General features: G+C 37.4%; 62 protein-coding genes and 1 riboswitch (2 of these 63 running past the window's edge). Of the genes, 6 read left to right on the forward strand and 56 right to left on the reverse strand.

Features of this window, described 5'->3' with window-relative positions:
• Positions 1–342 carry the final stretch of a diacylglycerol/lipid kinase family protein gene (locus ACG72T_RS04500; RefSeq protein WP_395264884.1) on the forward strand. The gene continues 609 nt to the left of window position 1, outside the view, so 342 of the gene's 951 nt are visible here — the last part of the coding sequence; its start codon lies beyond the left edge, outside the window; the stop codon is at positions 340–342.
• 86 nt (positions 343–428) lie between these two features.
• Here ACG72T_RS04500 and ACG72T_RS04505 read toward each other — a convergent pair whose 3' ends face one another.
• From ACG72T_RS04505 to mraZ, 25 genes are all read right to left on the reverse strand, one after another.
• Positions 429–2,822 carry an ATP-dependent RecD-like DNA helicase gene (locus ACG72T_RS04505; RefSeq protein ID WP_395264886.1) on the reverse strand — a complete coding sequence of 798 codons (2,394 nt, stop codon included), beginning with the start codon at positions 2,820–2,822 and terminating at the stop codon, positions 429–431.
• A complete protein-coding gene (locus ACG72T_RS04510) occupies positions 2,809–3,474 on the reverse strand; it encodes a tetratricopeptide repeat protein (protein ID WP_395264887.1) in 666 nt (221 codons plus the stop codon). The genes ACG72T_RS04505 and ACG72T_RS04510 overlap by 14 nt, the downstream gene beginning before the upstream one ends.
• Positions 3,475–3,481: 7 nt before the next feature.
• The gene (locus ACG72T_RS04515) at positions 3,482–4,132 is read right to left on the reverse strand and encodes a histidine phosphatase family protein (RefSeq protein ID WP_395264889.1); all 651 of its coding nucleotides are present in this window, start codon (positions 4,130–4,132) and stop codon (positions 3,482–3,484) included.
• A gap of 205 nt (positions 4,133–4,337) precedes the next feature.
• On the reverse strand, positions 4,338–5,456 hold the full coding sequence (mnmA, locus tag ACG72T_RS04520; protein WP_395264891.1) for a tRNA 2-thiouridine(34) synthase MnmA: 1,119 nt from the start codon (positions 5,454–5,456) through the stop codon (positions 4,338–4,340).
• A 13-nt stretch (positions 5,457–5,469) separates the two neighbouring features.
• Complete coding sequence (locus tag ACG72T_RS04525) at positions 5,470–5,805, reverse strand: hypothetical protein (protein ID WP_395264893.1); 336 nt, start codon at positions 5,803–5,805, stop codon at positions 5,470–5,472.
• A gap of 55 nt (positions 5,806–5,860) precedes the next feature.
• On the reverse strand, positions 5,861–7,009 hold the full coding sequence (locus ACG72T_RS04530) for a cysteine desulfurase family protein (RefSeq protein WP_395264895.1): 1,149 nt from the start codon (positions 7,007–7,009) through the stop codon (positions 5,861–5,863).
• Positions 7,010–7,021: 12 nt separating this feature from the next.
• Entirely contained in the window at positions 7,022–7,711 is a 690-nt protein-coding gene (locus ACG72T_RS04535; protein ID WP_395264897.1) for a 5'-methylthioadenosine/adenosylhomocysteine nucleosidase, read from the reverse strand.
• A 10-nt stretch (positions 7,712–7,721) separates the two neighbouring features.
• Entirely contained in the window at positions 7,722–8,015 is a 294-nt protein-coding gene (locus ACG72T_RS04540; protein WP_395264899.1) for a hypothetical protein, read from the reverse strand.
• Entirely contained in the window at positions 8,005–8,586 is a 582-nt protein-coding gene (locus ACG72T_RS04545; RefSeq protein ID WP_395264901.1) for an NUDIX hydrolase, read from the reverse strand. Before ACG72T_RS04545 ends, ACG72T_RS04540 begins: the two co-directional genes overlap by 11 nt.
• Positions 8,587–8,693: 107 nt before the next feature.
• The gene (locus tag ACG72T_RS04550; RefSeq protein ID WP_395264903.1) at positions 8,694–8,930 is read right to left on the reverse strand and encodes a cold-shock protein; all 237 of its coding nucleotides are present in this window, start codon (positions 8,928–8,930) and stop codon (positions 8,694–8,696) included.
• On the reverse strand, positions 8,923–11,700 hold the full coding sequence (ileS, locus tag ACG72T_RS04555) for an isoleucine--tRNA ligase (protein ID WP_395264905.1): 2,778 nt from the start codon (positions 11,698–11,700) through the stop codon (positions 8,923–8,925). Before ileS ends, ACG72T_RS04550 begins: the two co-directional genes overlap by 8 nt.
• Before the next feature lie 176 nt (positions 11,701–11,876).
• A complete protein-coding gene (locus ACG72T_RS04560; RefSeq protein WP_395264907.1) occupies positions 11,877–12,617 on the reverse strand; it encodes a DivIVA domain-containing protein in 741 nt (246 codons plus the stop codon).
• A gap of 15 nt (positions 12,618–12,632) precedes the next feature.
• Positions 12,633–13,427, reverse strand: a complete 795-nt coding sequence (locus ACG72T_RS04565) for an RNA-binding protein (RefSeq protein ID WP_395264909.1) — start codon at positions 13,425–13,427, stop codon at positions 12,633–12,635.
• A 2-nt stretch (positions 13,428–13,429) separates the two neighbouring features.
• Entirely contained in the window at positions 13,430–13,696 is a 267-nt protein-coding gene (locus ACG72T_RS04570; RefSeq protein ID WP_395264911.1) for a YggT family protein, read from the reverse strand.
• Between the two features lie 14 nt (positions 13,697–13,710).
• Complete coding sequence (locus tag ACG72T_RS04575) at positions 13,711–14,124, reverse strand: cell division protein SepF (RefSeq protein WP_395264913.1); 414 nt, start codon at positions 14,122–14,124, stop codon at positions 13,711–13,713.
• A gap of 14 nt (positions 14,125–14,138) precedes the next feature.
• Complete coding sequence (gene ftsZ, locus ACG72T_RS04580) at positions 14,139–15,383, reverse strand: cell division protein FtsZ (RefSeq protein ID WP_395264915.1); 1,245 nt, start codon at positions 15,381–15,383, stop codon at positions 14,139–14,141.
• 37 nt (positions 15,384–15,420) lie between these two features.
• Complete coding sequence (gene ftsA, locus ACG72T_RS04585) at positions 15,421–16,779, reverse strand: cell division protein FtsA (protein ID WP_395264917.1); 1,359 nt, start codon at positions 16,777–16,779, stop codon at positions 15,421–15,423.
• A 75-nt stretch (positions 16,780–16,854) separates the two neighbouring features.
• The gene (locus ACG72T_RS04590; protein ID WP_395264919.1) at positions 16,855–17,550 is read right to left on the reverse strand and encodes a cell division protein FtsQ/DivIB; all 696 of its coding nucleotides are present in this window, start codon (positions 17,548–17,550) and stop codon (positions 16,855–16,857) included.
• A 17-nt stretch (positions 17,551–17,567) separates the two neighbouring features.
• Positions 17,568–18,668, reverse strand: a complete 1,101-nt coding sequence (murG, locus tag ACG72T_RS04595; protein ID WP_395265040.1) for an undecaprenyldiphospho-muramoylpentapeptide beta-N-acetylglucosaminyltransferase — start codon at positions 18,666–18,668, stop codon at positions 17,568–17,570.
• Between the two features lie 5 nt (positions 18,669–18,673).
• On the reverse strand, positions 18,674–20,050 hold the full coding sequence (murD, locus tag ACG72T_RS04600) for a UDP-N-acetylmuramoyl-L-alanine--D-glutamate ligase (RefSeq protein WP_395264921.1): 1,377 nt from the start codon (positions 20,048–20,050) through the stop codon (positions 18,674–18,676).
• 16 nt (positions 20,051–20,066) lie between these two features.
• A complete protein-coding gene (gene mraY / locus ACG72T_RS04605) occupies positions 20,067–21,032 on the reverse strand; it encodes a phospho-N-acetylmuramoyl-pentapeptide-transferase (protein WP_395264923.1) in 966 nt (321 codons plus the stop codon).
• 14 nt (positions 21,033–21,046) lie between these two features.
• On the reverse strand, positions 21,047–23,215 hold the full coding sequence (locus ACG72T_RS04610) for a penicillin-binding transpeptidase domain-containing protein (RefSeq protein ID WP_395264925.1): 2,169 nt from the start codon (positions 23,213–23,215) through the stop codon (positions 21,047–21,049).
• Positions 23,212–23,577 carry a cell division protein FtsL gene (gene ftsL, locus ACG72T_RS04615; RefSeq protein ID WP_395264927.1) on the reverse strand — a complete coding sequence of 122 codons (366 nt, stop codon included), beginning with the start codon at positions 23,575–23,577 and terminating at the stop codon, positions 23,212–23,214. The genes ACG72T_RS04610 and ftsL overlap by 4 nt, the downstream gene beginning before the upstream one ends.
• A 15-nt stretch (positions 23,578–23,592) precedes the next feature.
• A complete protein-coding gene (rsmH, locus tag ACG72T_RS04620; RefSeq protein WP_395264929.1) occupies positions 23,593–24,543 on the reverse strand; it encodes a 16S rRNA (cytosine(1402)-N(4))-methyltransferase RsmH in 951 nt (316 codons plus the stop codon).
• On the reverse strand, positions 24,533–24,964 hold the full coding sequence (mraZ, locus tag ACG72T_RS04625) for a division/cell wall cluster transcriptional repressor MraZ (RefSeq protein ID WP_395265041.1): 432 nt from the start codon (positions 24,962–24,964) through the stop codon (positions 24,533–24,535). The genes rsmH and mraZ overlap by 11 nt, the downstream gene beginning before the upstream one ends.
• A 214-nt stretch (positions 24,965–25,178) precedes the next feature.
• On the opposite strand from mraZ, the gene ACG72T_RS04630 reads away from it, so the two are divergent.
• Complete coding sequence (locus ACG72T_RS04630; protein WP_395265042.1) at positions 25,179–25,304, forward strand: DUF4044 domain-containing protein; 126 nt, start codon at positions 25,179–25,181, stop codon at positions 25,302–25,304.
• A 127-nt stretch (positions 25,305–25,431) separates the two neighbouring features.
• Here the strand turns inward: ACG72T_RS04630 and thiT are convergent, their stop codons facing one another.
• The 12 genes from thiT to ACG72T_RS04690 all read right to left on the reverse strand — a co-directional run bounded on the left by thiT (position 25,432) and on the right by ACG72T_RS04690 (position 39,487).
• A complete protein-coding gene (gene thiT / locus ACG72T_RS04635; protein ID WP_395264931.1) occupies positions 25,432–26,013 on the reverse strand; it encodes an energy-coupled thiamine transporter ThiT in 582 nt (193 codons plus the stop codon).
• Between the two features lie 49 nt (positions 26,014–26,062).
• Positions 26,063–26,164, reverse strand: a riboswitch (TPP riboswitch).
• A 32-nt stretch (positions 26,165–26,196) separates the two neighbouring features.
• The gene (minD, locus tag ACG72T_RS04640; protein WP_395264933.1) at positions 26,197–26,994 is read right to left on the reverse strand and encodes a septum site-determining protein MinD; all 798 of its coding nucleotides are present in this window, start codon (positions 26,992–26,994) and stop codon (positions 26,197–26,199) included.
• 2 nt (positions 26,995–26,996) lie between these two features.
• Positions 26,997–27,665: a septum site-determining protein MinC gene (locus ACG72T_RS04645; protein ID WP_395264935.1), complete on the reverse strand. Its 669-nt coding sequence runs from the start codon at positions 27,663–27,665 to the stop codon at positions 26,997–26,999.
• Entirely contained in the window at positions 27,665–28,207 is a 543-nt protein-coding gene (gene mreD, locus ACG72T_RS04650) for a rod shape-determining protein MreD (RefSeq protein WP_395264937.1), read from the reverse strand. Before mreD ends, ACG72T_RS04645 begins: the two co-directional genes overlap by 1 nt.
• Positions 28,207–29,067: a rod shape-determining protein MreC gene (mreC, locus tag ACG72T_RS04655; RefSeq protein ID WP_395264939.1), complete on the reverse strand. Its 861-nt coding sequence runs from the start codon at positions 29,065–29,067 to the stop codon at positions 28,207–28,209. The genes mreD and mreC overlap by 1 nt, the downstream gene beginning before the upstream one ends.
• Before the next feature lie 45 nt (positions 29,068–29,112).
• The gene (locus ACG72T_RS04660; RefSeq protein WP_395264941.1) at positions 29,113–30,114 is read right to left on the reverse strand and encodes a rod shape-determining protein; all 1,002 of its coding nucleotides are present in this window, start codon (positions 30,112–30,114) and stop codon (positions 29,113–29,115) included.
• 94 nt (positions 30,115–30,208) lie between these two features.
• Entirely contained in the window at positions 30,209–30,847 is a 639-nt protein-coding gene (gene radC / locus ACG72T_RS04665) for a DNA repair protein RadC (RefSeq protein ID WP_395264943.1), read from the reverse strand.
• Between the two features lie 9 nt (positions 30,848–30,856).
• Entirely contained in the window at positions 30,857–32,131 is a 1,275-nt protein-coding gene (locus ACG72T_RS04670) for a bifunctional folylpolyglutamate synthase/dihydrofolate synthase (protein ID WP_395265043.1), read from the reverse strand.
• Positions 32,132–32,193: 62 nt separating this feature from the next.
• On the reverse strand, positions 32,194–34,842 hold the full coding sequence (locus tag ACG72T_RS04675; RefSeq protein ID WP_395264945.1) for a valine--tRNA ligase: 2,649 nt from the start codon (positions 34,840–34,842) through the stop codon (positions 32,194–32,196).
• Positions 34,843–35,348: 506 nt separating this feature from the next.
• Positions 35,349–36,566, reverse strand: a complete 1,218-nt coding sequence (gene thiI / locus ACG72T_RS04680) for a tRNA uracil 4-sulfurtransferase ThiI (protein ID WP_395264947.1) — start codon at positions 36,564–36,566, stop codon at positions 35,349–35,351.
• Between the two features lie 9 nt (positions 36,567–36,575).
• Positions 36,576–37,721 carry a cysteine desulfurase family protein gene (locus ACG72T_RS04685; RefSeq protein ID WP_395264949.1) on the reverse strand — a complete coding sequence of 382 codons (1,146 nt, stop codon included), beginning with the start codon at positions 37,719–37,721 and terminating at the stop codon, positions 36,576–36,578.
• Between the two features lie 77 nt (positions 37,722–37,798).
• Positions 37,799–39,487 (reverse strand): septation ring formation regulator EzrA, encoded by a 1,689-nt coding sequence (locus ACG72T_RS04690; protein ID WP_395264950.1) that lies wholly within the window; start codon positions 39,485–39,487, stop codon positions 37,799–37,801.
• A 339-nt stretch (positions 39,488–39,826) separates the two neighbouring features.
• On the opposite strand from ACG72T_RS04690, the gene rpsD reads away from it, so the two are divergent.
• Entirely contained in the window at positions 39,827–40,438 is a 612-nt protein-coding gene (gene rpsD, locus ACG72T_RS04695) for a 30S ribosomal protein S4 (protein ID WP_395264952.1), read from the forward strand.
• Positions 40,439–40,553: 115 nt separating this feature from the next.
• On the opposite strand, the gene ACG72T_RS04700 is transcribed toward rpsD, so the two are convergent.
• From ACG72T_RS04700 to ACG72T_RS04725, 6 genes are all read right to left on the reverse strand, one after another.
• Positions 40,554–42,185 carry a PTS sugar transporter subunit IIA gene (locus ACG72T_RS04700; protein WP_395264954.1) on the reverse strand — a complete coding sequence of 544 codons (1,632 nt, stop codon included), beginning with the start codon at positions 42,183–42,185 and terminating at the stop codon, positions 40,554–40,556.
• Between the two features lie 5 nt (positions 42,186–42,190).
• On the reverse strand, positions 42,191–43,357 hold the full coding sequence (locus ACG72T_RS04705; protein WP_395264956.1) for a MalY/PatB family protein: 1,167 nt from the start codon (positions 43,355–43,357) through the stop codon (positions 42,191–42,193).
• 54 nt (positions 43,358–43,411) lie between these two features.
• On the reverse strand, positions 43,412–44,854 hold the full coding sequence (locus ACG72T_RS04710; protein ID WP_395264958.1) for a PTS fructose-like transporter subunit IIBC: 1,443 nt from the start codon (positions 44,852–44,854) through the stop codon (positions 43,412–43,414).
• 22 nt (positions 44,855–44,876) lie between these two features.
• Positions 44,877–45,323, reverse strand: a complete 447-nt coding sequence (locus ACG72T_RS04715) for a PTS fructose transporter subunit IIA (protein WP_395265044.1) — start codon at positions 45,321–45,323, stop codon at positions 44,877–44,879.
• A gap of 142 nt (positions 45,324–45,465) precedes the next feature.
• Positions 45,466–45,633, reverse strand: a complete 168-nt coding sequence (locus ACG72T_RS04720) for a hypothetical protein (RefSeq protein ID WP_395264960.1) — start codon at positions 45,631–45,633, stop codon at positions 45,466–45,468.
• 89 nt (positions 45,634–45,722) lie between these two features.
• The gene (locus ACG72T_RS04725; protein WP_395264962.1) at positions 45,723–46,322 is read right to left on the reverse strand and encodes a DUF1054 family protein; all 600 of its coding nucleotides are present in this window, start codon (positions 46,320–46,322) and stop codon (positions 45,723–45,725) included.
• Positions 46,323–46,373: 51 nt separating this feature from the next.
• Between ACG72T_RS04725 and ACG72T_RS04730 the strand changes: the two genes are divergently transcribed.
• The 3 genes from ACG72T_RS04730 (at position 46,374) to ACG72T_RS04740 (ending at position 48,507) form a co-directional block, all read left to right on the forward strand.
• The gene (locus tag ACG72T_RS04730) at positions 46,374–47,678 is read left to right on the forward strand and encodes a replication-associated recombination protein A (RefSeq protein ID WP_395264964.1); all 1,305 of its coding nucleotides are present in this window, start codon (positions 46,374–46,376) and stop codon (positions 47,676–47,678) included.
• On the forward strand, positions 47,668–47,946 hold the full coding sequence (locus ACG72T_RS04735) for a hypothetical protein (protein ID WP_395264965.1): 279 nt from the start codon (positions 47,668–47,670) through the stop codon (positions 47,944–47,946). Before ACG72T_RS04730 ends, ACG72T_RS04735 begins: the two co-directional genes overlap by 11 nt.
• 87 nt (positions 47,947–48,033) lie before the next feature.
• Positions 48,034–48,507: a universal stress protein gene (locus tag ACG72T_RS04740; protein WP_395264967.1), complete on the forward strand. Its 474-nt coding sequence runs from the start codon at positions 48,034–48,036 to the stop codon at positions 48,505–48,507.
• Positions 48,508–48,588: 81 nt separating this feature from the next.
• Here the strand turns inward: ACG72T_RS04740 and ACG72T_RS04745 are convergent, their stop codons facing one another.
• The 13 genes from ACG72T_RS04745 to atpA form a co-directional block, all read right to left on the reverse strand.
• Complete coding sequence (locus tag ACG72T_RS04745; RefSeq protein WP_395264969.1) at positions 48,589–49,446, reverse strand: helix-turn-helix domain-containing protein; 858 nt, start codon at positions 49,444–49,446, stop codon at positions 48,589–48,591.
• A 103-nt stretch (positions 49,447–49,549) separates the two neighbouring features.
• Positions 49,550–49,843, reverse strand: a complete 294-nt coding sequence (locus tag ACG72T_RS04750) for a glycine cleavage system protein H (RefSeq protein WP_395264971.1) — start codon at positions 49,841–49,843, stop codon at positions 49,550–49,552.
• 8 nt (positions 49,844–49,851) lie between these two features.
• Positions 49,852–51,054 (reverse strand): FtsW/RodA/SpoVE family cell cycle protein, encoded by a 1,203-nt coding sequence (locus ACG72T_RS04755; protein WP_395264973.1) that lies wholly within the window; start codon positions 51,052–51,054, stop codon positions 49,852–49,854.
• Positions 51,055–51,066: 12 nt separating this feature from the next.
• A complete protein-coding gene (locus tag ACG72T_RS04760; protein ID WP_395264974.1) occupies positions 51,067–51,288 on the reverse strand; it encodes a DUF2969 family protein in 222 nt (73 codons plus the stop codon).
• Between the two features lie 16 nt (positions 51,289–51,304).
• The gene (gene yidD, locus ACG72T_RS04765; protein ID WP_395265045.1) at positions 51,305–51,592 is read right to left on the reverse strand and encodes a membrane protein insertion efficiency factor YidD; all 288 of its coding nucleotides are present in this window, start codon (positions 51,590–51,592) and stop codon (positions 51,305–51,307) included.
• A 7-nt stretch (positions 51,593–51,599) separates the two neighbouring features.
• Positions 51,600–51,782, reverse strand: coding sequence for a DNA-directed RNA polymerase subunit beta (locus ACG72T_RS04770; protein WP_395264976.1), 183 nt, complete (start codon positions 51,780–51,782; stop codon positions 51,600–51,602).
• Between the two features lie 8 nt (positions 51,783–51,790).
• Positions 51,791–52,780, reverse strand: a complete 990-nt coding sequence (locus ACG72T_RS04775; RefSeq protein WP_395264977.1) for a rod shape-determining protein — start codon at positions 52,778–52,780, stop codon at positions 51,791–51,793.
• 102 nt (positions 52,781–52,882) lie between these two features.
• Entirely contained in the window at positions 52,883–54,205 is a 1,323-nt protein-coding gene (gene murA / locus ACG72T_RS04780) for a UDP-N-acetylglucosamine 1-carboxyvinyltransferase (protein ID WP_395264978.1), read from the reverse strand.
• A gap of 25 nt (positions 54,206–54,230) precedes the next feature.
• On the reverse strand, positions 54,231–54,464 hold the full coding sequence (locus ACG72T_RS04785; RefSeq protein WP_395264980.1) for a DUF1146 family protein: 234 nt from the start codon (positions 54,462–54,464) through the stop codon (positions 54,231–54,233).
• 119 nt (positions 54,465–54,583) lie between these two features.
• Entirely contained in the window at positions 54,584–55,015 is a 432-nt protein-coding gene (locus ACG72T_RS04790; RefSeq protein WP_395264982.1) for a F0F1 ATP synthase subunit epsilon, read from the reverse strand.
• A gap of 17 nt (positions 55,016–55,032) precedes the next feature.
• Positions 55,033–56,484, reverse strand: coding sequence for a F0F1 ATP synthase subunit beta (gene atpD, locus ACG72T_RS04795; RefSeq protein ID WP_395264984.1), 1,452 nt, complete (start codon positions 56,482–56,484; stop codon positions 55,033–55,035).
• Positions 56,485–56,504: 20 nt separating this feature from the next.
• Positions 56,505–57,422 carry a F0F1 ATP synthase subunit gamma gene (locus ACG72T_RS04800; protein ID WP_395264986.1) on the reverse strand — a complete coding sequence of 306 codons (918 nt, stop codon included), beginning with the start codon at positions 57,420–57,422 and terminating at the stop codon, positions 56,505–56,507.
• Positions 57,423–57,439: 17 nt separating this feature from the next.
• A protein-coding gene (atpA, locus tag ACG72T_RS04805; RefSeq protein WP_395264987.1) for a F0F1 ATP synthase subunit alpha crosses the window boundary here: on the reverse strand, positions 57,440–57,671 show its end. It continues 1,316 nt past the right edge of the window; the window shows 232 of its 1,548 coding nt (coding positions 1,317–1,548); its start codon lies off the right edge, out of view; it ends in the stop codon at positions 57,440–57,442.

Consider the following 57,671-nt stretch of genomic DNA (forward strand, 5'->3'; position numbering starts at 1 on the left):
AAGCACTTTAATTCGGCTTATATCGTGGTTGCTACCAATCATCCTTATTTTGGTGGTGGTTTCGCGATTGATCCCACGGCTAATCCCTTCAACCACCATCTAAACTTGGTCGTTGTCAAAAAAATTACTGGTTTAACTTTTATTAATTTATTTACACGCTTGCTGACCAATGGCTCTCATCTAAAAGATAAAAATGTCTGGCATATTGAAAGAGATTCATTTACCTTAAAAAATGCCACTGATCAGTTTGGTCAGATGGATGGCGAAGAATTAACTCCTAGTGAATTTGATTTTCATTTTCAAGTTGATCAACATCCATTCTGGTTGCCCATCAATCATTAGATGTAGTTTTTCTAATTGATTCATATCAAAAAAAGGATTCCACTTCATCAACATGAAGCGGGATCCTTTTTCTTTAATTAACAAATTTAACTAGCCGCTGAATCAAGAAAATCATTTGGCGTAATACCATCCATCCCAATCATCGGATTGATAGCATTATTCATCACCATATCTAAAGTTAACCGATAATCTGTTTCTTGATTATCATCACTAACTTCAACAGCTTCATCCGGAGCTGCTTTTTGATTGATTTTGAAAGTTGTAAAGATTCGTTCTTTTAAAGTTGTTCGACGTTCACTCGATTGATCTCTGATTGAGCGTTCAAAAGCACTTCGATCACCAACCATGATCAGTAACCGCTTAGCTCTAGTTACAGCTGTATACAACAAATTACGACGCAACATTCGCGATTCTTCGTTCACTAAGGGTAAAATCACCATTTCAAACTCAGAACCTTGCGATTTATGAATCGAGGTACAGTAAGCCAAGGTGATATTGATCCAATCTTTGCGATTCAAAGTGACTTCATTCCCATCAAAATCAATGACTAACTTATCGACATGATCAGTATTTTCCTTTGCCAGGATGATTCCAATAATTTTACCAATTTCACCATTAAAGACGTTATCTTCTGGCGTATTAACCAAATAGACGACTTTATCATTAATTCGATACTTAGTATTGCCGACAGAAACTTCCTTGCGCTTTGGCTTCATCGGATTAACGACGTTTTGGATAACAACATTCAAGTTATCGATCCCTGCCGTTCCTCGATACATAGGAGCTAATACCTGCACATCAGCAATATCAAACCCGCGTTCACTCGATTTGTCGACGATCTGTGATAAAACATGTGGAACATCTCGGCTAGTACAACTGATAAAACTACGGTCAGCTCGATTTTGAAAAATTCCGTCCACGATAATACCTTCATTAATATCATGAGCTAATTGAATGATTGTGGAATCTTCATCTTGACGGTGAATATTCTTTAGAATAGTCGTTGGAAAAGCTTGACTATTGATCAAGTCAGCGAAAACTTGACCAGGGCCAACTGATGGCAGCTGATCACGATCACCTACTAAAACTATTTGCGTACCCGGTTGAACTGCAGATATCAAAATCTTAAACAATTGTGTGTCGACCATCGACATCTCATCAATGATCAGCAGTTTGCAATCCAAACTCGGTTCAGCGAACTCATCATCCTCTGTACCAGTCAGTCCCAACAAGCGATGAATCGTTTTAGCTGGTAGGCCAGTAGCCTCTCCCATGTGCTTCGCCGCCCGACCAGTTGGTGCTGCTAAAGCTATGGCAAAATCCTCTGAACTGGGATCTAAGGTCACGTCATTTAACTTTGCATACGCTGAGACTATCGCATTGATAATCGTCGTTTTCCCAGTACCGGGTCCACCTGTCAACAGAAAGATCGGCGAATTCAAAGAATGTTCGATGGCTTGTCGTTGCGAGTCATCATATTCAACTTTGAAATTACGTTCAATTTTATCTAATTGCTTCTTTAAATCCTTTTGTTGCCAAGGAACACCCTTAAAACTGTCCGTGATCATCTTTAAGGATTGAGCAATCGACCACTCGCTATCAGCAAGGTCCTTTTGATAAATCTTGCCATCTTCAACCGTTAAAACACCATCTTTAACTAGGTTTCTTAATCCTGCCAGTAATTTATTCTGTAAATCAGGCCCACTACCAGCTCTTAAAACACCACTGACTCGCTTGATCAATTCTTGTCCATCAACGTAAGTATCGCCTGTTTCATTGATCAAAAGACTGACCATTTGAATCAAAGCACCCTTGATTCGACGGGGATCATCGCCTGTGATTCCTAATCTTTTTGCTAACTCATCCGCCCGCTTAAAACCGACACCTTTAACATCGATCACTAACTGATAAGGATCTTCTGTTAATTTATCGATTGTTTGCGCACCGTACTTTTGATAAATACGCGCACTTAGAGTTGGTCCAAAGCCGTAATTATTCAACTGATACAAAACTTGTTCTGTTTGGTGATTACTGGAAATTTGTTCGATGATCGTCTGTGTTTTTTCTTCGCCAAGTTTCAAGAAGTCCAACGCATGCGGATCTTGCAAGATTTTATCAATCGCATTCTCGCCTAATTCGTCGACAATCTTTTCAGCTTTTTTCTTACCAATGCCAGGAAATTCATCACTCGAGAAAAACTTGACTAACTCTTTGCGGCCACTGGGACGACTGCGTTTGTATGAAGTAGCCTTGAATTGCTTACCGTACTTCGGATGATCAACGATCTCACCTTCAAAACGATACTCTTCTTCCTCGACGATTTCGCCAAAACTACCAGTAACTACGATGTCGCCAGCGTCCCAATCAGTATTGGTCTTTTTAACTTTGATCGTAAAAATTTTGAACAAGTTATCGGGATTTTCAAAAAAGATGGCTTTGACAGTGCCTAAGAAATAAGGCTTTTCGTTACTTTCCGTCATCGCTATCTCCTTGCTCGATAAATTTTTGTAAATCAGCTAGCTTTTTTTCATTCTTCAAGTAGTAATTCTCATCTAATTCTCTCGATTTCTTCAGAAAGACTTGGTAATCTTGATCGAGATTCATGGCACACAGAGCCATATTGAAGTAATATTTGGCTTCTGGCTTGATTTTATTAGCATCCTGATAAAATCTAAGTGACTCTTGAAAGTTACCGTTAGCCAGCAATAAATCAGCTAGTAATTCATTTGCTTGTTGATCCTTCGGCGACTTTTCTACAGCGGTCAAAGCATACATGATTGCTTTTTGCTTTTGACCTTGCTGATCCAAGGTTTTTGCCATCATAAAATAAGCTTCGAAAGCATAATTATCATCGATCAAATTTTGAAAGATTTCATTAGCCTTATCGAACTTATCGGCCAAGTAATAAACATTGCCAAGGTTATAGAGTAAATCTTGATTATCTTTGAACATTTCCAAAGAACGGGCTAAAAGTTCTTCAGCTTGTTCCAAATCTCCTGCTTGCACTAAGTAAGTAGATAATTGTAAAATTTCTGGCAATTGTTTGGGATTCTTGTTCAAATCAGCGACGATCAATTTAATAGCCGCTTCTTTGTCACCTTGATTAAATAACTCTTCTGCTTGCTTATTCATAACTACCTCAAATAGTATCTGAACTTTCCATCTTCTTGTTCAAATAACTTGTTTCATTCCATTTAATTAAACTAAATTCATCATTTTCATACCGAAGGTGAGTCAAACTGGTATTGGACAGTCCGCCATTTTTCCGAACGTCGGCAATCTTGGTTCCTAGAAGAGACTGAATCATAGTTACTAAAGCAGCACCATGACTTACAATCACTAGATTGCTGTCGGCTTTATTTGCAGCGACGATTTTTTTGACGGCACGAGTTGTGCGATCAGCAACTTTTTCAAAGGATTCTCCCCGAATCAAACCATAGTCATAGTCCCGTGGTTGATGCCGAAAAGCATAGATGACTTCAGGCATTTCGGTTTCTAATTCGGAAAACTTTCGACCTTCCATGATTCCTAAATCAAATTCACGTAAATCACGCACAATTGTTAAGGGAATTGGACGATTCAAGTCTTTAATCAAAGTTTTAGCAGTCGTCTTAGCGCGCTGCAAAGGACTGGAATACATGTTATCGATTGGAATATCCTCTAACCTTTTAGCTAAAAGACCGATATCATGCAAACTTTCCGGCAACAGTGGTGAATCGCCATGTCCACCTTGATATTTTCCTTCTAAGTTCCATTCAGTTTTCCCGTGTCTCACAAAATACAATTCCATTTTTCTCACCTTACAAAGTTAGTTAATATAATTATGAGTTTTTTGGAAAGTTTTTTCAAGTTCTGCCTCAGCTTTTCGGAAAATTATCGATCGACTTAACGAAAAAGACTAATCACATCCCCAAGTGTTCTCACTTGAGCTGTAATTAGTCTTTATTTTTTTAACGATTAATTAGACAATACCAAATTACGGCAATGCTAATTCTCTAGATATATTGTAACTTCTTTTCAGCCATGTATGCGGCATCGATTGTTGCGCCACCTAGACACTCTTCGCCATCATAGAAGACAACTTCTTGTCCCGGTGTGATAGCACGAACTGGATTATCAAACTCGACATTTACCTTACCATCACCCAAGACGTGGACTGTCACGCCTGTATCTTGTTGACGATATCTAAACTTAGCTGTGGCATGGAATGTATCACCATAATCTAAGCCGGTGATGAATGACAAGTCTGAAGCATCAAGATGATCGGCATATAATGCTGGGTTGTCATAGCCCTGGTCAACATAAAGAATGTTCTTTGACATATCCTTACCAACTACGAACCATGGCTCGTTTGACTTACCATTGCCACCGATTCCAAGCCCTGATCTTTGACCGATCGTGTAGTACATCAAACCAGCATGCTTACCCTTAACCACACCATCTGGTGTCATCATTGTTCCGGCTTGGGCTGGCAAAAACTCGCTTAAAAACTGACGGAAGTTTCTCTCACCAATGAAACATACACCGGTTGAATCCTTCTTCTTAGCAGTTGCTAAACCTGCCTCTTCAGCAATTCGACGAACTTCTGACTTTTGCATACCACCGATTGGGAACAAAGCCTTTTGTAATTGATGCTGTTGAACTGTACTTAAGAAATAAGTTTGATCCTTATTAGCATCGCCACCACGCAAAAGATGAACTACTCCGTTATCATCACGGAATGTTTGGGCATAATGACCCATAGCAATGTAGTCAGCATTCAACTTGTCAGCATAGTCTAAAAAGGCCTTGAACTTAACCTCTTTGTTACACATAACATCAGGGTTAGGAGTTCTTCCTTTACGATATTCTGCTAGGAAGTATTCGAATACGCGGTCCCAATACTCCTTTTCAAAGTTGACTGAATAGTAAGGAATACCAATCTTATTGGCAACCTTTGCTACATCCTCATAATCCTCAGTGGCAGTACATACACCGGAGTCATCAGAATCATCCCAATTCTTCATAAATACTCCGATAACCTCATAGCCTTGTTGTTTCAAAAGAAGTGCACTAACTGACGAGTCAACGCCACCACTCATACCTACTACAACACGCTTCTTCTTATTATCCATTTGAAAACCTCATTTATTTAACTAATACATTTTTTTCTTTCAAAAAGTTCATTAAGTATCGGTAGTCACTTACTTCTGCTTCAGTGTCCTTGATCTTGAACATATTGATATTATGCAATCCAGACTTATCTGTAATTGCTAATTTTAAACTGCTTAAATCTTTGTCAACAGTAGCTCGTAAATAATAACGAGCTTCGTATGGAGATGATCCATTGATTGGATGAACCAAACGAAAACTACCTTTGTTTGATTCCATGAAACCTGCATCTAACAACGAATATTTTTTTATTTCTGGGTTCAATTGATAAACTTCTTGATCCCCTGTTACTTGAGCTTGTAATTTAGTCATTTTTATCATCCCTTATAAGAAATTTCCACTTAATTATAAGTTTGAATAAAAAGGCCTAATTAGTCAAGTCTGAAACGATTTCAACTAGCTTATTAGTAAATTTAACAACTTCTTCTTCTGTGTTATCTTTACCGAAACTAATTCGGACAGAATCGTTGATCTTAGGGCTGTCTGCACCAAACATAGCTACCAAAACATGTGATGGTTCAAGACTACCAGCGGTACATGCTGAGCCACCAGAAATTGCAAATCCTTCCAGATCTAATCGAGTCAATAAGACTCCACGATCAACTCCTGGCAAATATAAGTTTAAGACATGATTTAACGCATGTTGATCATTTGGTCCATTGATCCCAAAGTCAATCTTTTTTGATTGTAAAATCTTTTGGATAGTTTGTTTAAATCCAAAATAACGTTCTTGACGAGCTTTCTTTTCTGCGGGAGTAATCAATTGGACGGCTTTGGCAAAACCAGCGATTGCGGGAACATTTTCTGTTCCGGCCCGACGTTTAGTTTCTTGGTCGCCACCTTTGATAAAGGATGGAATATGAATCGCTCCATTGATATAAAGAAAGCCAATAAATTTAGGTCCATTGATCTTGTGAGCCGACGTTGATAATAAATCAATATGTTCTGCTTTAACATCAATATCTTCCATTCCATAAGCTTGAACCGCATCAGTATGGAAAAAGGCTTGATGGTCTTTCAACAACTCCCCAATCTGTTTGATGGGATTTAAAGAACCAACCTCGTTATTGCCATACATGACTGATACCAAAATCGTATCATCACGCAAGGCTGCTTGAACTTGTTCGACCGTAACCTCGCCTCTTTCATTAGGTTTCAAATAAGTTACTTCAAAACCCAATGTTTCCAAATAGGCCATTGGTTTTAATACTGCTTCATGTTCGATGGCAGTAGTAATAATATGTTTACCTAGTTGCTGTCTAGATAAAGCTGTTTCAATCACCGCTGTATTATCACTTTCAGTCCCGCCACTAGTAAAGACAATTTCAGAGTCTTTAGCATTGAGACTTTGCGCAATCGTATGACGACTTTCGTCGAGAACTTTACGAGCTTGACGACCAAAATAATTGGTTGCCGAAGCATTACCAAAGTTATTGGCCATTTGGTCATGAATTACATCGACTACAGGTGTAGCCATTGGTGTCGTAGCAGCATTATCTAAATAAATAAATGCCACAATAAATCCCCTCTATTCTTGGTCTAAAAAGTTCAGTAACATCGTTACTGATTTGCGTCCGGCTTGTAAAACAAATTCGTCAAAATTAACACTAGCATTTTCGTCTCCAACATCACTCATTGAACGAATTACCACGAATGGTGTCTTGAATTGAGCACAGACTTGAGCCACAGCTGCGCCCTCCATTTCAGATGCTAAAGCATCTGGGAACGACTTTTTAATTGTAGCAATTTTTTCTTTTGAGTCAACAAATTGGTCTCCGGTGACGATCAAACCTACTTTTGTCGTCAAACCAGTGCGCTTAGCTGCGGCAGCAATTGCCTGTACATAATCAGTATCAGCGTTGAAATAAAGCTCTTGTTGAGGTAATTGTCCCACGGCATAGCCAAAGCCAGTTGCATCGACATCGTGATAAGCCAATTTATCAGAAATAACTACATCACCAATCTGAAGTCCTTCACCAATACCACCGGCGGAACCACTATTGATCACAAAGTCTGGTTGATAACGGTCATTAATAATCGTTGTGGTCATTCCAGCTTGCACTTTACCGATACCACTTTGAGCTAGATAAACTTGATGGTTCTTATACGTACCAATCGTGATATCGACTCCGGCAACTGATTCTTTTGTCACATCAGTTAGTGATTCTTTCATTAATTTAATTTCTTCTTCCATAGGTACAATTACGCCAATTTTCATACTTTACTCCTTAAATATAAAATAATATTAAAAACACCAAAATAATTAAACCGAATACTGTAATGATGGCAATATTCAATTTCTTCTTCAATTTATTGGTCTTAACTTCAAATTCTTCAAGATTTTCTTGTAGTTGAACTTCGGGATGTTGCTGTTGGTACTCATTTTCAGCCCGCTGTTGTTCGTGTTCACGGATCCGTTGTTGTTGCTGTTCAATTTGATCAGCTCGGACAACGGTCTGTGGTTGTTTTGCAGCTGATGACTTGGTCTTTGAATTAAAGAAATCTTTTATTTTAGAGAACATTGTTTCTTTCCTTTGCTTTCAATAGTTCCCAATAAGTAATCGCATAGATTGTTTTGGAATCGCAGATAACGCCTGCTTCAATTTGTGCCTTGGCCTGATCAAGCGTCAAAGTCTCAACATTCAAAAATTCATCCGGATCCAGAGGACGTTTAAACTCGATTTTCTTTAGATCAGTTGCCTTAAAGACCGTCAACTTTTCGTTTGAATAACCGGGACTAGCAAAAAAGGCGGTAACTTTTTCCAACTTATCAGTCGTCATCCCTAACTCTTCGTCCATTTCCCGGAGCGCAACTTCTTCTAAATCGCTGCCTTCATCAGGATCGATTTTCCCAGCAGGTATTTCCAAAGTTTCTTGTTCAAGTGGTGTCCGCCATTGTCTAACAAAGATCATCTTGTCATCTTTGGTAAAGGGAATAATTGCCACTGCGCCGTGGTGTTCAACGACTTCACGAATATCTGGAATTCCGTTTGGTAAAACAACTTGTTCCACGTCAACGTTAAAAATTTTGCCACCAAACATTCTCTTTTTAGCAACGACTTCTTCGTAATATCTTGAATCTTCTTTTTCCATTACTTAACCTTCTTGCTTCATTTTATTGGAAATTAATTAATAGAGCCAATGGAGATATTTTACCAGATATTGAATTAACTACAACCGGACCAAAGAAAAAGAAAGCACTAATCTGTGCTTTCTTCGTCTTTGATATTAATATTAACAGCTTGTGGTCCCTTATAGCCAGGAGCAATTTCAAAAGTTACTTCCAGCCCATCTTTAATATAATAGTCATCTCGATTAAGAATCGAATCAGCGAAGAAGAAAACATCTTCCTCACCATTATTGATAAAACCAAAGCCACGATTATTATTAAATCTTACAATTTTTCCGGTAAACATTGCGTCACCTATCCTATTCATCAAAACCAGCTGTCATTGTCTCTGGATATTCTTCTGAAACAATTTTAGCACATCTAGCACAGAATGTTGGATAATGTTGATCACTGCCAACATCAGTCTTGATCATTCGACATCTTTGACAAACATCGCCATCGGCTTTTTCAACTAGAACATCGGCTAATTCATACTTATCGGCTGAAGCAAGTTCATCAGCAGTCAATTCAAATTGAGAAACGATCAATAATTGACCGAAGTTACTATCGATCTTGTCCAAGACGGCTTTCAATTCAGCACTTGGTTTAACTGTAACTTTTGCTTCAAGTGACTTACCAATCAATTTATCAGCACGGGCAACTTCAAGTGACTTCAAGACATTGTCTCTAAAGTTCATGAAGATCGTCCAATCTTTTTCAATTTCTGCTTGATCAGAGATTTCTTCAACCTTAGGCATTTCGGCTAATTGAACAAAATCTTCTGGTTCTTTCAAGTATTCCCAAACTTGTTCCATTGTATGTGGCAAGATTGGTGTCAAAAGTTTAGCTAATTTAACTGCAACATCGTAAATCACAGTTTGCATTGAACGACGAGCATGGGAATCTTCGGCATCAATATAAACAACGTCTTTAGCGAAGTCCAAGTAGAAAGTTGACATTTCATTAACGATGAAACTAACAACTGACTTAGCCACATCAGCAAAGTCGTACTTGTCATAGTCAGCCAAAACTTCTTTAACTAAGTCATTCAACTTAACCTTGATGTACTTATCTTCTGGACGAAGGTCATCATAAGCGACAGCATTAGTCTTAGGGTCAAAGTCGGTTGTATTGGCCAACATGAATCTGATCGTATTTCTGATCTTACGATAAGTTTCAGATACTTGCTTAAATGAATCAACTGAAACAGAAACATCGGAACTAGCATCAACTGAAGCAACCCAGAGACGAATAATTTCGGCCCCAAATTGTCTTTCGATATCGCTAGGTGCAATAACATTACCCAATGATTTACTCATCTTAACGCCGTTCTTATCAAGCGTGAAGCCTTGTGACAAGATAGCTTTGTAAGGAGCGACTCCATAAGCAGCAACTGAAGTTACTAACATTGAGTTGAACCAACCACGATATTGGTCAGAACCTTCCAAAATTAAGTCAGCTGGGAAAGTTAAGTTATCACGAGTTCTAGCTACACCTGAGTGGACTGTCCCTGAGTCGAACCAAACATCCAAAATATCAGTTTCTTTAGTAAATTTACCATTGGGACTACCTGGATAAGTGAAGCCTTCTGGGAGCAAGTCCTTAGCATCACGTTCAGCCCAAACATTGGAACCATATTTACCAAATAAGTCAGCAACATGATCGATTGTTTCTTTAGTCATGATTGGGTCGCCATTTTCAGCATAGAAAATTGGTAGTGGTACACCCCAAGCACGTTGTCTAGAAATAACCCAATCGCCACGGTCGCGGATCATATTATAGAGACGAGTTTTACCCCAATCAGGCATAAAGTCGATCTTTTCAATCTCATCAAGAATCTGTTGTCTAAACTTATCAATTGAAGCAAACCATTGTGGAGTTGCTCGGAAAATAACTGGCTTCTTAGTTCTCCAATCATGTGGGTAACTGTGAGTGAAGAAACTCAACTTCAACAAGGAACCATTTTCCTTCATTCGTTCACTAATGAGCTTGTTAGCATCATCATAGAAGACACCTTCATATTCAGGGACTTCGTCAGTAAATCTACCTTGAGCATCGATTGGTGAGAAAATTGGTAATTTATATTTCATACCGACAACAAAGTCATCAGCACCAAATCCAGGAGCTGTATGAACTAAACCAGTACCATCATCCAAAGTAACGTGGTTACCAAGGATCAAGAGTGATTCACGATCATATAGCGGATGAGTAGCTGTTAAGCCTTCGAGGTCACGGCCCTGGATAGTCTTTAGAACTTCAACTTTTTCCCAACCTAATTGTTCTTGAACGTATTGTAATCTTTCTTGAGCGACAACATATTTCTTACCATCGGCTTCAACTTCGGCGTAAATAAACTTAGGATTGACACAGATAGCCTCGTTTGAAGGAATCGTCCATGGAGTTGTTGTCCAAATAATAAAGGATGCATCTTGATCTACGACACCTTTGCCATCACGAACTTTGAAAGCTACAAAGATTGATGGTGACTTGATATCTTTATATTCCACTTCAGCTTCAGCCAAAGTAGACTCAGAAGATGGAGACCAGTAAACAGGTTTTTTACCACGGTAAATGTAACCTTTATCAACCATTTCACCAAAAACTTCGATTTCAGCTTTTTCAAATTCTGGTTGGTAAGTAACGTATGGGTGATCCCAGTCGGCAGAAATTCCGAGACGCTTGAAACCAGCCATTTGTTTCTTGATTTCACCTTGAGCAAACTCGTAACATAACTTACGATAGTCTGACAAGCTCATTTCCTTACGTTTAACGCCTTTTTTAGCTAGTTGTTGTTCAATTGGCAAACCGTGAGTATCCCAGCCAGGCACATAAGGTGCGCGGAAACCATTCATTGACTTGTAACGAACGATAATATCCTTTGAGATTTTATTTAGAGCATGTCCCATGTGGATATCACCATTGGCAAATGGAGGTCCATCTAGTAATTCAAAAGTTGGCTTACCTTCGTTTAATTTTTGACGTTGTTCATAAAGCTTATTTTCTTCCCAGGCTTTTTGCCATTCTGCTTCTTTAGTTGGCAGACTGCCTCGCATTGGGAACTTAGTTTTACCCAAGTTTAAAGTATCTTTGACTTTCATTCTTTCACCCCTTCTAAAAATAAAAAGAACCCATCCAATTTAGGACGAGTTCTCGCTATACCACCTATTGGTAAATCAAATAAATTGTTTAAGAGCTGATATACTAAGCATCACTTTTACTAGTCTCACACCAACACTAGCTCGCTGAAAAAGTTTCCTGCAAAGCACTTATTCTCTTATTTTTTCTCCGAATCATCAGGCTGATCATCTTTGAAATTGAACGTTGGTTCATTTTGTTGATGATTAATCGTATAAGATTCATCAGGCTGATCATCCTGCATGTTGTTATTATAATTCATTTGCTGAGAATTGAAAACCGAATTCTGGTCATTTTCATAATCTTGTTGATTATCGGCTTGATAATTCTGGTCAGCGTTGACTGATTGATCGCCCACTTGTTTTTTCAACTGGTCAGTAGAAGTACTGTCATTAAGCTTCGACCACTCATCGTTGTCGACCATATCAAGCTGTTGTTTCAACATACCTTGCAAACCTTGACGGAAAGAGTTGACACTGCGTTTCAAGTTATCAGTTTCAATTGTTACCTGTCGTGCCCGATCAGAGGCATCTTGCAAAATTTGATTTGATTTTTCCGTCGATTGATTCAATAAATCGCGAGCTTTCTTTTGGGACTCTTCGATAATAATCTGAGCCTCTTGTTCCGATTCGCTCTTAACCTTTTCTGCTGCTTCTTGAGCAACTAAAATCGATTGATTTAAAGCATCTTTCATGTCGGTAAAGTACTTCAATTGATCAGAAGTCTCTTTTAATTGTTTTTCTAACTCGGCATTTTTTTGAAGAGCCAAATTATAATCCTGGGCTGCCTGTTTTAAAAAGCTATCTACTTGGTCGCGGTCATAGCCTCGAAATTTACTATCAAATTCTTTATCATGTATTTCTACTGGTGATAATACCATAACTTCACGCCCCTACTATTTCTTAATTATATTAACTGAGAGGATATACTTGTTGTTCTTTGACCGTCCCAAGATATCATTGATCCTGATTCGTCCAAAACCTCTTACACTCAGTGTATCAGTCATCGTGATAAATGAGCTAGCATTTTTATTGACGACCCAATTTATTTGAACTTTACCGTGATCAACTAACGCTTTGGCACTCTGTCTTGAGAGGTCATAAACATCAGCGATAATCGTGTCCAAACGTAATGATTGCACGGAGATGTTCTCATCGGTTGATTCGTCTTTGGGCAGCAATAATTCATCAAAACGCTTTTCAATCAGATGAATCTTGTACGGACCAATCTTTTTAACTTGCTCTTCAATAAAATCGCTCATTGACTTGAACACAAAAAATTGCCAATTTTCGCCATCGGTAATAATGTCTCCAAAACGATCACGTTCGACACCTGATCCAGTTAATGAGCCCAATATTTGTCCATGATGCAAATTAGCAAATTTCTCTGGATAACGAATCTCAAACATCTCAATTTCAAAATCCGCATCTTTAGGGACAAAATAGTCAGGAGCAATTATACCCCTGACTCTTTCTGCACCTTCATAGCCGCCAAAGTAATGAACGAACAAATCATCATACTTATTGATCAAGCTATTCAGGATAGTCTGTTCACGGAGATTCAAAAAATCAGTGAGTTGTGGAGTGTACATTGTTTGGGCCTTTAATAAAATGCCACTTATCTTATCAATGAACATTTTTTCTTCTGGACGGAAAAATCCTCCACCCATAATTGTTTTTTTATCATCCATAATTATATTATTAAAAATACCGCTTTCTGCAATAATTGAATTAAGATAATCGCAATTATTGGAGAAAAATCGAACAGGCCTAATGTTGTTGGTATGACCCGTCTGATTAGATTTAAGAATGGATCCACCATCGCAGAGATGAACCTTCCAAATCCCGAGTTATAAAGGGAAGGTATAAAAGACATCAAGCAATATATCAAGATGATCATTTCATACACTTGGAAAGCTAAACTAACGATAAATGGAAATCCACTAAAAATTCGATCCATATCTTTCCTCGACTTTATTCATTTATATCCGGTATACTTCCATCGATTTCAAACTTTGGTGGAGTGCAAAGAAAGATTTTTTCTCCAACACGTTTTATTTCACCATTCAAAGCAAAGATAGTACCTGTTAAAAAGTCGACGATTCTCTTTGATTGTTCATCATTGACATTATTAAAATTAACAACTACAGCCTTATTGTTTAGCAATTGTTTTGCAATCACCTTGGCGTCTGAATAGACTCTAGGTTGGTAGATAGCAATCTTGCTACTGGCCTTTACTCTATCGCTTGCTGTATTCATTGATACTACCTTTTCATTATTTGAATAGTTTGACTGAGATTGTTCAGCTTTAACATCAGTAGTTGCATTTTCTGAATAATCTTCATCGTCATTAATACCAAAAAAACTGCCTAATTTTTCAAATGCCATAGATATGTCTCCTTTTATTTATTATTACGACGTTTAAAAATTGGAGGTGTAGAATCGTCGTCATCGCCGTTCAAATCAATTGTTTCTGGCTTTTGGAAGATTTCAAAATCGCCCTTTTCTCCAGAGACATCAGTTGACTTAGAGGCATCGCGATTAATATCCCAAGCAGCTAAAGGATCGTTTGATGGCTTAGGTTGAGCAGCTCTTGTTTTCTCTTCACTAGCTGGCTCTTTGGTTTGGTCATTATTTAAAGTTGCTTGACGGTTATTCAAAGGACGTCTAGTTGTTTCACGCTTTTTATCTTCACTTTCAACACCTGTAGCAATAACTGTAACCTTAACTTGATCTCCTAGCGTATCGTCGATAGAAGTACCGAAGATAATATTAACATCTGAGGTAGCTTGTTCGGAAACAATTTGCGCTGCATCTTGAGCTTCAAACAATGACAAGTCAGGGCCACCAGTAATGTTAAGCAAGACTTGTTTGGCACCATCGATTGAAACTTCAAGCAATGGTGACGAGATAGCCTTCTTAGTTGCTTCAGAAATTCTATTTTCACCGTTAGCTTGACCGATACCCATCAAAGCTGAACCTTGATCAGACATAACGGTCTTAACATCAGCAAAATCCAAGTTAACAAAACCAGGTGAAGTAATCAAGTCAGAAATACTTTGAACACCTTGACGCAAAACGTCATCAGCAATACTGAAGGCTTCGTTCATAGGAGTCTTCTTATCGACAATTTCCAAAAGTTTGCTGTTTGAGATCAATACTAAAGTATCGACATCCTTTTTCAGTTCAGTGATTCCATCAGCTGCAAAACGTGAACGTTTTGAACCTTCAAAAGCAAATGGTCTCGTAACAACGCCGACAGTCAAAGCGCCGCTTTCTTTAGCAATATTAGCTACGATAGGAGCAGCACCTGTTCCGGTACCACCACCCATTCCGGCTGTAACGAAGATCATATCTGCTCCTTCAAGAGCTTCTTTGATAGCTTCTTCACTTTCTTGGGCTGCTTTTTGTCCAACTTCAGGGTTTGAACCGGCACCTAATCCACGTGTAAGTTTAGGTCCTAATTGGATCTTTGTTTCAGCATTTGAACTTTCTAGAGCTTGTACATCAGTATTAGCAGCGATGAATTGCACACCTTTGATTCCTGCTTCTACCATTCGATTGACAGCATTGCCACCGGCACCGCCGACACCAATAACTTTGATTACCGCTCCCTTATTTTGCGTAGAGTCTAAAGTATATTCCATTAAGGAGTTCCTCCTATAAATCGTTTATTATTTATTATTAATCAAAAAATCTGCTCCAAAAGTCCTTGAACTTCGACGATTTTTTACCATTATCAGCTTGTGCAGCCGCTGTTTGAGCAGGCTGTTCAACTTTTCTGGAAGCCTTAGTTTTCACTGGTTTCGATTGAGGCTTAGGCTGTGGTTGTTCAGAAACGGTTTGAGCTTGTGGTTGATAATCACTATTTTCAACCGTTGCACCGTTCACAACATTATCAGCAATCACTCCAATATCATTCAATCTTGAAGCGTAGGTAACCAAACCTAGCCCCAATGAATATGATGGATAACGCATTCCCATTTGCGTTGGTACATAGCTTCTTACCTTAACATCAAAGATTTTTTTAGCTAAATCTTCAACATTTGGCGTTGCAGCTACACCACCAGTTAGGACAATCCCACCTGGCAATGACAATGCACCAGCATCTTCAAGTGGCGCTTGTAATCTAGTAAAAATTTGATTAAGTCGTGCTTCGATAATTTCAGACAAATATTCTTCTGAAACCATTGTTGGTTCATTTTTGCCCACTACTTCAACAGAAATGTTTTCATCTTGCGACGCTTTATCAGGTGCCGCATTTCCATAATAAAGCTTCAACTGGTTAGCGTTCTCAACCGTAGTATTCAAAACGACCGAGATATCATGAGTTACATAGTCGCCACCTTCGAAATCGACTGTTGAAAGCTTTAAGTTATGGTCATGAACAACGGAAGCGGTCGTTTGACCAGCTCCCATATCAATAATCACTGCACCAAAATCACTTTCACCGTCATTCAAGACGACTTGACTCAATGCCATTGGAGAAATAACCTTATGGATAATATTCAAGCCAGCCTTTTGGATGGCCTTCTTTGTATTATGAACGATCGTTTTAGGTGCCGTATAGAGAATTCCAGACATCTCCAAACGCACGCCGATCATTCCACGTGGGTCCCGAATATTATTGAACCCATCAACTGAAAATTGCTTTGGTATTAGAGAAACAACTTCTCTTTCACTAGGTAAGTTTTGCACCATCGCTGCCGACATAACTTGTCTGACATCATTTTCATTAATTTCTTTTGATTGAGATCCAACCGCAATCATACCTCGGCATTTCTCAATCTGTAACATATTTGCTGATATTCCAACAACTACGTCGCGGATGGAAATGTTTGCTTGTGTTTCAGCCTTTTTGACAGCTCTTCTAATCGCATTCGCCGCTTTATCGATATCCACTATAACGCCACGACTTACACCCTCAGATCGTTCGCTACCAACGCCGACGATACTCAATCGTTCCTCAGACGCCTCAGCAACCACAACCTTGATTGAATTTGTGCCAATATCAAGACCTACAAAAAATTCAGAATTGTCCATTAATTGTGGGAACCTCCCTTACCTAGAAAAATCTATTCACTAAAAAATTTTAACACAAAAATGATTATATTAAACCTATTTCTTGTCTTTAAAAGGATAAGAATAGGCACCGATCTCTAAATCTATAACGCCCTTTTTTTTCATTTGTGACGCTATGCCAGGATAATATTTCAATTTTGACTTGACAGTCCTCATATCAGCGATAACTTTATTACCATCATTCATATCAATTTTGATCCGATATGGGTTCATTTTAGTTGGTGAATTATAGAATTCAGAAACGTTAGTTTGAACGCTGCTTGGTAATTTTGCATAGATTTTCGCCATCTGCTGAAGCCGTTTTTGATGAAAGCCAGAATAGATCGGATAATTACCAATTGGAGAAGCTAATTTTTGATTTATGACTTGTCCGTCATTGATGATCCGATAATAGCCACCATTCTTATTGATAAATCCTAAAGTTTGGTGCTCTTGCACTTTAATAGTCAAATCTCGCATATTTCTAGTATTAATTGAGACCGACTTGACAGAAGGCAACTTCTTTTCTGTCTGTTGTGCAATCGAACGATGATGCAATAAGACATCGATTAAAACCGAATTTTCATTGATCTTGGTCGCATCAATAACTTGTTGAGCACCCAAGTCATTGACGCCTTTGACGGTAATATTTCTGACCTTGCTCAAAGGCGACCCAAAATATGCAATAACAACTATCACGAAAACGATAATAAAAATTAGGACATTTTTATTTAATCTCAGTCTTTTTTTCAATATTATTAATCCTCGTATTACTTGTTTACTAGTCCCGTCAAAACCTTGATCAAACGATCAGCGGCATCTGGAACGCCGATTTTTTTCGAATTCTCTGACATCTTTTGGCGCAGACTTGCGTCACTCATGATCTTATTGACCGCTTCAAATAGCGTGTCAGCGTTGAGTTCTGATTCGGGAATCAGCTCGGCCGCATCAACCTTAGAAACCGACATAGCATTCTTAGTTTGATGGTCATGCGTTACATAAGGACTAGGAACAAAAATTGCTGGAATTCCTAAAGCAGTGATCTCAGCGATACTTGTGGCACCGCTACGACCGACAATCAGTTCAATGTCTGGTAAAATCTCTGGCATATTATCAATATATGGCATTACCGAGATATTTTCACTATCTAAGACTGATTTATTTATTAACTTAATAACATTGTCATAATGTACCCGTCCTGTAACAAACAAGACTTGATAGTCAGCTTTAGTAAAACGTTCCAAACTATTGATTGTGGCCTCATTGATTGGTTTTGCACCCCGTGATCCGCCAAAAATCATCACCGTTGGTTTATCAGCCGCTAAGTTGAACTCTTTTAAACGGTCATTAGGAGCAATATCGACAACCTCTTGTGCGCGGGGATTACCAGTAAAGACGATCTTTTGCTTCTGTTTAAATTGATCCGCTGCCTCGGTAAAGGCAATCGCAATCTTGTCAACAAAGTTAGCTAAAAACTTATTTGTGACACCAGCAATGGTATTTTGTTCATGAATGACCGTTGGTAGATGCATCGTATGAGCTGCATAAACAACTGCACTCGATACATAGCCACCTGTACCGATAACAATATCAGGTTGAAATTCTTTAATGATTTTTTTGGACTTATGAATGCTTGATAAAAATAAAGAGACGGTTTTGACATTTTCCAAGGTCAGTTTACGTTTAAAACCTTGAATTTCAATCGTTTTAAAAGCTATCCCGGCATTCTTGACTATTTTGCTCTCTAAGCCCTTCTCGGTCCCCACGTAAAGAACATCCTCAATCAAATCTCTTTGCTGTAGACGCTTGATTAGAGCCATTGCGGGATAAATATGTCCTCCAGTACCACCACCAGATACAATTATGCGCATTTTTGTCATTTATTGATTTCTCCCTTTAATGTTTCAACCTCTTGAATGAATTGGTCACCACGTTCTTCAAAGGTATGGAATTGGTCCCAACTGGCTGCCGCAGGCGATAATAAGATCACATCCCCTTCGTCACTTTGTTTGAAGGCTTCGGGGACAGCTTGCGTTAAATTATCAACCTTAACGATATTATTGACGTCAGCCTTTTGAGCTGATTCGATCACTTTATCAGCTGTTTGACCATAAACGACCAAATTATGAACCTTTCCTTTCAAAGCAGGAATCAATTCATCGAAACCATTACCACGATCTAAGCCACCTGCAATCAATGTGATTGGAGTCTTAAAGGCTGTCAAAGCAACAATTGTAGCTTCGACATTAGTTGCCTTAGAATCGTTATAGAACTTGTGGGTGCCAAATGTATCAACGTATTGAATTCGGTGCTTAACACCTCTAAAGGACGACAAGACTTCAATAATGTCTTCATTCTTAACTTCAAACAACTTGGCTACCGTTATAGCAGCGAGAGCATTTTGAACATTGTGTTCACCGGGGATTTGAATTTGGTCAGCTTTCATGATGGCCTCACCGTTACAATAAAGCACATCATCTTTAACATAGGCACCGTTATCTAAAACTTGATTATCGGAAAATGGTAAGATCTGGGCATTTGATTCCTTAGCTAAATCACGCCATTCTTGGGTATTGTAATTAACTACGAAGTAATCATCCTTAGTTTGATTCTTAGTAATATGCATCTTAGCTTTGATGTAATTTGCTCTATTTTTGTGAAAATCCAAATGAGTGGAATAAATATTATTCAAAACCGCGACATGAGGATGTAATGCAATCGTTCCCTCTAATTGAAAACTGGAGAGTTCAGTTACGACCACGTCATCTTTGGTAGCTTTTTGAATAACATCTGAAATAGGAATTCCGATATTACCAGCATAGTATGAATTCTTGAACTTTGGCGAATGCTTCAACATCAATTGAATTAACGTCGTCACGGTAGTCTTACCATTAGTACCAGTCACACCAACCATCGTGGCATCTGAAAAGCTATAAGCGATTTCAGGTTCAGTAATCACGGGGATTTTAAGACTTTCAGCGCGTTGAACTAATTCATTGGAATAGAAGATTCCTGGATTCTTGACCAAATAATCAAATGATCCATCAATCAAATTAGCGTCGTTACTACCGGTAATAACTTTGAAACCATCATCAATCAAAGCCTGAGCTTCGGTATTGTTGTCCAAAGGATTGGAGTCGACGACTGTCACTTTGGCACCTTTACTTTTCAAAAGCTTAGCAACTGCAAAACCACTCTTGGCTAAACCTAAAACTAAGATTTTTTTGTTTGAATAATTACTCTCTGTTTTCATTGCTTCTAATTACTTCCTATGCGAATAAAATTAAATAAATTGCTGAACAGATAATTCCTACAGTCCAAAAGACGATGTCGATCTTCCATTCAGACCAGCCCATCATTTCAAAATGATGATGAATTGGTGTCATCTTGAAGATTCGACGGTGAAATACTTTGAAAGAAAAGACTTGCAACATAACACTCAAAGTTTCAACGACGTAAACTAGACCAATCAATAAAAGTGACCAGTAGTGTCCTAGTAAAATGGAAATTGCTGCTAAGCCAGCTCCTAAAGCTAATGATCCCACATCACCCATGAAAATCTTAGCTGGTTTGTGATTGTAAACAAGAAAAGCTAACAAAGCACCTACGACTGAGAAACAGACGATAGCAAGATCGAAACGGCTCTGATTTAAAGCCATAATCCCGTATGTTGCATAAGAAATTGCTCCGAGTCCGCCGAGCAGACCATCTAAGCCATCAGTCAAGTTGGTAGCATTTGAAAAGCCAACTAGCCAGAAGATAGTGAATAAAGCAAAGATAACTACTGAATCAATTGACACTAACCCAGGAATCGTAAAGTTCATTGGCAGTTGATCGTTGTTATAGACGTACAAGAAAATTATCCCAACGATAACTTGCAAGAGAGCTTTTTGATAAGCTCGTAATCCTAAATTACGTTTTTTGAAAACTTTAATGAAGTCATCGATAAATCCAATGCAACCGTATAAAACAATTACAAAGGTCGTAATTAACAATGAATGCGTCAACTGTCCTTGCCAAGCACCAACCCACAAGTTAGTGATCAAGACAGCGATTAAAACTAAAAGTCCTCCCATCGTTGGCGTACCGGACTTTTTTTCATGCCACTTTGGACCTTCCTCACGAATGGTCTGTCCCTCTTTGTGTCTAACTAAATAGATGATCAGAAACGGCATTAAAAAAGCAACGATTGCAAATGAGCTGACTATGTCGAAAATAATATGACTTAATTCCATGAAAATCCCCTTAATTATTTATTTTTCAATGTAACTATAATTTTACCACTCCCGTTTATGACATGACCAGACTTGATAGACTGTTTCACAACATATCCGTCACCTTTTGTCGTAACTTGCTTCCCAGTGATCTCAGCAAACTTCAAAACATCATTCTTCGACCAACCGGAGAGATCTGGCATGGTCATAGCCCCATTAGTCAAAAGAACGATTCTTTGACCAGGCATGACTTTTTCACCACTGGCAGGTAATTGTTGCACGATCTTATTACCAGTACCGATTATTCCGGACTGTAATTTCAAATCTTTAATTTGACTTAAAGTATCGTCAGTCGATTTATCTAAGAAACTTGGAATGCTGACATATTGATTGCCGACATCCGTCGTATTGCTGGCAGCATTTTCTTGACTGACTAATCGTGTAACTAATGGATTGAAAATCTCCGACAAAATCTTTTCTGGCGCTTCGGTCATCTTTTGTGGTTGTTTCATCGTTACATAAACAATGTACTTGGGATTATTGTATGGCACCATCCCAGCAACTGAAAAAATATAATTATTTGAACCAGTTAAATATCCACCTGATGGTGAGGCAATTTGAGCAGTACCGGTCTTGACACCAACTTTGACACCCGGAACATTGTAAACAATTCCGGTACCATAATTTTTAGTAACTACTTGTCGCATAGCTTTTTGAACTTGCTTAGCTGTGCTAGCTTTGATCGGTTGACCAACGACTTCACGTTTATACTTCTGAGTCGTTTTACCAGTGTTCGGATCAACTACCTTTTGAATGATCTGTGGTTTAATCATCTTGCCGCCGTTAGCAATCGCTGAAAAAGCCTGCAACATTTGAATACTGTTGACATTAACACTCTGTCCAAATGAGGTCATTGCTTGATCACTGACGTGACTATATGAAATACTGCCTGCCACTTCACCAGGTAATTCAATCCCCGTTTTCTGACCGATATGGAATCGTTTCATATACTCCATCCAAGTTTTCGCGCCCATCTCCTGTTCCAATTTGACCATTCCGACATTGGAAGAGCGGGTAAAGGCTTGTGACAAAGGAATATATCCCCAACCGGCTGTATTCCAATCACCAATCGTACGGCCGCCAACCTCGACAGTTCCTGATTTATACAATTGATTAGGATTGTAATTGCCGGAATCAATTGAGGCAGAAAGAGTCAATATCTTCATGACTGAACCAGGTTCGAATTGATCTTCAACCAAAGTATCCCGCCAACTGTCAGTCAAGCCCTTACCGGTCGTTGGATTAAACGTTGGACGCTGTGTAGCAGCCTTGATTTCTCCAGTTTTGGCATTCATTACTAAAATCTGTAGATCTTTAGGAGCGTATTTTTCATCAATCGTTTGGGCCAAGATCTCAGTATATTGCTGCAAACGACTGTCCAAAGTTAAATAAACATCGGAACCATCAGACGAATTTTTCTCGATCACTTGTGAATTTGGCAATTCATTACCGCTATTATCAACTTTAGTAATCTTTTTACCATTGACTCCCGTTAGTAATTTATTGAAATACTTTTCAATACCCATCACGCCATTAAGATTGCTCTGATCTTTATTTGTCGCATCCGATTTAGTGATTCCAACTAAATTAGTTGCAAAAACTCCATTAGGATATGCCCGTGAAGGAAACTCTTCAAAATGGATTCCCGGTATTTTTTTTGCGGCAATTTTTTTCTTGATCTCGATTGACAAACCTCGACCGGATTGTCCAAATTCAACTTGATATTGTTTCTTATTCTGTGGTGTCAAATATTTGATGATTTGTTTCTTCGAAAGCGGTAAATATTTGCTCAATTCTTGAGCAGTTTTTTCTTTGTCAGAAACATAGTCTTTTTTGCCATCTATAGTTTTTGACTTGTGGGAAAGGATTGCATAAATATTATAAATTGTTGAATCACCAGCGATTAAATCGCCATTCGTATCTAAAATCTCACCACGTTTGGCATTGACATTATTAACTTGCTCGTATTTTAATTTAGTCTTTTCTACCAAATTTACCCCATCGTATTGCTTACTCGTTGAGATATAAGCAAATCTTTGGAGAAAAAGGATAAAAGAAAAGGCAGTCGCAATCAAAATAAATATCCCAACAACATAATGATTGCGTCTAGCCTTATTTTTAAATAATTTCCTGAACTTACTCATTTTGAAATATTCCTTACATTGTTGTCATCCATTTTCAAATTATGTTCTTTAGCAAAAGAAGATAAACGATCAAAACTTGTTAATCCGGAAATTTCTTGTCTTAAATTAACATTGCTTGTATTTGTTTTTGAAATTTGTGTCGTTAGACTATCCAACGTATTTTGAGAAGAAGTCATTGAGACTTTGATACTCACTAGAGTGACCATCAAAGCCAGAGCTACTAACCCAATACCAACTAATGAAAAGGCCTCAAATTTTGACAAGGCAACACTACTAGTCCTTGGACTCGCCTGAACTTTAGGCTCTGCTTGGACCTCTGTTTGATATTCTTGTAAATTTCTTGCTGTACTTTCTTCTCTCATATTCTTAATTCTCCATTATATCTTCTCAACCACACGCAATTTGGCACTGTGTGCCCGATTATTTTCAGAAAGTTCTTCTTCATTCGGTAATATTGGTTTACGAGTTATCTGTTTCAATGCCGGCTTCAAATCATCCGGTATCACAGGTAAGCCTCTTGGTATATCGACATGGGAATTGTCTTTAAAAATATGTTTAACGATACGATCTTCTTTGGATTGAAAAGTTATAACGCTGATGCGGCCTTTTGGTGCCAACAAATCAATTGCCTGTTGTAGAGATCTTTCTAAAGATCCTAATTCATCATTAACAGCAATTCGAATTGCTTGGAAAACCCGTTTTGCTGGGTGCCCACCAGTTCTTCTAGCTGCTGCGGGAATGGCATTTTTAATAATGTCAGCTAACTCTAAGGTTGAAGTAATACGATGATCTTCTCGAGTTCTCTCGATGGCCCGAGCAATTTGTTTAGCAAATTTTTCATCACTATATTTATAGAAAATACTTACTAACTCATTGTAAGACCAGTCATTGACAATTTTCTCAGCATCGAGATCTTGTCGCTGGTCCATCCTCATATCAAGTCTAGCTTCTTTTTTATAACTAAAACCACGCACGGCATCATCAAATTGAGGTGAAGAAACTCCCAAATCATAGACGATACCATCGACCTTCTCTATCCCTAGTTCGTTCAATCGTTCTTGCATATTTTCAAAATTATCGCGTATTAAAGTTAACGAATTATCGCCAATAATTTTGATATCATTTTGAATACTTTCACCGACTTCAATAGCAGCTTCATCACGATCAAAAACATAAAGATGACTATTATGCACCCGACTCAATAACTCTTTAGTGTGTCCACCACGCCCAAAAGTTGCGTCGACATAAATGCCATTATCATGAGGATTGACCTCATCAATTGTTTCTTTTAAAAGTACTGTCTTATGTTTATATTCGTTAGAAGTCAAAGTCCGTCATTTTCTCCGATATTTCTTCAAAATTATCTTCAGCCTCTTGGCTAAATTTATTCCAACGTTCTTCATCCCAAATTTCAATTCGGTCTGAAACGCCGACGATCACACAGTTCTTCTCTAAATTGGCAAATTTTTCAAGCGAAGTTGAAATATTAATACGGCCTTGCTTGTCAAACTCCACTTCTGCCGCAGCAGAATAGAAGAAACGTGTAAATGCTCTCGCATCTTTCTTTGTTAAAGGTAGCTTATCCAATTGAGCTTCGAGTTTGTTCCACTCTTCAACCGGATACCCAAATAGGCAGCCATCCATACCACGAGTTATTATGAAACTTTCACCTAACAATTTTCTGAACTTGGCTGGGACAATTATTCGCCCTTTTGTGTCAAGTGTGTGATGAAATTCACCCATGAACATGGACAGCTCACCTCGATTCTTTAACACTCCTAATTTACCACAATTACCCACTTTTAACCACACGATATTTGATAATCGTATCGATAATCTTGAAACCGTTATTAATTATACCTTTCTAGGGGTGGGGGTATTTTCCATATTTGGAAATACTCGCTTACAAATATTGCATATTTTGGCTTTGTGAAGTAACATTTCACTATAGATTAATTGGGTGGTGGAATCATTGGACGATAAAAAACCTAAAAGCACTTTGACTAAAATTACACAAGTAGTCGTATGGTTAATGATCATTGTTACCTTGGGCGGTATAATTTTAGGATCTGTGATGAGTTTTATTTAAAAAACACAAAAAGATAAAAAAGAGTTGATAGGCACTTTGCCATCAACTCTATTTTTGTGTTCCCTCAATTAAAAACAGCTAGACCGAGTTCGGCCTAGCTGAAAGATTCATAACTTCTGTTTAAAAATTAATTTTCAATAGCAATCAAGCGTTTGAAGACAGGGTTCAAAGCAACTACTAGCACTGTCATCATAATAACGTTCGCGATAAAACTGCCACCGTTGATGACTAGAGAATAGATCCAAGGGTTCATTCCTTTAGGAGCATAAGAGCCCCAATAAATACCACCGGCTAAGAAATGGAAGAAATATTTAGCAAAGAAACCAATTGCAGAATAAAGTAAGATCCAACCGATTGCAGAATGACCATTAGCAATTGAACTTTTAACTTGTTTACTACCCATTCCAATCAAACCAACGACACAAAAGGCGATTGGATATTCGACAATTCCTTGAAAGAGATTCAAGAAGCCACCGTTATTTAAACCAAACAATAATAGATCTAACAATCCCCAAACAAGTCCAGCCATTAATCCAGCTTTTAGGCCACGGCGCAGAGCATAAATTGCCATTGGTATCAAACCGTACATGAACTCGATCGCAGAAACTCCGGTCGTATGTGGTACGAATGATAAAGCCAAAGCCAAGGCCACGATTAGGGCCCCTTCAGTAATTACGATCAACTCGCTATTTTTACCGACATTAGTCATAAAAAAAACTCCCTTCTGATTTTTCGCCATCACAAGAGAGTTCGAGCATTTTGCTTGAACAACACTATCCCTACGCATGAATTAACATAACAGGTTTAAAGGGTCAGAACTAAACGTTCACTCTCAGCCGAAGGCTCCCCCTGTGTTGACTTATTCAATTACGGAAAAAGTGTACCATAACGGTCATTTTCTTCCAAATAATCTGCTCCAAAATCCAACTTTTTTTGTCTGTCCCGACAAATCTAAAGGAATATTTTCACCTAACATCCGTCGGGCAATATTTTGATAACTGTGACCGGCATCGCTATCGTCATCGAAAACAACTGTTCTTCCTGAATTCGAAGCGGAAATAACCTTGTCTTCATCAATAACAACACCTAATAGGGGAATTCCCAAATGGTTGACAATATCGTCAATCTTCATCGAAGTACCCTCATTGATCATATTCTTACGAATTCGGTTAATAATCAAATGAGGTGTGATTACCATGTTCATGTTTTCCAAAATTCCCACAACTCGATCAGCATCACTGACTGAGGCAACCTCAGGATTAGTAACAACTAATGCGCCATCAGCAATTGAGACGGCATTTTGAAAGCCGTACTCAATACCAGCCGGGCAATCAATCATCACAAAATCGAAACGTTGCTTTAATTCATTAACAATACTTGCAACTGATTCTTTGTCCAAGACGTATTTGTCTGCAAATTGTGAAGCTGCTAATAAGTACAAATTATCTTCAAAACGGGGATCACGCACCAAGGCTTGTGAAACAACGACTCGATGTTGCGCTACATCCACGATATCGTAAACGATCCGGTTAGTTAGCCCCATTACCGCATCAAGGTTTCTCAAACCAATGTCCAAATCGACCATACAGACCTTTTTACCAAGGCTGGCTAAGAAGGTACTAACATTTGCAGTAGTAGTTGTTTTACCAACCCCACCTTTTCCAGAAGTTACAACTATCGATATCCCCATTGCTAATCTGTCCTTTTTCTAAAATCATTTATTCTATCTTTATAATTACTCAAATCTTCTACGCTGATCGAATGCAAATCGTCTATAAAAGCAAACTTACCTGCTTGAAAATCATCTTGGTTTTCATCCGTCACAATCTCAATTACATCAGCAATTCGCAATTGATCGACATTCTTGAGATTTCCAAAAATGGCAGCATTTGGGTTGTCAGGATAACCGGCTTGGACGATACCATTGACCTCACCCAAAATGTAAATTGACCCACTAGTACAGATCTGTGCATCGCGATGTAACGAGCCTAGAAAAATCAAATCGCCATCATAAGTCAATTTCTGTCCACTGCGAACGATTCCTGATTCGATATTGATCTTATTGTCATCAAGAATCTTTTCAACTTTGGACTTATCTTCAACATCCGCTTGAATATCTTTTAGTTCAAAATTTGGATAACTTTCAAAGAACTCTTTGATGCCATCCTTTTGCTTGTCGGTCAAAAGTCTTCGTCCAGTTTTTACGGTGAAATAAATGACGTCATCATTTTGAGGGTTCGACTCTACGTTTTGTTGCACGATCAATTCTTTAAACTTTCTAAATGCATTAACGTAATTAGCTCTGTCATCGATAAAAACCGAAAATCCGTTCTTATCGCCCTTCAAAATGATATCTTTCATTATTTACTATCCCTCCGATATTTCACCAGCCACTCAGTCAACCTGTTCAAAGGAATGTAAATGATAAAAAATACCACAATATTCCAAAGCAATGTTGGTCCTAAAGTATACGTGATGAAATCAAACACACTTGCATCTGTCTGTTGCACAAGTTTCTCTAACAAATAAATACCAGATTGTAAAAATGTCAATGATAAAAAGTAAATTGACAATTCATATCCAATATTATTTTTCACTAATAAAAATTTAAAGTAGTCAATTCCCACCATCATTAATGGCAAGAGAATGGTATATAGACCGATGATTCCGTAATAGTAAGAATCATAGATCAAGCCAAAAATAACTCCGTAAAGAATCAACTGCCGACGGTCATCGATCCGCATAGTCAACATGACGATCATCATCACCATGATTTGCGGTAAAACATTCATCGTTCCGTGATTCATATTATTCAAAAAGGCCCATTTCATTAAACCGTCCAGGTAAAATGCAAGAAAAATGAATAATACTTGAAAAGTTATCTTACGCGCTTTGATATTCATTATTGTCCACCGGTAACTGATGACTTGATAACAGTTACAACTGTAAAGTTACGTAATTCAGCAGCGGGAGTGATATAAACTGAATTAGTCATCCCATAATTATCTTTCTTAATTCCGTAAACTTTACCGATATATAGTCCTCTTGGTGTCAAACCACCTAAACCGGATGTAATTACATTTTGGCCTTTTTTGATATCCTTAGTAGAATTGACATTTTCCATAACTAGATCACCAGTTGCACTGTCATAGCGGCTGACAACTCCAGTAATATTCTTGGTTTCACCTTGAATCTCAGCGGCAAACTTATCATTCAATTCATTGTCAGTTGAAATCAATTCAACCTTTGAACTCAATTTATCAACTTCAACAATTCGACCGATCAAACCTTTGCCTGACATTACAGGCATATTCTTCTTAATGCCACTGGCTTGACCACGGTTAATTGTCAAATAACTTTGCCAACTGCTTGGTGAACGAGACAAAACTGAAGCATTGATCGTTGAATAATCAGTTAAAGTTCCATCAAGTTTCAACTCTTGCTTTAACTTTTTATTCTCATCTTGAACCACTTTTAACTTAGCTTGATTTTGTGCTAACTCACCAATTCTAGCTTTGAGACGTTTATTTTCAGAATAGGTATTGTATAAATCAGAAAACTCTGAGGTAGCATTTTTGACAGCGTTCGTAGGATAAGCAAAGACTCCTCCAACGACACTGACGACATCATTACCGACTTGCTGAACTAGTGGCGGCGTATTCTTCTTATCACGAATATTAACTGAGACCGCTAATAGTCCAAAAGTTACGATAATAAGTATCATTAAAATAATTAATTTTTTATTTGAAAAAAACTTTTGCATTGCTTCCTCCTAGTAGATCAAATAAAAAAAACGGGATTAACCCGCTTATTTTTGGCGACGCATTACATCGATATTCTTAAGTGATTCACCAGTACCGATAGCCACACAATCTAGTGGGTCTTGAGCAATGAACACTGGAACTCCCGTTGCTTCAGATATAACTTCTGGTAAATGATGTAATAAGGCACCACCACCAGTTAGGACGATTCCGTGATCGATAACATCGGCGGCAATTTCAGGAGAGGTTTCCTCAAGGGTTTCTTTGATTGTTTCAATAATTTCTTCGACATTTTCGTGGATGGCTGTAGCAATATCTTCACCAGTCAATTGAATTGTCTTTGGAAGACCAGTTACTAAGTCACGACCACGAATTTGCATTGATTCAATTTCTTTAGCCTTTTCGATTGAGGCAGAACCAATTTGAATCTTAACATCTTCGGCAGTTCTCTCACCAATCTGTAGATTGAAGTTTGACTTGATATAAGCTGAAATTGATTCATCAAACTTATCACCAGCTACACGGATTGAACGAGATGAAACGATACCACCTAATGAAATAGTAGCAACATCAGTCGTACCACCACCAATATCAACTACCATGTTACCAGTTGGATCCATAACAGGAAGTCCGGCTCCAATGGCTGCAGCAAATGGTTCTTCTATTACATAAGCTTCACGAGCACCAGCATGTTGAGTTGCTTCGATAACAGCACGCTTTTCAACCTCTGTGACTCCACTTGGTACACAAACCATAACTGATGGTTTAGTGTTATTAGCCGTCTTTTCGATGAAATACTTCATCATAGCGGCAGTCGTATCATAATCAGCAATCACACCATCACGCATTGGACGAATAGCAGAAATACTTCCCGGTGTACGACCTATCATTTCTCGTGCATCAGAACCGACGGCAACGATTTCTCCTGTGTTGTTGTTCTTTGCGACAACTGAAGGTTCATTTAAAACTATACCTTTTCCTTCAGCATAAACTAGAGTATTTGCCGTTCCCAAGTCTATACCGAGCTTCTTTGATCCAATACCAAACAATTTATTTTCTCTCCTTTAAAGTACACACCACATTTTACGCTAATCAAAATTATATCATAGAAATGAATGATTGAAAGTATCACGAAATCATATCCTAAATTAAATTTAAACTCTTGAGACTTGAGTAGGTCTTCGAGGTAATAATTAAATGATCGATCAAGTTTATTCCTATTATTTGACAGCTTTTTTTCAACCTCAGACTAAATTCCTGATCATGTCGTGAAAAAGCTAGCGATCCATTCGGATGATTGTGAGCAACAATAATTTGAGTTGCTGACAATTTTACCGCCTCCCGCAAAATATCACGAGGATGAACCGTCGCTTGATCAACTGTCCCAATAAAAATAGTTTTCTCATCAATAACATGATAACTATTATTTAAATAGATCGTGATTAGCTGTTCTTGTGGAATGTTTCCAATTTTATTTATTAAATGTTGCCCAACATCATCGACCGAACTGATTCTTTCTGATAAGACATCTGCTTGTATTCTTCTAGTACCAAGCTCTAACGCTGCCATAATCTTACAGGCTTGAGCCACTCCGATACCGTCAAAAGATAGCAAGTCATCTAAACTCAGATTTAAATTTCTGGAATTATCAATGATTTCTTTTGATAGCTCCACAACCGAATTCTTTTTTGTTCCGTTGCCGATAATCACGGCGAGCAATTCTTCATTTTTTAAATTACTAACACCATAAGCTAGAATTTTTTCTCTTAAATTTATCATCATACTTTAAAATTACGAAAAAAAGTTTTCTAAGTCAGAAACTAAATAGAAAGATCCCGTAACTAATAACATTTGATTAGTTTCCAACGATTGAACTATTTTCTGTAATTCTTGACGATAATTTTCAACAAATGAAACATTGGTATAACTGTTTAGATTATAGTCACTAGCCGTTGCTGAACGCGCCATATCAAGCTTAGTGATATAAACGTGTGCCACTTTGGGGGCCAATTCTTCCAATATTTCATGGCGATCTTTATCTTTCATTCCAGCATACAAAACAATTATATCCTTATTTTCATGATTTATGGTCAAAGAATTAATTAAATTGTAAATTGCTGAAATATTATGTGCACCATCTAACAAAATCAATGGTTGTCGATGGACAACTTGGGCTCGACCTGGTAAATGATGACTGTCTAAATTGGCAATCACTAATTCCTTATTAACCGAGGCCAAGTGTTGCTTTTGATAGACCAAAAATGCCTTGATAGCGATGGCAGCATTCATCGCTGTAGTTCTTTCAAAACCGGCACAATGAATACCATCAATTGCTACTGTATCATCATAATACGAAAATGAAATATCAAAATCAGTATTTTTATAATTTTTTATACTAAATTCGTGCTCAAATTCAAAAAAAACACTTTTTTGCTTGATAGCAGCATTCTCGACGATTCCTTGAACTGAATCTTGCAAAAAGCCGGTCACTACTGGTCTTTCTGGTTTAATAATCCCAGCTTTTTCTAGCGCAATGTCTTGAATGGTGGGCCCGATTAATTGCTCATGATCCAAATCTATCGAAGTGATGATCGAAAGCTCTGGGGTAATGACGTTCGTCTTATCATGTCTTGCTCCGATACCAGCCTCGATGACAGCAACATCGACACGCCCACGAAAATAAAAATAACCCAAAACGGTCACAAATTCAAATTCTGCTAACGAAATATCACCAATTTTATCTTTCAAATAATTGACCAGCTTCAGCAATTCATCATCGGCAATATACTGATGGTTTATTTGAATCCGTTCATTGAATTTTTTTATGAAAGGCGAAGTGAACATCCCTACTCGTTTACCCGTACTTTCAAGCAGATTAGCTAAAAAGTTAGTCGTGGTCCCCTTGCCATTCGTTCCCGTAATATGAATCGTCTCATAGGCGTCTTGAGGATTGTCTAACCGCTTTAAAGCTTGCTTAATGTTGTCCAGATTGTTGGTACGATGAAATTTTGGTAATGAATGAATATAATCGACTGCTGCTTGATAGCTTTCTAACAATTTACTCACTCCAATTTTTTCAAACAAAAAGAGGTGGACAGATGCCAACCCCCTTTTGTCATTGAATTATCCTATTGATTATCTTTTAATTGTTGAATTCTTTGTTGAACTTTTGCTTGACGAGCTTGATAATCGGCCAATTTTTCTTTTTGTTCATTAACAACTTTTTCAGGTGCCTTTGAAACAAAGTTTTGATTGGATAGCTTCTTATCAAGACGAGTAATTTCTTGATCCAGTTTCTTCATTTCCTCATTTTGACGAGCAATCTCTTCATCAAGGTCAATTAGCTCGGCCAATGGCATGTATAATTCTGCACTAGTTGTAACAGCAGTCATTGCCAAAGCTGGAGCTTTCAAGTCAGTTGCGACTTGTAGTTCTTTTGGATGCATGAAGCGGTCAATATACTCTTTATTATTGAGAATAACAGCTTTAACTTGTTCATCTTGCGGTTTGATCAAAACGTCGACTGCTTTAGACATTGGGGCATTAGCTTCCAAACGGATCTTACGTGATGCTTTGATCAAATCGATCAAGACATCCATCTGTGTCATGGCCTCAGTATTATCTAAATCAGCGTGGTATTCTGGATACTTAGCTTGCATGATTGTCTTACCGTTATGTGGCATTGTCAACCAAATCTTTTCAGTTACGAAAGGCATGATTGGGTGCATTAGGCGTAGAGTTTGATCAAGAACATAAGTTAAGATCATCTTCTTTTGCTTCTTAGCAGCTTCATCGTCACCGGTTAACGTAGCTTTACTCATTTCAATGTACCAGTCACAGAAATCGTTCCAGATGAAGTTGTAGAGATTACGACCAACTTCCCCAAATTCAAAGTTATCCATGAGACGGTTAACTTCTTTAACGGTCGTATTCAACTTCATTAAGATCCACTTATCTGACAAGTCATAATCAGTTACTTTGGAAAGATCATCCATTGCTGGAGTGTCATCATCAAGATTCATAATTACGTATCTTGAAGCATTCCAAATCTTATTGATGAAGTTCCAAGCTGAATCCATCTTGTCATAACTGAAACGGGTATCTTGACCTGGAGTTGAACCATTCATTAAGAACCAACGTAAAGCGTCAGCACCATATTTTTGGATCACATCCATTGGATCGATACCATTACCAAGAGATTTACTCATCTTTCGACCTTGTTCGTCACGTATCAAACCATGAATAACTACGTGGTCAAATGGTTTCTTACCTGTAAATTTCAAACTTTGGAAGATCATTCGTGAAACCCAGAAGAAGATAATGTCATAGCCAGTTACTAAAGTATTCGTTGGGAAATAACGTTTGTAGTCTTCTGAGTCTTCATCAGGCCAACCCATTGTTGAAAATGGCCATAAGGCACTTGAGAACCATGTATCCAAAACATCAGACTCTTGTTCCCAATTTTCAATGTCCTTAGGAGCCTCTTCACCGACAAAAGTTTCACCAGTTTGCTTGTTATACCAAGCAGGAATTTGATGTCCCCACCAGAGCTGACGGGAAATAACCCAATCATGAACATTGTCCATCCACTGAGTAAAGGTATCTTCAAAACGGTCAGGGACAAAGTCAACTTTATTGTCAGTCTGTTGATTCTTCAATGCCATTTCAGCTAGTGGTTTCATCTTTACAAACCATTGTGTCGAAAGTCTTGGTTCAACTTGCACACCTGAACGTTCTGAATGTCCAACACTGTGAACATAAGGTTCAATTCTGATCATATCGCCGTTATCTTCAAGGTCTTTAACGATAGCTTTTCTAGCTTCAAAACGATCCATGCCGTTATACTTGCCAGCATTTTCATTCATTGTACCGTCAGGATTCATCGTGTTAATTCGTTTAAGATCATGACGATTACCAACTGCGAAATCGTTAGGATCATGAGCTGGAGTGATTTTAACCATACCAGTTCCGAATGACTTATCAACGTAGTGATCGGTGATAATAGGAATCTTGCGCTCAACTAATGGTACGATAACTTCTTTACCAACAATATCTTTGTAGCGTTCATCATCAGGAGCAACGGCTACCGCAACATCTCCGAACATTGTCTCGGGACGAGTGGTTGCAATTTCGATGAAACCAGACCCGTCAGCGAAAGGATACTTAACGTGATAAAAGGCACCTTGGTCATCCTTGTGGATAACTTCAATATCTGACAAGGCGGTTTGTAGTTGTGGATCCCAGTTGATGATGTATTCGCCACGATAGATAAAACCTTCGTTGTATAGCTTAACAAAGACTTTGCGAACGGCTTTTGATAATCCTTCGTCTAATGTAAAACGTTCTCTTGAATAATCGAGCGAAAGGCCTAACTTACCCCATTGTGATTTGATGATTGAGGCAAATTCATCTTTCCATTTCCAGACTTCATCAACGAACTTTTCACGTCCTAAATCGTAACGAGAAACACCTTGTTCGCGCAATTTAGCTTCAACCTTTGCTTGCGTAGCAATACCGGCGTGATCCATACCAGGTAAGTAAAGCGTGTCAAAACCTTGCATTCGTTTATAACGAATCAAAGTATCTTGAATGGTTGTATCCCAAGCGTGGCCCAAGTGTAATTTACCAGTGACATTTGGTGGTGGGATAACGATTGAATAAGGTTTAGCTTTCTTGTCGCCAGAAGGTTTGAAGTCATCATCATCAAGCCATGTTTGATAACGTCCTGCTTCGACTTCTTGCGGATTGTATTTCGTATCCATGTCGATTTCTCTCATAATTTGGTTCTCCTTTATTATTTTTTTATTATTGCTTAATTACAAAACATTGGTGATAAAACTAATTAAAAATCGGAATATTGTCCGAATCTATTACAGTCTCTAAGTAGCTTTGCCACTAAAAAATCGGAATACGGTCGCACGAGGCGACCCCATAACAGTCTCTAAGTGGCACAGCCACTAAAAATCGGAATACGGTCGCCAAGGCGACCCCATAACAGTCTCTAAGTGGCTTTGCCACTAAGAGACTGTAAAAAAAAGAGCCCTCATCCAACAATAGGACGAAGACTCGCGGTACCACCTAAATTAAGAGTCAATATGACTCTTCACTCAACAACAGTTAACGATGGCCCGATCAATAATTTTGATAGCTCACAGGTAACAGTTAAGTAACTTGATTCGGCAATTCTCAACAACATGCCTTCTCTGAAATCTAACTACATAACACTCCTGATCAAAGCTGATATTTTGATAATAAAGCATAAAATGAAAAACGTCAATTATTATTACAATAAACTATTGATGTTTTCTTGGTCATTTTCCATGAACTTGTCGCCATGTTCGATGGTTGTGATCTTAATTCCATCTAGAGCTCTTTGAATCAAGCCTTCAATATCGAGTGAACTTTCAAATTTTCTAGTCTTTTCGATATTAGGGCGTGTCTTTGGTGATGGTGGTGCAAAGACGGTACAGCAATCTTCGAATGGTTGAATGGATAAATTGAAGGTGTCGATTTTTTCGGCTAATCTAATAATTTCTGTCTTATCCATGGTTGCTACTGGTCTCAAAATTGGGGTCGTGGTTACGTCATTAATGGCAGCCATGCTTTCCAAGGTTTGTGATGCTACTTGACCAACGGCTTCTCCGTTAAAGATTGCTAATCCATGACGTTTTTCTCGGATCATGTCAGTTAGCCTTAACATAAAGCGACGTTGGATCGTCATCAAATAGCCTTCTGGTACGTTGGCTTTGATGGTTTCTTGTATTTCAGCGAATGGCACTTCGATAAAATTGATATTGCCCCCGAAGGCAGTCAATTTTGAAGTCAATTCTTTGGCTTTATTCAAGGCTTGTTCTGAAGTATATGGTGGACTGAAGAAGTGAACCATTTCAATATCAACGCCTCGTTTCATAGCCAAATATCCAGCTACTGGGGAATCAATTCCTCCTGATAGCATCAACATTGCTTTACCAGCTGTACCAACGGGTAGTCCTCCAGCACCTTTGACAGTTAGGTAGGATAGATAAATTCCATCTTGTCTTACTTCCACTGAAATCTTGATGTCTGGCTTTTTCATCTCAACATCGATTCCTGGAAAGGCATCACAGATGGCATCCCCTAATTGTAAGTTGATTTGATTAGTATCGAGTGGATAATTGTGGTCTGAACGTTTCGTACCCACTTTGAAACTCATTCCTGGCTGATAAGCCTCATGCATCATTTCCACGGCTTTTTTCTTCACATCTTCAAAGTCTCTGGAAACTTTGACACTCAAAGAAAAAGTTTGAATACCAAAGACGTTTTGAAGCTTTTCCATAACTGGCTTGGCATCGGTACCGTTTAATTTAATATGTAACCGATCACGATGTGGTTGCATTCTTAGTTCGGGAAAGTCTTTCAAAACCTTAGCGACATTTCCGTGCAAACGGTCAATAAAACTCTTACGGTTCTTTCCCTTAGTTGATAGTTCGCCGTAACGAACCATAATTTCTGTATATTCCATCTAAATCTCCTAATTCAAAATTTGGAAATGATCATGAATCTCATCCAAATTCTTGATAAATTCATCCATTTCTTTTTCAGTATTGCTTTCATCTAAACTGACCCGAACAGCACTGGTAGCGACATTTTCTTGAATATTCATCGCTTTTAATGTTCCTGACTCAAGTCCCTTTTTGGAAGAACAAGCACTGGTAGTCGAAATATAAATATCTCGGTCTTCAAAGGTGTGCACGATTGTTTCTCCACGTACACCATCGATTGTGAAACAAATAATATGAGGTGCAAAGTTAGTCGCGATTTGTGAAAAGACATGGACATTTTCCATTCCTGATAAATGGTTGATCAGCTTTTCTTTCAATTGTTCCATCTTAGTCGCTTTTTGCGCTTCATTTTCTTTCAATAAACGAATTGCTTTAGCCATTCCGGCAATAGCAGGTGTGTTTTCAGTACCACTTCTAAGGTTGGATTCTTGACCACCACCAGCCATTAAAGGCTCCAGCTGTTTGCCTTCTTTCATATAAATAAAACCAATCCCACGTGGGGCATGGAACTTATGACCGGAGAATGTATAAAAATCAACTCGTGGATCAATAAATTGTGATTGTAAATTCTTACCGATAGCTTGAACGGCATCCACGTGATAACTGATACTTGGATAGTCTTTTAACACGGCTGCCACTTCATGAATCGGTTGAACGGCCCCAATCTCATTGTTAACTGCCATCGTAGATACCAAGATCGTGTCATCTCTAATTGCATCTTTAACATCTTTAGCACTGATATGGCCAGTCTTATCAACTGGTAAATAAGTTACTTCAAAGCCTAATTCTTCCAATTGATGCATCGTATTCAAAACTGACGGATGTTCAATCGATGTGGTAATAATATGTTTGCCAAATTCACGCTTCTTAAAAGCCGTGCCTTTGATGATCCAATTATTGCCCTCTGTTCCCCCACTAGTGAAAACGACCTCATCAGCTTTGAAACCCATCAAACTAGCAATTTGCTTGCGCGATGTCTCCAAGAGCTCATATGCTTTCAATCCTAGTTTGTGCAAACTGGAAGGATTACCGAAGTATTCTTGACTAGCAGCGTTATATGTTTGTAGAACTGAATCATTTACTTTTGTTGTAGCACTATTATCAAAATATATCATTTTTGCCTCACCCAAAACAAAAAGGCCTTAACGGCCTAAATTTTTATCTATTATAATTTAACACACTTTTTACAGAATTATGAATTAATTGTCTCTTTTATTCGATCGACTGATCCAGGTTCAACACTCTCTAAGGCTTTAGAAATAACCTCAACCGCTTCATCATAGTTATAATCGTCATCAAATAATGAGCGTGCTTTGTTAACTTGATCTTTAAAATCTTGATCACTGTCAGTAAAGCGATTTGAATACTGCAATAATTTTTCGGCCAATTGAACATTATATTTCAACTTCTGCGTCTTTTCGACCAAGTTATCTAAATCTTCTTGGGTCACAATCACTTGCTTACTAATATCTTCCATATTAATTTGCTTAGCATCTAATTCATCATAAAGCTTATTGATTTCATCATAAACCATGTAGAAGTAATCGAGATAATCATCTGGCAAACCATTTAAACGTAATTGTTCCATCATCTTCTTTTGGATCTCTAAACGTTTGGCATATTCATCAACGCTGTTACGAGCAATTTGTTCACTAGATAACATTTGATTCAAATCGTCATTGATGTTCTTCTCACCTGATTCGATCTCATCCAACTGTTTAACAATTTCTCTGAAATCTTTTTTAACTTGTGAAAAGATAATCTGCTTATCGGCAATCCCTTGAACGTCGGCATCATATTGATGATGCAATTCATTCAGGTTGTTAAAATTAGTCTGGAAAGTATTGAGAGTTTGTTCAGTCAAAATATAGTTCTCTTGCAACTTTTGAATCCGTTTATCCAATTGATTGTGTTGGAAAACTGCGTGATTCAGATAATCCAAAACAGGTTTTTGTTCCTTCAAAACATCCCGTCGACCATCAATCTCCAATGTCAAAGTTTCATATAGATCGTCGATTCTTTGTTTAATATCTTCATTATTAGTATTGACAGCATCAAAATTCAAATCGCCTAATTTAGTATTAGATTCATCGATCTCTCGTTGAACTGTCGCAATTAAATCAACAATGTCATCCGCAAATTTATACTGTTGTTTATCCAACTTTTGATAAACAAACTTAATTTCATCAACTTGTCCTGGAAAGACCTCGTTTAAATCGTGGAATAATGGCTCAATGATCTTGACTTGGTCAGCAATTAAACCTAATTTGATTCTCACGTCATCCAAGCACTGACTAGCCTCGATGTGATCACCCTTTTGGGTCAATTCTTTTTCTCGGTCTAAGAGTTTGGCAATCTCTGCGAGTTCGTCTTCTAACTTATCAGTTGCTGGACCATAACTAAATGATTGGGTTAAGATCTGCTTACGTAAAACTTGATATTGTTCTCGTAACTCTTCACTGTGAGTGGCATTTAACTCATTGCTTTTCGAGAGTTCATCAAAACCCTTAGAAATATCGTTGAGCGACTTTTCAAAATCAGACAACTCTGAATTCATTTTTTTCAAGTCGCTGGCAGCACCAAAAACTTTGAATTCAGTATTTTTATACTCGGCCGCACGAATTTGCTTCAAAATCTCTGGGAACTTATTTTCCATTTGGCGATGGTACTCAACTTTAAGTTCATTCAAGCGGTCATCACTCGCTCCAGAAAATTTCATTTCTTCTAATTCTTTAATCTTGTCATCTAATCGAGATTTCTTTAAATCATCAGCATGATCTTTGGCTTGATTTAAAGTTGAAGCATTGCGTTTTTGCAAAAACCACATATACCACAGAAAGATCAGAATGATTAAGATTATTCCAATAATAATTACAAACACATTTACACCCCTAATGACGATTCAGTCTTATCTTTCAAAAATTATAACAAATATTAGTCTAATAATTATCCAAGTTAACTTTTCATAATAAAGACTTAAACTATTAACTTAAAAAGCTTGTTACTGAAAATAACTTTGACTTTCATCAAATATCACGGTATACTAGCCTTCGTGTAAAATATGCAGCAAAGAGCGGCAAGAACGTCAACATTTATCGACGATTTAGTTCAACTAGTAACCTGTGGCTGCACATGGCGAAGACTGTAACGATAACTGCACGAATGCTAAGCTCTAGTTAATTATTTTACTCCAGACAAACATTTTGGAGGAATTTATTTTATGTCAAGATATACAGGCCCACGTTGGAAATTATCACGTCGTTTAGGTATCTCACTTTCAGGTACTGGTAAGGAAATCGCTCGTAGAAACTATGCCCCAGGACAACATGGTCCTAATGGTGGCCGTCGTAAGGTTTCTGAATACGGTCAACAATTAGCTGAAAAGCAAAAGTTACGTTTCATGTATGATGTTAACGAACGTCAATTCCGTAACCTATTTAACCGTGCCGGTAAGATGGAAGGTATCCATGGTATTAACTTGATGATCCTTCTTGAAACAAGATTGGATAACATGGTTTACCGTTTAGGTCTTGCAAGTTCACGTCCACAAGCTCGTCAACTTGTAAACCACGGTCACATCACAGTTGATGGCAAACGTGTTGATATCCCTTCATACGAAGTTAAAATTGGTCAAAAGATCAGCCTTCGTGAAAAGTCAAAGGACTTGGCTATCGTTAAAGATAACCTAGAAAATGTTGTTGGTCGTCCTGGTTTCGTTACTTTCGACGATAACACATTGACAGGTTCTCTAGTACGTAACCCAGAACGTGACGAACTAGAACCAAATATTGACGAATCACTTGTTGTTGAATACTACAACCAAATTCTTTAATATTTTGTCAAAATACATTCACTTATTGGTGGATGTATTTTTTTTGTGAAATAAAATAAAGTCTAGAAAATAAATTTTCTAGGCTTTATTTTTATCTCGAACTTTTAATATAAATTTAACTGCTTTTAAAAAAGTCAAGGATACTTTCATAAGTTTGATTATGACTAACTTCCTCGAAGTTATCAGTCTTCAGAATCTTGTACAAATGATTAAATAATTGCTTATAATCCTCATTTAAATCATTGACAATCACTAAAATCATCAAATGTATTTCAGTTCCATTTAGTTTTAAAGGTTCATTTAAATTAATCACAAATATTTTACTTGAATTTGTATCATTAACCGCATGAGGAATCGCAACATGATTAATAATTAACTGATTTCCTTCTTCTTCTCTACTATAGATTTTTTTAACCATCTCGTCATCTATCAGATTCTGGCTCTTCAAAAGGGTTAATACCTTATTTAAGGTTCTAAAATAATTATTTGATTTATTAGAAACTGACAAATAATTACTTTCTGGAAACATTTGTTCAATATTTTTATAAAAGTAATTATCTGACACCATCTTCTTCAAAAGAGACATCGTAGAGTCATCAATCAGTCCATCAAAAACTAAATCAGGATGATAATTTTTTAAACTATCACTTAGACCGTTAATTATTACAATATCATAATCATCCATTTTCAATCTCTTATCAAACTCTGCTTTATTAAAGATACTTGATAAATCAATCCGTTTTATGGAATCGGTTATGGAATTTTCATTAATATAAGCAATTGCTCTTTGAGAGGTAAACATCAGTATTTTGACTGGTTTAATCATAGATTTGGTTTCCATACAATCAATTATGTACAACGCTAAGAAGTCACAATTAACTAAAATGTGCCTGCTAGTCTTTTGTAGCTCCTTTTTTAACTTTTTCGCCATTTCAAAAGCAAAAGGTTCTTTGAGCTTTAAGTCATTTATTTGCTTTAATAATAAATTTGAAATGAATGTTGGAAACAAGTTATAGCGCTTTAAGTGTAAAGTTATTTTCTCTGACAGACTTCTTTTTGAGAGTTTAATAGAAAAATTATCTGATACGCTTTCGACGTGTTGCAAGATTTGGGAATAACTAATGCTGTTCAATATTTCTTGTTTTTGAAGATAAAAATCATTGTAAGAAATATCTTTGAGTAAGCTCAAAGCCGTTAATTGTGCCTTCATTTGATTATCTGTTATATACTCACGTAAATTTTCAGGATAATTACTCTGTATGAAACCATCATTAACTTCCTTAGGAATTATTAAGATAAGATACGCTAAAAGATCAACTCGATTACCAAAAGTAAGATTCAAACTATATCCTTGTCCGGGCCTGGAAATTATTTGCATGCTTTCAGCATTTCCTGTATTTATTCTTTCAATACTGTTGATAACGTCGTTTTTTGACATGAGTGTCTTGCTCATTAAATCATCTAAACTCAAGTGTTCATTAACTAATAAGTAATACAAAATATTTCTATCTTGATTTTCAAATTGAACAATTAATGATTGAAACTTGGAATAATCAAATATCTCCAAATTATACTTTCCCTTAGACGTTATTATTGCAGTTTCACTCTTTTTAAGTTCATCATTAATCGAATTAATATCTCTAATTATAGTTCTACGGGAACTATTTACTTTTTTGGCTAAATAGTCCCCATTGCAATCTTGATCCCACAGAAGTAATAATATTTGAACTTGTCTGGCATTAAACATAATGATCAGTTGAAGCTACTTTTCAGCCTCTTCAGTCCTTCCTTTAATTTTTCACGTGGGCACGCAACATTCATTCTTAGATAATTACTATCTCCATACACCGTTCCAGGCATTATTCCAACTTTGCCGATATTTACCAATCTATCCTGCATTACCTCCATTGTCATGTTTACATGTGTAACATCTATCCAAGCCAAATAAGTTGCACTAGGTTTAACAAAATTAAATTCCGGCAAATTTTGATCAAGAAATTTCTTAACAATATCCATATTACCATTTAAATAATTTACTAATTGAGTAACATAGTTTGCACCATCGTCACCATAGGCTGCCATTTGGGCGTACATTCCTAAAATACTAACTGATGATAAGGCATTCTTTTCTTTTAATTCAATTAAAAATTTTTTACGCAGATCTGGATCTGGAATCAAAATATAAGAACCAATTAAACCAGGGGTATTAAATGTTTTTGAGCTAGAACAGCATAGTACAACATTATCAGTTGTTACCTCTGTTATAGGGACATATTTGAAATTCGGATAAACGATATCTTTGTGAATATCGTCTGAAATCAAGAAGACATTATTTTCCTTACACATCACTGCTAATCTTTTCAATTCTAATTTGGTAAAAACCTTCCCCGTTGGATTATGCGGATTCGTCAAAATGAAAATTCTCGTGTTTTCTTGTGACAAAATAGTATCTAAGCTGTCCCAATCAATTTGATAGTTTTCTTGTGCACTTCCCAAACGAATTGGAACTAGAATCCTTTGATTTGATTCAACAGTTTTATAAAATGCATCATACATGGGCGTAAAAGTTGCAATAACCTGTCCAGGCTGTGAATTCATTCTGATAAAAGTTGCAATACTAAACACTACGCTTGGACTATAAACAATCCAATCCGATTTAATTGTTACTGAATTACTTTTTTCAAACCAGTTTATAATACTGTTCTTATAATCATTATGGTTCCATCTTGAATACCCATATATCGGATGATCTATTCTTTCTCGCAAAGCACTTTGAACGGAATCAGGTACTTTGAAATCGGTATCGGAAATTGAAAATGGTAAAATATCATTTCGACCAAAACGGTCTTCAATATAATCCCATTGTGTACTATAAGTGTTCTTTCGATCTATAACTTCATCAAAATTATATTTCTTCATGATTAGATCCTCTTTTCTAAAAAAGACATGCTGAATGCATGTCCATTTTAAAATTTATGCAATTTGCTTTGCTTTTGCCTCTTTTTCTTCCTTTCTCTTAAGCCAGATACTCTTGAAAGTGATGATAAAGAGAACATTCAATGCTAAACCAATCGCTACACACAAGTAGAACCAATACCAAGGTGACTCTAGGCCAAGCAATGGATCAAAGATTCCGATACCAGGGGCAGTACGTTCAACATTTAGCATTATTGTTAAAGCACCGGTAATCCCTCCTGCTAAAGTATTTGCAGTAATCATTGGTAGTGGCGCTGCTAAAGCATATGGAATAGCTGGCTCAGTAGCGACTGTGCTACCTACGATAAAGGCACTCCAACTTGCCGCACGTTCTTGTTTGGTAAACAAACTAGGTTTTATCCAAGTTGAAATGGCCGCTGCCATTGGAGGCAAAAGTGTAACAACACCAACGATTCCGTACCAATTGAATACATGTGAACTAAGTAAAGAAAAACTAAAGAACCAAGCGGTTTTGTTGATTGGACCACCCATATCAAAAGCAAGCATTGCTCCAACAATGAAACCACCAACAATTTTCATGGAAGTTGGAATGTTTTGCAAGAATGAGAGTAAAACGGACATCAACCAGGCCATTGCTGGACCCAATAAGTAGTATGTCAATAATCCGAATATCAATAGCGTTACAAATGGAATAATCATAAATGGTAAGATTGATTGAAAGTTTTTACCTAATTTAATCTTCTTAAAATATTTAACAAAATAACCAACTGATAAACCAATTACAATTGCACCTAAGAAACCAGCACCTGATTTTGTTCCTAAAAGATCAGAATCATTTGCAAGAAATGTTACTAGAAATGCTGGAGCAAATGCTGGCTTATCTGCTATAGCGTAAGCAATATATGCACCCATAATAGGAATCATAAATTGAAATCCCAAATTACCAATGCTGGTAATAATCCATGCAATTGAGGGCGATGTCCCTTTTCCTAAAGGTGTATTAGGCATCCCAAATTGAACCATTAAGCTACCAATAGCAATTAGGAGTCCTCCACCAATTACAAATGGTAAAGCGGCTGAAACACCTGACATTAAATAACTCATTATCCCTTCAGTTACAACTTCTTGGTCGCCACCTAATTTAACTTTAGATGAAGTCATAATATGGGAATTTCCCTCAAGGTCACTGAACAAACTATCAATATGCTTAAGTGCTTCGGAAACCGGAAGTTCTACAACTTTTTTCTGATCGAATCTCGCCTTATCCGAATCGGTCAATCCTTTTCCAATTGCTAAGATTACGTAATCTGCTTCTGCTATTTGTTCTGGGGTTAGCTCATTTTCTACACCACTGGCTCCCTGTGTTTCAACATGTACTTCATATCCCAAAGATTTAGCTTTTTCTTCAATGGCTTCGGCCACCATATAAGTATGAGCAATTCCAGCAGGACAATTAGTTACAGCTACAATTTTCGTCATAATTTTATCCCCTTAAAGTCATTTAATTATTTAAAACTTTATCAATTGCTTCAAAGACCTCTTGTTTAGAACCAGTTTTTAAAATATCCACAAAGTCTTTATGAACTAATTGACGGCTTAACTTTGCTAATAACTTCAAATGCGTATCACTTTGATCATTTGGAACAAGTAAACTAATTACTGTATTTACAGGCTTCCCGTCCAAAGAATTCCATTCAATATCATTTGAAATTCTACCGAATAAAATTGCGGCCGATTTAACATTATCAGTTCTGGCATGTGGTATTGCAACCCCATTACCAAACCCAGTTGTTGATTCTTTTTCCCGCTCTAAGTAATCATTAACCAAAGTTGAAGAGTTATCGACTATTTTCAAATCCAGAGCCATATCTGCTAATGATTCAAGTACCTCTCGTTGATTTTTTCCAGTCAAATTCATATCTAAATGGTTTAAATTAAACATTTCCAATTTAATAACCTCCATTTCATTTTTCAATTAAATTATATGTGATACCGTTTTCTTTTTTAATACTGTCTTTGTCACCTAACAGTGACAAATCTTTGACAAAAAAAAGCCGTAAGCAATTAGCTTACGACGTCAACTAAAAAAACTAAACTTGTAACTTACCAATCACTTTCAGTATCAAAATCATTCCGACACCAGACAAGATCAAATCGCCCCACCATAGTACGCTATAAGTCGATACGAAGAATAATTGGAAAAATGCCATAGTAATTAATATTCCGATCCAAAACTCAATTGATTTATACCATTTCATCTTGATCATCCCTTTAAACTATAACTTAATATCTAACTTTATTATAGCCACTTTCATTCAAAAGAGAAGCTTAATTTTCATAATTATTTTTATTTTTTTATTTCTGAATTAAACGTAATTAGCCAGTGGCTAAGCTTCATGAACTTATCGATCAATAATTGATCATAGTTTCCTTTTTGGACAATTGGATCTGTTTTCATTAATTCATAACCAATCACCAAATCGCTAGACTTAACTTTTTCGTAGCGGTCTCTGATTGCTTCTAATTTATTAGCCGGCAACATTTCACTAGAAGTGTGGTCATTTGACACGCTCCAGCTCTCTGTTATGATTGAATTCTGATGTGTTTTCAATATCGGATAATATTGATCACGATCCTTAATATCAGCCAATAAACTAAAGGTGATAAAATAGCGATCGGGCCATAAGCCTAACTCCAGATGTGGTGTCTTTTTGTAACCACGTTTGTCTTGATTGATAGCTAGCCAAGTATCAGGTGGCGGATTTCTCGTCCGGCGTTGATGTTTCGCTATTTTCATATAGAACTGCTGTTGATATTCGATTTCCAGCTGCTTCATTAATTCAGCACCAATTGCTTCGAACTTAGGATCTAAATTAGTTCTGATTAAATTCAAACGGCCCGACAAAGTCATATCTTCAAAAACTTTAAAATCATTTTTATCAAACATGTTCTCAATCCTTTGTTGTAAAATATACATATCAATTATATAGGAGGAGCTATGCAAAAACCATTAGCATATCGAATGCGACCAACAAATATCGACGAAGTCGTCGGTCAACAGCATTTAGTCGGTCCGCATAAAATCATTCGTCGAATGGTTGAAGCAAAAATGTTATCATCCATGATACTCTACGGTCCTCCCGGGATCGGAAAAACTAGTATTGCCAGTGCGATTGCTGGTAGTACCAAATACGCCTTTCGGATGCTGAATGCGGCTACTGACACTAAAAAAGATCTTCAGATCGTCGCTGAAGAAGCAAAAATGAGTGGCACAGTGGTTTTATTGCTGGATGAAATACATCGACTTGATAAGACAAAACAAGATTTTCTATTACCTTTATTGGAAAGTGGCTCCATAATCTTGATCGGTGCCACCACTGAAAATCCCTATATCAATATAAGCCCCGCAATTCGCTCTAGAGTCCAAATTTTTGAGTTGAAGCCTTTGGAAAGTAAGGACTTGAAAAAAGCTGTCAAAAGAGCTTTGACGGACGAACAGAACGGTTTAGGCAAATACCAGGTCCAATTAGATGACAATGCACTTGATCTATTAGTTAGTTCCACTAATGGAGACTTAAGAAGTATCTTAAATGGTTTAGAGTTATCTGTCCTCTCGACGGCAGCTGACAAGAATGGTCAGGTTCACATTGATCTGCAATCGATTGAAGAATCGGTCCAAAGAAAAGCTATCTCGTCTGACAAAGATGGCGACAGTCATTACGATGTGATGTCAGCTTTTCAGAAATCGATCCGTGGCAGCGACCCTGACGCAGCTATTTTATATTTAGCAAGGTTACTAGAAGCGGGCGATTTAACATCTGCCATTCGTCGTTTGATAGTTTGTGCGTATGAAGATGTCGGCTTGGCCAACCCTCAAGCTTGTGCCAGAGCTGTTCAAGCTGCCCAAGTAGCTCAAATGGTAGGATTGCCTGAAGCTAGGATTCCTTTAGCCGACGCAGTCATCGACTTGTGTCTCTGTCCTAAATCAAATTCTGGAATGAGTGCAATCGACTCTGCCTTGAGCGATGTTCGTGCCGGGAAAGCCAATTCAATTCCAGATGATCTAAAAGACGCCCATTATTCAGGAGCTAAAAAACTTGGTCATGGCGTCGGCTACAAATATCCACATGAATATCCTAACGCTTGGGTCGACCAACAATACCTGCCTGATAATTTACGAAATAAACATTATTATCAACCAAATGAAACTGGTAAATATGAACAGGCCCTAAATCTGAGAATTCAACAAATCCATCAATGGAAAATAAATTCAAAACGGAGTCAAAATAACCATGATAATTAAAGTATTGATGATCTTCTTTATCTTATTTTTACTAGCTTTAGCATATATTTTATGGAACCACAGCAATGGTAAATTCCTGATCTACTCCCCTGATGAAAACGTCACCTTGAAAAATGTGATGCGTACAACTTCGATTTTACTCATTTTAGTAGCAATCGCGGGAGCAGTCATAGCCTTTGTTGGCAGCAAGGAAGCTAACCTGATCACCTTAGTTTTAGGTAGTTTGATTGCTGCATCATTTTCAATTTATTTAGCAAATATTCGCTAAATCCCATCGGATGACTGTATTTATTTACTTAAATAAACTAAAATGAATATATAAAGACAGTAATATTACATTAACGGGGTGATAATTATGTTACAACAATATAAAAACATTCTCGTACCAATTGATGGTTCATTTGAGGCTGAGTTAGCTTTTAAGAAGGCAGTTGAGGTTGCCAAGAGAAACAACGCTGCAATTCACTTGCTTCATGTAATTGATACTAGAGCATTTCAAAATGTTTCCAGCTTTGATTCAACAATGGTAGAACAAATTACCGAAAAAGCTAAAGAGACAGTCAAAGGTTACGTTAAGACTGCTCAAGACGCTGGTTTAAACGATATTGATTACAGTATCGAATATGGCGCACCAAAAGCCATCATCGCTACTGACTTCCCTAAGAAATTAGGCGTTGATTTGATCATGATCGGTGCCACTGGTCTTAATGCGATGGAAAGACTATTAATTGGCTCTGTTACTGAATACGTAACTAGAACAGCTGCTTGTGATGTTTTAGTCGTTAGAACTGACCTTGATAACAAGACAATTAAGAAAACTAAGAAATAATTTTTATTAACCAAATCAAAGAGGACCGATTCAATTAAGAATCGATCCTCTTTTTTTGGAATTTAATAAATTGATTTTTTATTAAAAGATATTTAAATGCATATCTTTCACTTTAGCTTTTATTTTTTCAAAAACTTGTTTATTATCACTGATACTTGAAATGACGTATGCTTTGATGTAATCATCGTCAGTCTTTTGACCTTCACGTGTACCAGCTTCTGCTAAGTAACAATACATTTCATCAAGCTTAAACAATGTCTGTTCTTTTCTAGCAATCAAAATTCCTTCGTTCGCAAAGTCCATTGCATTTTGATTATCTTCTAGTTTTAATGACAAATCAGACATATTAGCATAAATTAAAATGCTGTCGTGATAATTTTCATCACCGATCTTATCGAGACTTGACTTGATCAAATCTCTAGCCTGGTCATAATAGACCTTTGCTTCGTCAACTGATTTTTTATTGATATAAGCCTTTGCAGTGAAAATATCAATCAAAATATCGTACATATCGACATTAGCGATATTAACGTTCATTGCACGATTAAAATCAAAAATAGCCTTGTCATAATTCTTGTTGATCTCATACTCAATCAAACCATGGAAAAAGTGGATCAACTTGATTTCTTGTTTATTGTTAACATTGATGTTTTGAAGCTTACCCAGTTTGTCATTAATACCATCAAAATCATCTTGATAGAATGATTCTTTAATGTCACTAATAATCGAATAAATTTGGCTATCGTCATTGACGATAACAAGGTTCATTGTGATACCCAGTCTTTCACAAATGCGAACCAGAATTTCCATACTTGGAATCTTGTCTTTTTTTTCAATCAGGCTGACAGTTGCCTGTGTACAGATGCCATCAGCTAACTCAGATTGGGAAAGACCCCTGAGTTTTCTGTAATGGCGAATTTTATCACCTAAGATTTTCATTCTAAACTATCCCCATTCATTTATTAATTCCAAGGATAATTTAAACAGTTATTAAAAAATATTGCAAGAAATAAGCAGTGATAAAAAGATAAATTTTAAAAATTTAATTATTTACTTCAAAGAACCAAGCGTCTTTTTCGTCACCATTTAATAATTCTGGATTATCATTTAATTTATCATTAACCTTAACAATCTTACCATCCACGGGCGATTCAAGCTCTATAACTGCTTTTTGAGCTTCAATTTCACCAGTAGATTGACCCTTTTTAATCTCAGAATCTAGATCAGGCAATTCCACATATTTGACATCGCCTAAAGTAGCTTGAGCTTCTTTTGTAAGTCCTATACGAGTTGTATATTGACCCTTTTTAATCCAATAATAATTTTTATCTGACATTATAATTCCTACCTCTGTGCAAAAGTCCCATTTTCAAACATGTAACTCTTATGATGAAATCTCATCGACATGACTAAACCAATTCCGATCATATTACCTAACAAAGCCGATCCACCTTGAGAGATAAATGGCAATGGAATACCGGTCAATGGTAATAGACCAACACTCATACCAATATTTTCAAAAACGTGGAATAAAATCATCATAATAACACCAGTTGAAACATAGGCATAAAATTCATTTTTAGTATCAAAAGTTACTTGAATCATTTGATAGATCAACAAGAAATACAGCAAAATCAAAACACAAGAACCGATAAAACCAAAGTTTTCGCCGATAACTGAAAAGATCATATCTGATTCACGAACTGGAACATAAACATTTGAAACGTTGAAGCCTTTACCAAATAACTGACCTGAACCGATGGCTTTCATATTCTGCCAGATCTGATACCCATTCTCAGAAGTATCAGCCGACGGATTCATCCAACTATCGATACGAGCAAATTGATAAGCTCTGAAGCCGAAATGTCCAAGGATCTGCCGGCCCCAATCAGTTGTCGCTAAAACTAAAGCTGTTCCACCGACGATAGCTAAAACCACAAAACCTGGCACTAGGATTTTCCAACTTATTCCAGAGACTAAAATCATTCCTCCTAGAATCGCTACGAAAACCAAAATAGTACCAAAGTCGTTTTGCAATTTTAATAAGACCATTACTGGTACAGTCCACAGCAACAACTTCCCAATCAAGCGAAAATCGTTTTTGATGGTGTGAACTTGATACTGACTATTATGATTGGTAATTACTTTCCCCAGCATCAATATATACGCCGGTTTCATAACCTCCGAAGGCTGGAAAGTGAACGAACCAATAGCGAACCAACTCTTGGCACCAGTACTTGCTGCATAGGCCCGACTATAAAAAATCAAGACTAAAAATAGTAATGCGATACCGGCATAATAAGCATAATTAGCGACTTGCCATAGTTGTTCAGCATCAAACTGCATAATGACCGCTATGATAACGGCTCCAATAACGTACCAAGCCACCTGCGAAACGACGTTCTTTAAGGGACTTTGCGAATCTTGAACAGTTGCCACATAGATCGATAATAATCCGATTATTGCAAGCATCATTACGGAAAAAATTATTCCATAGTCGATTCTTGAATCAACATCATTTCTTCTTCTATTTTCTCTTATTTGCATTTTTTACACCTGCTAATGATTATGTAAGTTATATTGCATTAGCAATTCGTTAATTGCATCGTCCAATTTTACTGATTTAAAAGGTGTGTCGTTACTTTCGACAAATGAAAGATAACGATCAGCATCTTTTTTGATAGTACCAATGTACTTCTTGCCATCCCACAATTCGTATGTTTCAGGATCGCTACTGACATCTTTTAAACTAATTTCAACTGCTTTTTTTCTGTTAGACATTGAATCTTTCCTATTCTTATTTATTGTGAAATTTCTTTGCAATAATTTCGTCTTCATATCGCTCTGGATGAGGATTTCTAAAGATAGTGAAATTATCGGGTACGGGATCTACGCCACCACGGACAAAGGGATTGCAACGTAAAATTCGAGCAATCCCCATGATGGTTCCTAAAATTCCCCCGTGCATTTTTACTGCATCGATAAAATAAGTCGAACATGTTGGGTAATAACGACAACTCGGCGGCAATAGTGGTGAAATAAACTTCTGATAACCACGTACTAAAGAAATCAAAATTTTCTTCAGCATTGCACTACCTTAAAAAGTCAAACATGTGCATCCAAGTGCCTGGCCAAAGAACTGCCAAGGGATTTGAACCACCTAAGCCTGACCCGATCAACATGCCCAAAACTAAGAAGATCAGCATCAATAGTAATACCCAACCTATCTTTTTAAAAATATCACGACGATATTCTTTACCAAAGTCTCTTTTCATTTTTCATCCTAGTATTTCTTATGTTTTTCGATATTCTCTAATAATACACCAGTTCCTAAAGCAACGGAATCTAAAGGACTATCAGTTAGCAAGACTGGTACTTGAAGTTTTTCAGACAATAACTTGTCCAAATTCTTCAACAGTGCACCACCACCTGTAAGCATGATACCACGGTCAATGATATCACCTGACAGTTCTGGTGGAGTTTGTTCCAAAACGCTTTTAGCGGCGCTGACAATTTGATCTACGCCATCTGAAAGGGCATCTTGGATCTCAACTTCATTGGTAGTGATCTCTTTTGGCAAACCAGTGACGATATCGATCCCGCTAGCAGAAAATGTTTTATCTGCGTCAGCATCCATAACACAACCGATTTCAATTTTAATCTGTTCAGCAGTTCTTTCACCAATAATCAAATTATGATGTTGCTTGATATAGGCTTGAATAGCTGCTGTCATCTTATCGCCGGCAAAACGCAGTGAACGGCTGGTAACGATGTCTCCCATTGAAATAACGGCAATATCACTTGTACCACCACCAATATCGATCACCATGTTACCTTGTGGTTTAAAAATATCCAAACCAGCACCAACGGCAGCGACCTTAGGCTCAAGTTGAAGATAAACCTTACCACCACCAGCTTGTTCGGCTGCTTCGATAATAGATTTTTGCTCAACTGGGGTAACATTCGTTGGCGCACAGATCATAATAGTAGGTTTGGCAAAACGGCCACCAACATTTAATTTTTCAATAAAATATTGCAACATTTTTTCAGTGATATCAAAATCAGCAATCACTCCATCTTTTAAGGGGCGAATGGCCTTAATATTAGCTGGGGTTCTACCTACCATCATGTAAGCATCCTTACCCACAGCCACGACATCATTATTATTTGTATTAATTGCTACGACGGAAGGTTCGTTCAGAACAATTCCCTCGCCTTTTACATCAATAAGTACATTAGCTGTACCCAAATCAATTCCTAGATATTTCGACATACTATATCCTCCAAGACTTAAACACAAAAAGTATATCATAACCAGCTTATTCATCAAATCATCAAAAAAAAGAAAGTGGGGATTCCACTTCCTTAAATCAGATTAAGCCAATTTGGTCACACTTGATACGGTATTTAATACTAAAGTCTCGCGTCCAGCTTCATCAACTGAAACACGTCTAATTTTAGCACCTAAATTTCTTAATTTTTCAGTGAAATGATAATATCCACGATCCAAATATTGAAGGTTGGAAACTCTAGTTTCACCTTCAGCAACTAATCCTGCTAAGACGAGTGCTGCAGCAGCACGTAAATCTGTGGCAGCAACATTAGCACCACTTAGTTGAGCTGGACCAAACATAATAACAGAATTACCTTCGATCTTATAATCAGCTTTCATCTTACCAAATTCTGGGAAATGCATGAAACGATTCTCAAACACTGTTTCAGTCATCACTGTTGTACCAACACTAAGCAACTGAGCTAAAGTCATTTGAGCTTGCATATCAGTTGGGAAACCAGGGTGTGGCAAAGTTTTAACATCAACTGGTTTAAGTTGTTTCGTTCCTAGAACATGAATTCCCTCATCTGTTTCTTCAACAGATACACCCATTTCAATCAATTTTGAAATCAATGGACGGTTATGAGCCGCAACAGCATCCTTGATGAAAATATCACCTGCTGTAACGGCAGCTGCAACCATAAAAGTTCCAGCTTCGATACGGTCTTGCATGATTGAGTGTTCGCAACCATGCAAGGAATCTACACCATTGATCCGAACGGTATTAGTTCCGGCACCAGTCACTTCCGCACCCATTTTACTCAAGACATTAGCCAAATCGACAATTTCAGGTTCTCTAGCAGCGTTATCGATCACTGTTTCACCATCTGCCAATGTTGCGGCCATCATAATGTTTTGCGTTGCACCAACACTTGGAAAGTCCAAATAGATGTTGGCTCCGTGTAAACCATCAGTCTTAGCATCGATATAACCGCCATTTTGACTGAAAGTTGCACCCATGGACTCTAATCCTTTGAGGTGTAAATCAATTGGTCGAGAACCGATAGCACAGCCACCAGGCATCGCAACGTGTGCTTCTTTATTTCTAGCCAAAAGTGGTCCTAAAACTACAATTGAAGCACGCATTTTCTCAACTAATTCTTCTGGTGCAGTTGTCGAAGTACCCTTACTTGTATCAACGGTCAATACTTCGTCCACTTCATCATATGAAACATCGGCATCTAACGCCTTTAAAACTCTAGACATTGTTATTACATCGGATAACGGAGGGATATTAGTTAACAAAGTTTTACCTTCAGATGCTAAAATAGTCGCTGCTAAGATTGGCAAAGCGGCATTCTTGGCACCCTCAACTCTGACTGTTCCCTTTAATTGCGTAGGTCCATTTACGATTATTTGTTGCACAATATTCTCCTCCAAAAACCTGGAATCATTTAAAAAGTAAAGTTATATTTTGAGATAGACTAAAAATGCTCATAAAAAAAGAGCTTACTGTATAACCAAGAGCGATTGCAATAAACGCTACAAGTAATTGTAACATTTTAGGGTTGGTTTTGTTATATATCTTTTTCCAATCAACAACTTGTAATAAATTAAAACTCAACCAAATGAATATCACATGGCTCACAAGCGTAATTATTGCATTGATTCCAATATTTGTCATTTTTTAAACCTCGCTTTTTTTAAGAATAACACCTGAAAAATGTTGCCGCCTTCTTTTGATTAATTCTTTAAAATAATTTAACGCAAAAAAAAGAGGCCGAAAAATCAGCCTCCCCGTTTTTAAACATTTCTATGTGAACTAACATTAATTCTGTTAATTGCTTTACGTAAGGATACTTGAGCACGAGCCAAGTCATCAACGTTGTGTTTCTCTTCCGCAACCTTGATTGTTTCTTCAGCTCTTTGCTTAGCGTATTCCGCACGTCTTAAATCAATGTCTCTAGCTCTTTCGGCACTGTTAGCGACGATTGAAACTAGATCATTGCTAAACTCCAAGAACCCGCCATTTACAGCAATTGAGTCTTCATGATGAGGCTTGTCGACACGACGAACACGCACTTCATCAATTATCAATGGTGCAATAATTGGAGCATGGTGAGCCATGACACCAATTTCACCATCAATCGTACTTAAAACAACGAGTTTTGCATGATGATCGTAAACAACACCATCGGGAGTAACAATATTGACCGTCATAATATTTTCAGCCATATTATCTCCTCCTATCCTTAATTGGCAACAGCTTGTTCAGTATTTTCATCTTGTCCATCGGCTGGTTTCCAACCCATCTTCTTGGCTTTGTCGATAACATCTTGAATTCCACCGACACCGTTGAAAGCATCTTCTGGAATATCGTCATATTTACCATCCAAGATAGCACGGAAGTCCTTAACTGTTTCAGAAACTGGAACATAAGAACCTGGTACACCAGTAAATTGTTCAGCAACACTGAAGTTTTGTGACAAGAAGAATTGAATTCTTCTGGCACGAGCAACGACAGTCTTTTCTTCATCAGATAATTCATCCATACCCAAGATAGAAATAATATCTTGCAATTCATGATATCTTTGAAGAACTTCTTGAACCTCTGTGGCAACATCATAATGTTCTTGACCAATAACATCTGGATCAAGAGCTGAAGATGATGATGCTAGTGGATCAACGGCTGGATAAATACCTTGTTGTGTCAATTTACGTTCCAAGTTAGTTGTGGCGTCCAAATGGGCGAAAGTTGTAGCTGGAGCTGGATCAGTATAATCATCAGCAGGAACATAAACGGCTTGAATTGAAGTGATTGAACCCTTCTTTGTAGAAGTGATTCTTTCTTGCAATTGACCCATTTCTGTAGCCAATGTTGGTTGATAACCAACGGCTGATGGCATACGACCAAGCAAGGCTGAAACTTCTGAACCGGCTTGGGTAAATCTAAAGATATTATCAATGAACAATAGAACGTCTTGTCCTTCAACATCACGGAAGTACTCAGCAATTGTCAAACCGGTTAAGGCGACACGCATACGAGCACCAGGAGATTCGTTCATTTGTCCATAAACCATGGCTGTCTTAGAAAGAACACCTGAACCCTTCATTTCATAATAAAGGTCATTACCTTCACGGGTTCTTTCACCAACACCTGTAAATACTGAAATACCACCATGCTCTTCGGCGATATTGTGAATCAACTCTTGAATCAGAACGGTTTTACCAACACCGGCACCACCGAACAAACCAACTTTACCACCACGAACATAAGGTTCGAGCAAGTCGATAACTTTGATACCTGTTTCAAGAATTTCTGTTGATGTATTTAATTCATCATATGCAGGTGCTTGACGGTGAATACTATTTCTTGGGAAGTCAGCAGGGAATTCCTTGCCTCCATCGATTGATTCACCTAAGACGTTAAACACACGACCCAATGTTTCTTTACCTACTGGTACAGTGATTGGGCCTTCAGTATTAACGACTTCAGCACCTCTTTGAAGTCCATCGGTAGAACTCATGGAAATAGCACGCAAGGCGCCATCACCTAATTCTAGGGCAACTTCAAGGGTAATCTCATTTCCAGAGCTGTTTTTAACTTTTAAAGCATCGTTAATTTCTGGCAAATCTCCATCAATTGGAAATTCAACATCAACAACTGGTCCGATTACCTGAATAACTTTACCTTTGCTACTCATTAATTTGGCTCCTTTCTAAACTATTCAAGTGCAGCAGCACCACCGATGATTTCAGTGATTTCTGTAGTAATTTGAGCTTGACGGGCACGGTTATAATGCAATGACAAACTTGAAATAAGATCGTCGGCATTATCAGTCGCACTCTTCATCGCTGTTACAGAAGCAGCATGCTCTGCTGTTTTTGCATCCATCATTGCTCCTAAAACTAAACACTCAATATATTGAGGCACAATTGCAGATAGAACTGCTTTAGGGTTTGGTTCTGTGATATATTCACTAGCAACTTGTTGCTCTTCAGCTGTAACATCATCTGGTTCTGTCAAAGGCAATAACTTATCAGTCGTAAAGTTAGAAACCAATGAGTTAACGTGATGATTATGACAAATATCAATTTCATCGAACAATTCTGCTTGATACATTTGTAGAATCGTCTTCATAATTGGTGTTATATCTTTTACAGTTGGAATATCTGGTAAACCACGATATTCATAAGAAACATCGAAGCCACGTGCTTTAAAGAACTCTGTTCCCGTTGCACCAAGTGAAATAATTGTAAATTGACTCTTGTCGCCATGATGCTTCTTTTGAATCAGATCCATCATCGCTTTCAAGATATTACTATTATATCCACCAACAAGACCACGGTCTGATGTAATAACAACATAGGCAGTCTTTTTGACTTCACGAACTTTGAGCAGACTATTTAAACTGAGCGGATCAGTCGAATCATCAGCAATTGACAATTCTTTGAAAACATCAGCTGCTGTTAAATGTCTAACAATGTCCTCAACCTTTTTAGCATACAATTGATAAGCAATAGATTTCTTTTCAATACGAGAGAGTTTAGCACCAGAGACCATTTGCATGGCTCTTGTAATTTGACCGGTTTTCTTAGTAGAAGAAATTCTTCTTTTAATATCCATAAGGGACTCAGCCATTTTTTAAACCTCCTGTATTAGTTTGCTTGCTTGCTATCTGAATTATCAGAACTATCTGACTTAGATGCCAAGAAGTTTTCTGTAAATTCTTTTACAGCAGCTTTCAATTGATCTTCATCAGGTAAAGTACCTTTTTCTTTGATTGTTTGTAATAGATCTGAATGATTTGCATCGAAGTATTCAGAAAGTGAAGCTTCATATTCTTTAATATTCTCAACTTTAATGTTATCGAGGAATCCTCTTGTCAAA

This window comes from Companilactobacillus sp. FL22-1 (assembly GCF_043951805.1).
Classification (GTDB): Bacteria; Bacillota; Bacilli; order Lactobacillales; family Lactobacillaceae; genus Companilactobacillus.

Bases quoted from the DNA above. Each gene is read 5' to 3' on its own strand.
- ACG72T_RS04505 (WP_395264886.1), bottom strand. From the start codon at position 2,822: ATGACGGAAAGTAACGAAAAGCCTTATTTCTTAGGCACTGTCAAAGCC.
- ACG72T_RS04510 (WP_395264887.1), bottom strand. From the start codon at position 3,474: ATGAATAAGCAAGCAGAAGAGTTATTTAATCAAGGTGACAAAGAAGCG.
- ACG72T_RS04515 (WP_395264889.1), bottom strand. From the start codon at position 4,132: ATGGAATTGTATTTTGTGAGACACGGGAAAACTGAATGGAACTTAGAA.
- mnmA (WP_395264891.1), bottom strand. From the start codon at position 5,456: ATGGATAATAAGAAGAAGCGTGTTGTAGTAGGTATGAGTGGTGGCGTT.
- ACG72T_RS04525 (WP_395264893.1), bottom strand. From the start codon at position 5,805: ATGACTAAATTACAAGCTCAAGTAACAGGGGATCAAGAAGTTTATCAA.
- ACG72T_RS04535 (WP_395264897.1), bottom strand. From the start codon at position 7,711: ATGAAAATTGGCGTAATTGTACCTATGGAAGAAGAAATTAAATTAATG.
- ACG72T_RS04540 (WP_395264899.1), bottom strand. From the start codon at position 8,015: ATGTTCTCTAAAATAAAAGATTTCTTTAATTCAAAGACCAAGTCATCA.
- ACG72T_RS04545 (WP_395264901.1), bottom strand. From the start codon at position 8,586: ATGGAAAAAGAAGATTCAAGATATTACGAAGAAGTCGTTGCTAAAAAG.
- ACG72T_RS04550 (WP_395264903.1), bottom strand. From the start codon at position 8,930: ATGAATAGGATAGGTGACGCAATGTTTACCGGAAAAATTGTAAGATTT.
- ileS (WP_395264905.1), bottom strand. From the start codon at position 11,700: ATGAAAGTCAAAGATACTTTAAACTTGGGTAAAACTAAGTTCCCAATG.
- ACG72T_RS04560 (WP_395264907.1), bottom strand. From the start codon at position 12,617: ATGGTATTATCACCAGTAGAAATACATGATAAAGAATTTGATAGTAAA.
- ACG72T_RS04565 (WP_395264909.1), bottom strand. From the start codon at position 13,427: ATGGATGATAAAAAAACAATTATGGGTGGAGGATTTTTCCGTCCAGAA.
- ACG72T_RS04570 (WP_395264911.1), bottom strand. From the start codon at position 13,696: ATGGATCGAATTTTTAGTGGATTTCCATTTATCGTTAGTTTAGCTTTC.
- ACG72T_RS04575 (WP_395264913.1), bottom strand. From the start codon at position 14,124: ATGGCATTTGAAAAATTAGGCAGTTTTTTTGGTATTAATGACGATGAA.
- ftsZ (WP_395264915.1), bottom strand. From the start codon at position 15,383: ATGGAATATACTTTAGACTCTACGCAAAATAAGGGAGCGGTAATCAAA.
- ftsA (WP_395264917.1), bottom strand. From the start codon at position 16,779: ATGGACAATTCTGAATTTTTTGTAGGTCTTGATATTGGCACAAATTCA.
- murG (WP_395265040.1), bottom strand. From the start codon at position 18,668: ATGCGCATAATTGTATCTGGTGGTGGTACTGGAGGACATATTTATCCC.
- murD (WP_395264921.1), bottom strand. From the start codon at position 20,050: ATGAAAACAGAGAGTAATTATTCAAACAAAAAAATCTTAGTTTTAGGT.
- mraY (WP_395264923.1), bottom strand. From the start codon at position 21,032: ATGGAATTAAGTCATATTATTTTCGACATAGTCAGCTCATTTGCAATC.
- ACG72T_RS04610 (WP_395264925.1), bottom strand. From the start codon at position 23,215: ATGAGTAAGTTCAGGAAATTATTTAAAAATAAGGCTAGACGCAATCAT.
- ftsL (WP_395264927.1), bottom strand. From the start codon at position 23,577: ATGAGAGAAGAAAGTACAGCAAGAAATTTACAAGAATATCAAACAGAG.
- mraZ (WP_395265041.1), bottom strand. From the start codon at position 24,964: ATGTTCATGGGTGAATTTCATCACACACTTGACACAAAAGGGCGAATA.
- thiT (WP_395264931.1), bottom strand. From the start codon at position 26,013: ATGACTAATGTCGGTAAAAATAGCGAGTTGATCGTAATTACTGAAGGG.
- minD (WP_395264933.1), bottom strand. From the start codon at position 26,994: ATGGGGATATCGATAGTTGTAACTTCTGGAAAAGGTGGGGTTGGTAAA.
- ACG72T_RS04645 (WP_395264935.1), bottom strand. From the start codon at position 27,665: ATGAAAGATATCATTTTGAAGGGCGATAAGAACGGATTTTCGGTTTTT.
- mreD (WP_395264937.1), bottom strand. From the start codon at position 28,207: ATGAATATCAAAGCGCGTAAGATAACTTTTCAAGTATTATTCATTTTT.
- mreC (WP_395264939.1), bottom strand. From the start codon at position 29,067: ATGCAAAAGTTTTTTTCAAATAAAAAATTAATTATTTTAATGATACTT.
- radC (WP_395264943.1), bottom strand. From the start codon at position 30,847: ATGATGATAAATTTAAGAGAAAAAATTCTAGCTTATGGTGTTAGTAAT.
- ACG72T_RS04675 (WP_395264945.1), bottom strand. From the start codon at position 34,842: ATGAGAGAAATCGACATGGATACGAAATACAATCCGCAAGAAGTCGAA.
- thiI (WP_395264947.1), bottom strand. From the start codon at position 36,566: ATGGAATATACAGAAATTATGGTTCGTTACGGCGAACTATCAACTAAG.
- ACG72T_RS04685 (WP_395264949.1), bottom strand. From the start codon at position 37,721: ATGATATATTTTGATAATAGTGCTACAACAAAAGTAAATGATTCAGTT.
- rpsD (WP_395264952.1), top strand. From the start codon at position 39,827: ATGTCAAGATATACAGGCCCACGTTGGAAATTATCACGTCGTTTAGGT.
- ACG72T_RS04700 (WP_395264954.1), bottom strand. From the start codon at position 42,185: ATGTTTAATGCCAGACAAGTTCAAATATTATTACTTCTGTGGGATCAA.
- ACG72T_RS04705 (WP_395264956.1), bottom strand. From the start codon at position 43,357: ATGAAGAAATATAATTTTGATGAAGTTATAGATCGAAAGAACACTTAT.
- ACG72T_RS04710 (WP_395264958.1), bottom strand. From the start codon at position 44,854: ATGACGAAAATTGTAGCTGTAACTAATTGTCCTGCTGGAATTGCTCAT.
- ACG72T_RS04720 (WP_395264960.1), bottom strand. From the start codon at position 45,633: ATGAAATGGTATAAATCAATTGAGTTTTGGATCGGAATATTAATTACT.
- ACG72T_RS04725 (WP_395264962.1), bottom strand. From the start codon at position 46,322: ATGTTTGATAAAAATGATTTTAAAGTTTTTGAAGATATGACTTTGTCG.
- ACG72T_RS04730 (WP_395264964.1), top strand. From the start codon at position 46,374: ATGCAAAAACCATTAGCATATCGAATGCGACCAACAAATATCGACGAA.
- ACG72T_RS04735 (WP_395264965.1), top strand. From the start codon at position 47,668: ATGATAATTAAAGTATTGATGATCTTCTTTATCTTATTTTTACTAGCT.
- ACG72T_RS04740 (WP_395264967.1), top strand. From the start codon at position 48,034: ATGTTACAACAATATAAAAACATTCTCGTACCAATTGATGGTTCATTT.
- ACG72T_RS04745 (WP_395264969.1), bottom strand. From the start codon at position 49,446: ATGAAAATCTTAGGTGATAAAATTCGCCATTACAGAAAACTCAGGGGT.
- ACG72T_RS04750 (WP_395264971.1), bottom strand. From the start codon at position 49,843: ATGTCAGATAAAAATTATTATTGGATTAAAAAGGGTCAATATACAACT.
- ACG72T_RS04755 (WP_395264973.1), bottom strand. From the start codon at position 51,054: ATGCAAATAAGAGAAAATAGAAGAAGAAATGATGTTGATTCAAGAATC.
- ACG72T_RS04760 (WP_395264974.1), bottom strand. From the start codon at position 51,288: ATGTCTAACAGAAAAAAAGCAGTTGAAATTAGTTTAAAAGATGTCAGT.
- ACG72T_RS04770 (WP_395264976.1), bottom strand. From the start codon at position 51,782: ATGAAAAGAGACTTTGGTAAAGAATATCGTCGTGATATTTTTAAAAAG.
- ACG72T_RS04775 (WP_395264977.1), bottom strand. From the start codon at position 52,780: ATGTCGAAATATCTAGGAATTGATTTGGGTACAGCTAATGTACTTATT.
- ACG72T_RS04785 (WP_395264980.1), bottom strand. From the start codon at position 54,464: ATGACAAATATTGGAATCAATGCAATAATTACGCTTGTGAGCCATGTG.
- ACG72T_RS04790 (WP_395264982.1), bottom strand. From the start codon at position 55,015: ATGGCTGAAAATATTATGACGGTCAATATTGTTACTCCCGATGGTGTT.
- atpD (WP_395264984.1), bottom strand. From the start codon at position 56,484: ATGAGTAGCAAAGGTAAAGTTATTCAGGTAATCGGACCAGTTGTTGAT.
- ACG72T_RS04800 (WP_395264986.1), bottom strand. From the start codon at position 57,422: ATGGCTGAGTCCCTTATGGATATTAAAAGAAGAATTTCTTCTACTAAG.